Here is a 56433-nt window from a genome sequence, read left to right as displayed (position 1 = left end):
CACGATGCGCATACGCTTGAGTTGCACGACGCGTTCGTCGACAGGCAAGGGCGTCGCGGGATCGATGGGGGGAACGCTCGCCATGGCGTCGCGGCGCGCTAGGGAAGGAATTTCGCCAGGTATCCGGGCGCTGCCTTGCGCGAATGCCCGCGGTACAGTCCCTGGATCGTCTGCGGGTCATAGAGGCGTTCGAGGCGCCGGACCGTGAAATGGCCGCGTGCGATGCGCTGAAAGTGCTCGGTGAAGATCATGTTCAGGGTCGCGCCGCCGATGGCGCCCACGACCGGCACGATGCTCGAAGCCGACATGTCCGACACCACGAGGCCGAAGCGGGCGACGATCTCGCCTACGAGCTTGGCGATGATCGGCGTGGACGCGTTCACCGCGCCGCGCTCGGTGAGGAGTGCGGCGACGTCGTAGGTGAGGCGCGTCAGCACGAGGCGCGCGGCGTAGTAGTCGACGTTTGCCCGATCGTGCGGGCCGCGCACGCCGAGCGCGAAGACCTCGAGGCAGGCAAGCCGCGTCTCGATGAGGCTCAGGTCCTCGCCTTCCGCGCGGGCGATTCCGGCGATCGCGCGCAGCATCAGCACCGTGGTGATCGGCAGCTCGACGGGCAGGGCCGCCATGCCGAAGAAGCCGCCCACACCGCCCGCGAGGCCGACGACGACGTTGTTCAGCCAGTCCGGCGCGGCCTCGGGCGTGTCGTCTTCGAGCGAGTTGATCGCCACTTCGAGGCACTTGAGGATCGCCCCGCGAACGCTGTCGCGCAGCCGTTCGTTGAGCGTGCGCGGCAGCCGCTCGACGATCGAATTGATCGGTTGTCCGACATAATCGGCGAGCCGCGCGGCAAAGTGCGGATTCTCCAGCAGGTCGACGGCGAGTTTGAGATCGCGGCGGTGTTCCGCCGTCAGCCTGCCGTCGACAACCTGGATGGGCGTGTTCATGACTGGCGCAGGGCGGGGCGCAGGCCGTTCAGGCTCGCGATGATCGCCGAGCCGTTGCTGATGACCGCGGTGACCTCGGGGCTGACGAGGCCGCCGGGCAGCGCGAGCCCCAGCGCGAGCGTGTTCAGTGCCGCCACGATTCCGTAGTTCTGCTTGATGAGTCCGACCGCGCCGCGCGAAATCTCGATCGCCTTGATCAGCTTCCAGAGCGAGTCTTCCATCAGCACGACGTCGGCCGACTCGTGCGTGATGTCGGCGCCGTACTTCATCGCAATGCCGACGTCGGCGAAGCTCAGGGCCGGCGAATCGTTGATCCCGTCGCCCACCATCGCGACGACACGGCCCTCGCGCTGCAACTGCAGGATCACCTCGGCCTTGTCCGCCGGCATCATGTTCGCCACCTGCCGCGTCAGGCCGACGCGCTTGCCGACTGCCTTCGCCACGACGGCGTTGTCGCCCGTGAGCATGATCGTGTCGCGGATGCCCATGGCGTGCAATGTGTCGACGATCTGCCGGCTTTCCGGACGAATCCGGTCTTCGTAGGCGATCAGGCCCGCAAGCTGACCGTCGATGGCGACATAGAGCGACGAGCAGCCGCGCTCGTCGATCGCGGCGCGCTCGGTCGCGATATGGTCGACGCGAATGTCGTTCTGGTGCAGGAAGCGCTCGCTGCCTACGTGCATGTAATAGCCGTTCACGCGTCCCTCGACGCCGAGGCCGATCCGGTATTCGGTCTCGTCGCAAGGCGGCAGCGCGAGCTGCAATTCGCGGCTTTTTTCGCGCAGCGCTTCCGCCACCGGATGCTGGAGCCGCGTTTCGGCCGCCACCGCGAGCGCCAGCAGGTGTTCGGGCGAAACGTGGCGATTGAACGACTGCATGTTCACCACATGCGGCGTGCCGACGCTTAGCGTGCCGGTCTTGTCGAACACCACGGTATCGACTTCGGCGAGCTTTTCCATATGGCCGCCGCTCTTGATGACGATGCCGGCGCGTGCCGCATGGGTCATCGAAGAGAGCACGGCGGTAGGCGCCGCGACGCGAATGCCGGTGCCGTAGTCGACGATGACGAGCGACAGGAAGCGGTTGAAATCGCGCGAGACCAGCGCGGTGCCGATCGCGAGGCCGAGCGTGGGCAGCACGAGCCGGTCCGCGAAGCGTTCCGCATGATTCTGCATGCGCGTGTCGCCCACGGGCGCCGAATCGACCAGGTGGGCGATCTGCCCCGCCGTGGTGTCGTTGCCGACACGGATCGCGCGCAACGTTAGTTGTCCTTCGCGCAGGATCGTGGCCGCGAACACGGCTTCGCCGACACCGCGAGAAACTGGCAGTCCCTCGCCGGTGATCGTCTTCTGGTCGATCATGCCGTTGCCGGAGAGAATCTCGCCGTCCACGGGGATCATTTCACCGGGATAGACCACGACGGAATCGTCGATCGCGAGGTTCGTTGCGGGAACGGCCACCACCGCGCCGTCGCGGATCACCCAGGCGGTCTTGTCCTTGAACCCGAGCAGTTCGGTGACCGCCCGTTTCGAACCGGCCGCGGTGAGGTCGCGGATCCAGTCGCCGAGGCGGATCAGCCAGGTGATGACGCCGCCCGTGACGAGGTTGCCCTGGCCGATCGATGCCGTGATCGCCAGCGCGTCCAGGAAGTCGACGTTCAGGCGCCGCTCGCGGCTCCAGACCTGCCAGGCCCGCTGGAAGATCGGCACGGCGTTGTAGATCATGAGCGGCACGTTGACCGCCATGGCGAGCGGGTTGGCCGAGAACGAGAGCAGCAGCGAGAGGCTGGGCAGCGCGAGCGGCCAGCGGGGCTTCTCGGGCGCAACGTGGCTGCGGGCGGCGCCGACCGCGCTTGCCGAACCGGTCGGGTCCAGATAGCGCAGCAACTGATCGAGGTCGGCGAGACTGAAGCCCTCGAGCATGTCGAGCAGTTCGTCGAGCTGGTCGCCTCGCTCGCGGTCGTAATGGACGATCAGGCTCGCGCAGTCGTATTTGATCTGCGCTTCGTCGATGAAGTCCTGCTGCCTGAGCCACGACAACGCCGATTCCGCGAGCGGCGAGGGAGCGCAAAGCGCCGGGACATGCAGACGCACGCGTCCCGGAATCGCGTGCCGGATCGAAAACTCCATAGCGTGCGGGTCAGGCAGCCGCGCCGCGCGGGGCGGCCGTGGCGGGCGCGTCGGCTGCCGGGCGGCCGTCCTGCTTCAGTTCGATGAGGTGGTTCATGGCGAAGAGGCCAAGGGTGACCCACATCGGCGTAGCGGCCTCTGCGCCGATCTCGACGAAGGTCGCCACCGCGAGGCCGCCCACCAGCACGAACTTCAGATCGATGGTGTTGTCCGTCATCGCCTTGATCTGATAGTCGACTTTCTTGAACAGGTCGACCGTGGCGCGCACGGCTTCCGAGCGTTCGGCCAGGAACTCGGCTTCCGCCTCGATTTTGCTGGCGATTTCCTCGATCTCGTCGCCGGGCTTCGCGGCCTTGACGGTGACGTCGGCCTGCGCGCAGCAGCGGTGGAAGTGCGTCTGGAATTCGGCTTCGTGGCTCGGATCGTAATGGATCACGATGCTGCCGGTGTCCGGCTTCGCCTTCACCTTCGTAATGCCAGGTATGGCCGAGAAAACGCTCTGGAACAGCGTGAGAAATTCCGGGTTGTTCTTCGCCGACGGGATCTTCATGCGGATCCGGCCCGGCACCTTGTGCTCGATTCTCACCTCGCGTTTCTTCTTTTTGGCCCGCGCTGCCCGCGCAGCTTCGTCGCTCTCGACGGATGCGCCGGGGGCCTCGGGCTCGTGCGTCGAGGCGGCGAGCAGTGCGTTGGGGGAGGGATCGTCAGGTACGGGATGACTCATGGGCAGCGTTCGATAGTGCCAGGGAGTGGTCGGCGGGTGCGTGGCCGCGCTTCCTGAACGGCGCGGCGGGCGACGACCCGCAACGAGGAAGGGGCGCACAGCGGCGGGCAGCCCTGCGGGCGCCCGCTGCCGGCATGCGCCGCTCAGGCCTTCGCGGCCTCGGCGGCCGGCACGACTTCTCCCGCGGCTGCCACTTCTTCGGCCTCGACCTCCGCTGCGATGTCGCTCATCTGCTCACGGACTTCGCCGACGGCCGACCGCGCCTTGCGGCCGAGTTTGTAAGCACCCCGAACGGTACGATTGAAGAGCGGCTGAATGCGATCGCCGAGACCCGGCAGATACTTCGGGGCGAGCGCGGCAGCCGCGCCGATCAGGATGCCGGGAATCAGCGCGCTTTCGAGAATGGCGGCGCCGACCACCACGACGCCGATCGTCGCCACTTTCGACTGCATGTCGTCACCCTTGGGAACCGCATCGTCGTGCTCGTTCTCGACGGTGTGTGCGTGATCAGCGTGAGCGCTCGCGCCGTTGAGCTCGACTTTGTACTTTCCCATGATCCGGTCGTTCCTTTTACCTGAGGTCTAGAGACGATTCGGGCGACCGCGAGCGGTCGCCCCATGCGAGTTGATTGTTTTGTACGCTCGAACTGTGACACGCAGGTTACGCCGCGGAGCATTTCATTCGAAGACCTATGCGAGCCAGGCGAATGAAAAATTATGGAGGTTGTTCGTAGGTTTTTTGAAAGTCAGTAGGACGAATGGAGATGCCTGCTTTGAGGGCTTGCTTTGAGGACGTGCGTTGAAGACTCGCTGCGGGCCGGCATCCCTATGACGAATGCAAAAACGGTCATGCCGGCGGCCCTCGACGTGCTGGATGCCTCGAAACGGGAGGCGCTGCCCGCTTCGAAACATGGATTGAGCTGAGGTTGGCGAGACGACGACAGGCAGTCGTCTCGTTGAAATCTAAATTATTTCAATAACTGATCGCCGTCCTGACCTGCCCCGAGCATCCGCTCGACATATCGCGCAATCAAATCGATCTCCAGATTCACCTTCGTCCCCGCCTGCAGATGCTTGAGCGTCGTGACCTCGACCGTATGCGGGATCAGATTGATCGAGAATTCGCAGCCGTCCGCGCGGTCCTCGACCGAGTTGACCGTGAGGCTCACGCCGTTCACCGTCACCGATCCCTTGTAGGCGAGGTAGCGGCCGATCTCGGCAGGCGCGAGAATGCGCAGCTCGTGCGATTCGCCTACCGGCGCGAAGCGCGTCACGGTGCCGAGGCCGTCCACGTGACCCGAAACGATGTGGCCGCCCAGCCGGTCGTGCGCGCGCAGCGCCTTTTCGAGGTTCACTTCGCCCGTGGCCGCGAGGCCCACGGTGCGGTTCAGGCTCTCGCGCGAAACGTCGACGTCGAAGCTCTGCGCCGTCTTCTCGATGACGGTCATGCAAGCCCCCTGGATCGCGATGCTGTCGCCGATCTGGACGTCGTCCATGCCGAGCGCGCCCGCATTTACGCTCAGGCGCACGCCTGCATCGGCGTCGCTGCCGAGCGGCTTGATCGATTCGATGCGGCCCACCGCCGCGACGATTCCGGTAAACATCGTGCTGTTCCTTAGGTTCGGTTCGTTGATGGGAGTGGCGGCCGCGGCACCGGTCAGGGCGCGTCCGCTTGCGAGGCTTCGCCGCGCTCGATGCGCGCGAGGATGCGCAGGTCGTCGCCGATGCGATCGACCGCGTGGTACTTGAGCCGCGTGCGCGCGTCGAGCGATGCCGGCGCGGCCATGTCGATCATGCCGAGCGCGTTGGTGCCGAGCAGCGACGGCGCGAGGTAGACCAGCAGTTCGTCCACGCAGCCCTCGCGCAGGAGCGATCCGTTGAGCTTGTAGCCGGCTTCCACGTGCAGTTCGTTCACGCCGCGCGCGGCGAGTTCGCCCAGCATGGCGGGGAGGTCCACTTTGCCGTGCGCGTTGCCGAGCGCCACCAGTTCCGCGCCGCGCGCGCGCAAGGCTTCGGCGCGCGCTTCGTTGTGTTCGTCGAGCGAGGCGCAGAACACGAGCGCCGGCGCTCCCACGAGGATCTGGGCCTCGGGCGACACGTCGAGCCGGCTGTCCACGAGCACGCGCCTGGGCTGGCGGGGAGTCTCGACGGCGCGCACGGTCATGCGCGGGTCGTCTTCCTTGACCGTGCCGATGCCGGTGAGGATGGCCGAGGCGCGCGCGCGCCACGCGTGTCCGTCCGCGCGCGCGGCCTCGCCGGTGATCCATTGGCTTTCGCCCGAGGGCAGGCCCGTGCGGCCGTCGAGCGAAGCCGCGATCTTCATGCGCACCCACGGACGCTTGCGCACCATGCGCGAGACGAAGCCGATGTTCAGCTCGCGCGCTTCATTGGCGAGCAGGCCGCAGCGCACGTCGATGCCCGTTTCCCGCAGCATCGCAAGACCGCGTCCCGACACGAGCGGATTCGGGTCTTCCATTGCCGCGATCACGCGGCCGACTTTCGCTTCGATCAGCGCGTTTGCGCAGGGCGGCGTGCGGCCGAAGTGGCTGCACGGTTCGAGCGTTACGTAAGCCGTGGCGCCGCGCAGGTCGTGACCCCGCCCGCGGGCGTCCTTCATCGCCTGGATTTCGGCGTGGTCCTGGCCGGCCGGCTGCGTATAGCCTTCGCCGATCACCTCGCCGTCCTTCACCAGCACGCAGCCGACGCGCGGATTCGGATCGGTCGTGTAAAGGCCGCGCGCCGCGAGGGCGAGCGCGCGCTCCATGTGGAGGAAATCGGTTTGCGAAAACATCGTCGTGCTTGCTCCGCGGCGGCGGGTCGGGTGAGCGGGGCGCGTATCAGCGCCCGGCGGTGGCGTGACGGCAGCTCCGGCGCAAGTCAGGCGGCGAAGGCGCGGCGCGCGGCGGCGATCGTTTCGTCGATCGTCGCGTCGTCGTGCGCGCTCGACACGAAGCCCGCCTCGTAAGCCGAAGGCGCGAAGTACACGCCGGCGTCCAGCATCTGGTGGAAGAAGCGGTTGAAATGCGCAATGTCGCTCTTCGTGACTTCGGCGAAGCTCGTGGGGATCTTGTCGGCGAAATAGAGGCCGAACATGCCGCCCACCGCGTCGGCCACGAACGGCACCTTCGCGTCACGCGCCGCCTCGCTGAGGCCCTGCGCGAGGCGCGCCGTTTGTGCCGAGAGCTTCTCGTAGAAGCCGGGCGCCTGGATCAGCTGCAGCGTCTTGAGTCCAGCCGCGACGGCAACCGGGTTGCCCGAGAGCGTGCCTGCCTGGTAGACGGTGCCATTGGGCGCGAGGTGGTCCATGATCTCGCGGCGTCCGCCGAATGCGGCCGCGGGCATGCCGCCGCCGATCACCTTGCCGAGGCACACCATGTCGGCCTCGACGCCGTAGAGCGCCTGCGCGCCCTTGAGGCCCACGCGAAAGCCGCACATCACTTCGTCGAAGATCAGCACGGCGCCGTGCTTCGTGCAGAGGCTGCGCAGTGCGCCGATGAATTCGGGCGTGCCCGTCACGAGATTCATGTTGCCGGCCACCGGCTCGACGATCACGGCGGCGATCTCGTCGCCGAAGGCCTTGAACGCTTCTTCGAGCGCGGCCACGTTGTTGTACTCGAGCACCGTGGTGTGCTTCGCGATGTCGACGGGCACGCCCGCCGAAGTCGGATTGCCGAACGTGAGCAGGCCCGAGCCGGCCTTCACGAGCAGGCTGTCGGCATGGCCGTGGTAGCAGCCTTCGAACTTCACGATACGGTCGCGCTTCGTGTAGCCGCGCGCGAGGCGCAGCGCGCTCATGGTGGCCTCGGTGCCGCTCGACACCATGCGCACCTGCTCCATCGACGGCACGAGCTTGCAGATTTCCTCGGCGATCTCGATCTCGGCTTCGGTCGGCGCGCCGAACGAGAAGCCGTTCTTCAGCACGCGCTCGACGGCTTCGAGCACTTCGGGATGAACGTGGCCGAGGATCATCGGGCCCCAGGAGCCGATGTAGTCGATATAGCGCTGGCCGTCGGCGTCCCAGAAGTACGGCCCTTGCGCGCGTTCGACGAAGCGCGGCGTGCCGCCCACCGAGCGGAACGCCCGCACGGGCGAGTTGACGCCGCCGGGAATGGTGCGCTGCGCGCGTTCGAAGAGGGCTTCGTTCCTGGATTGCGTGCTGGACTGGGTGTTCGGCATGGGAGCTGGACCTGCGTGAATGGTGTGGCGCGCGGCGCGACGGTCTCGCGCGGCGTAGGGATGATCTGCTGAAATTGTACCGGAGTCGCCGGGATCGGGCCGGCGGCGCCAGCCGGGGATGGGCGCCGCCTTGTGTCTTGCTCGCAAGCCTGTGGCCGGCGCGCGTTATGTGAACTGGCGGCTATTTCAGGCTGGTGCGCTTGCCCTTGTCGGGCAGAGGGGTTTTGATGCGTCCCGAACCGGAGGTGGCGCCCGGCTGCGCAGCGCCCAGGCCGATGGGGTGCGCCGCATGGGCCGCGGCCAGCGCCAGCGACGGCACGGGCCGGCGCCCGGTCAGTTCGGCCCAGCGCTTCTCCAGCGCACCTTCCGCGATCGGCTTGATGCTGGTTCCCGAGCTCTGGGCGTCCCAGGTCTGCACCGAGAAGGGATGCGCGCGCAGCGCATCGCGGCCGATCACGACCTCGCGGGTTGCATCCACGAGCCAGTCATAAACGAAATCGATGCACAGGCGGTAGCCGCGCTTGTAGGCCGCATCGGGCACTTCATAGGGCGCGCGCGTCACGTAGCCCGAGCCGAAGATGCCGCGCGGCTCGGACGCGACGCGGTGCACGAACACGCGGTCGCCCGGCAGGATGCCGCGGGCGAAGCCGCAGCCCCAGGTATCGGCGACGGCTTCTCCCAGCCGGACGCGTCGCGCCAGCTCGGGGAGTTCGGGCCAGGGCCACTTCTTGGGGCTCCAGATCAGCAGGAAGGCGGTCATCGGTCGGGCTGCGCGCAGCGCGTTGGCAGGAAGCCGGCAGCTTACCGCGAAGGCGCGCACATAGGCGTTTTTAAGCGTCGGGTACAATTCCGTTATTCGACGCCGCTTTGCGCCACCCGCATTGCGCGCCTTTGACCGATACGGCCGTCGCGCATCGCCGGCGGCTCGTTCCCGCACGCTCCCATGCCCCATTCCATACGCCGCCGGCCCGACGTCCGGCTGATCCTGCTGCTTGGCGCGCTCGCGGCCTGCGGCCCGCTCGCGACGGACATGTACCTGCCGAGCCTGCCCGCCATCGCGAAGGCCTTCGGGGTATCGGCGTCCGCGGCTTCCGCGACGCTCACGAGCTTCATGGCCGGCTTTTCGGTCGGCATGCTGCTGTACGGGCCGCTCTCCGATGCCTACGGCCGGCGTCCGGTGCTGCTCGGCGGCATCGCGCTCTTCACGCTGGCGAGCATTGCGTGCTGGCTGTCGTTCTCGGTGGGGGAACTGACGATCGTGCGCTTTCTGCAGGCGCTGGGCGCGGGTGCCGCTTCGGTGCTGGCGCGCGCCATTGCCCGCGATGCGCACGAGCCCTCGGACGCCGCGAGGGTGCTCTCGATGGTCGCCATCGTCACGGCGATCGGGCCGCTGCTCGCGCCGTTGCTCGGCGGGCAACTGCTGCTGCTCGGCGGCTGGCGCATCGTGTTCGTCGCGCTGACGCTGTTCGGCATGGCCTGCGCGGTGGCGGCGTACCTGCGCGTGCCCGAGACGTGGCCGCCCGAGAAGCGCGAAAGCGGTGCGGTCCTGCGCTCGTTCGCGGCTTATGGGCGGCTGCTGCGCGATCCGCTGGTGTGGGGGCACATGGTCTGCGGCGGCATGGCGTTCGCGGCGATGTTCACCTATATCTCGGCCACGCCGTTCGTCTATATCGAGTACTTCCACGTCACGCCGCAGCATTACGGCTTCTTTTTCGGCCTGAACATCCTCGGCATCATGCTCGGCAATTTCCTGAACACGCGCTTCATCGGGCGCGTGGGCACGCTGCGCATGGTGTCGATGGCGTCGCTCGTGAGCATCGTGGCGTCGTTCTTCGTCGCGCTGGCGTGCCTCACCGGGTTGGGCGGCCTGGGGTCGATCGTGGTCGGCCTGTTCTTCGTGGTGGGCGTGGTGGGGCTGCTCGGCGCGAATTGCGCGACCGATCTCATGTACCGCTATCCCGTCAATGCGGGCGCGGCGGCGGCCGTGTTCGGCGCGGCGCAGCTCGGTCTCGGCGCGTTCGCGAGCGTGGTGGTGGGCTGGTTTCCGGGCGTGTCGCCGTTCGGCATGGGCTGCACGATCGGCGTGTTCGGCGCGCTGACCTGGGTGGGCCGCCGCGTGGTGATCAAGTGGCATGGCCGGCCCGCGCCGGGGCAGCCGCAGCCGGCCTCGGTCTGAGCCGCTTACGGCAGTTGTAGCACCCATGAAAATGGGACGCCGAGGCGTCCCATTCTTCTTCGCGGCGACGGCGCGCCGATATGCGCTTACTCGCGCGCGGTCGAAGAGGCGCCGTGGCTCAGCCAGTCGAGCACGGCGGAGGCATCGTCGTCGGCCTGTTCGCGCGCGCGTTCCACGGCGTCGTGCATGCCACCGTCCGACGACGCGCGGCGAATCGCGACGCCCACCGCGAGGATATCGATCATCAGCAGATGCAGGACGCGCGAGATCATCGAGAGCTGCGACTCGCGCATTTCGATGTGATCGGTTTCGAGCGCAACGGTTGCGCGCTTGGCGAGCGGCGTGTTGCTCGAGGTGATCGCAATGACCTTCGCGCCGGACTGCATGGCAACGTCGAGCACGCGCAGGAGCTCGGGTGCGCGGCCCGACTTCGAGACCGCCACGATCACGTCGCCCTTGCCGAGCAGGGCGGCGGAAGCCGCCTGCATGTACAGGTCGCCGTAGGCGATGGTCGGGATGCCGAAGCGGAAGAACTTGTAGTGCGCGTCTTGGGCGACGATGTGCGAGTTGCCGAGGCCGTAGAACTCGATGCGGCGCGCGCCGTTGAGCAGCGTGATGGCTTCCTCGACGTGCTCGAAGTTCAGATGCTCGCGCAGCTGCAGGATGGCCGAAACCGTGTTGTCGAGCACCTTCGCGCCGAAGTCGGTGGCCGTGTCGCCCAGATGGACCTGGCTGTGGCTCACGGGAATCGTGCCGGTGAGGCCCGTGGCGAGCTTGAGCTTGAAGTCCGAGAGACCCTGGCAGCCGAGCGAGCGGCAGAAGCGGATCACCGTGGGCTGGCTCACGTCGGCCTTGCGCGCGATGTCGACGATCGGGTCGTTGATGATCGAGCGCGGATGGTTCAGCGCGAGGTCGGCCACGCGGCGCTCGGCCGGCGTGAGCGCGTCGCGCATCTGGCGGATGCGCTCGAACACGGCCGACGAGCCGCCGCCGGCACGGTTCGACAACTGCTCCGCGAGGATCGCGGAGACGCCGAGGAACGCCGGATATTCGGCGGTGATGACGTAGGTCGGGATGTTCGCGAGATAGGCGTCGAAGCGCCCCTTGGCCTCGAAGCGCTGGCGGAACGACGAGCGCGTGAAGAGTTCGCCCAGACGCGGCACCACGCCGCCGCCGATGTAGATGCCGCCGAGCGAGCCGAGCGTCATGGCGATGTTGCCCGCGAAGCTGCCGAGAATGCCGCAGAAGCACTCGACGGTTTCGAGCGCGAGCGCTTCGCCTTCGTGCGCGCGCTTCACCACATCGGCGGTGTCGAGGTTCGCCGGCAGGCGCTTCTTGTCGCGCGCGGCGAGCGCGCGGTAGATCAGCTCGAGGCCGGGGCCCGCGCAGACGCGCTCGAACGAGACGTGCGGCCACTTCTTGCGCGCGTGCTGCAGCACGAGATCCTCGCGTTCGTCCTGCGGCGAGAAGCTGGCGTGGCCGCCTTCGCTGCCGAGCGCGATCCAGCGGTCGTCGGCGGGAATGAGGCCGGAAACGCCCAGGCCCGTGCCCGGCCCGAGCAGGCCGATCACGCTGTTCTGGCGGCGCTGGCCGCCGCCCACCTGCACGCGCTGGGTGTCGGTGAGGCCCGGCAGCGCCATGGCGAGCGCGGTGAAGTCGTTGACGACGAGCAGCGTGTCGAAGCCGAGCGCACGGCGCGTGGCTTCGATCGAAAAGGTCCAGTCGTGGTTGGTCATGCGGACCTGGTCGCCGTCGACCGGGTTCGCGATCGCAATGGCCGCGTGGTTCACGCGGCCGATCTTGGTGTCCTTCAGGTATTGCCGGATTACTTCCGCGACGCCGGGATAGTCGGCGCACGGATAAACGCGGACCTGGCCGATCTCGCCCGGGCCGGTCTCGAGCGCGAAACGCGCATTGGTACCGCCGATATCGGCGAGCAGCCTGGGTCCGTCGGCGTGCTGGCCCGCGCCAGGGGCGGTTTTGTTAGGCACACCAGTAGACATCGAGTCTCACTCCCTTGTCGTTCGCCAGCTTCGAGATGGCGTTGTTTTGTTCCGCCGCGGCGGCTTGTTGCAAAACCTCCAGCTTGCGCTGACCGGCGATCAGCAGGAAGAGCCGGTCGACCTGGCGCAGCGCCTGCATCGACCAGGACACGCGCGCATGCGGCGCGGCCTGCGGATGGACGGCCACGAACGGGCGCGCCGTGGTGAGCGCCTCGTGCCACTCGGGGGCGTCCGCGAAGATCGACGCGGTATGGCCGTCCTCGCCCATGCCGAGCACGGCGACGTTGGGCAGCAAGCGCTGCGGGTCGGCATTGAGCGCTGCCACGTGGGCGTCCAGCGCCTGGCTCACGTCCACGAGCGGCAGGAAGCGCGCGTTGGCGGCTTCGTTTTTCAGCAGCGTTTCGTGGACGAGGCGCGCGTTGCTGGCCGCGTCCGTTTCCGGCACCCAGCGGTCGTCGACGAGCGTGATGTCGGTGCGGGACCAGTCGAAGCGGTGCGTCGACAGGGTCTCGAGGAAGGGGCGCGGGCTCGTGCCGCCTGAAACGGCGAGCGTCGCACGGCGCGCACCGGTTCCGGGCGCGGCGCTCTGAGCGGCGAGCGATGCATGTAGCGCATCGCCCACGGCTCGCGCCAGCGCGTCGGATTGGACGCGCGGGTCGTCGAATACGTGAAGCTCGATCACTTCTCCTCCATGCAGCTTTTTTGTAGGTTTCGGATGATAGCCATCAATCAGTCAATTCCCGGCGCGCGGGGCGCGCCGTCTTGCAGCGTGTTCAGTTCTCTTCTTCGAGCCAGCAAGTGCCGTGCTGCGCGAGCATCGCGCTCGCCGCCGCCGGGCCCCACGTGCCGGCCGCATAGGGCTTCGGCGCGCGCGCGGAGGTGGCCCACTCGTTCAGGATCGGCTCCACCCACTTCCATGCCGCTTCCTGCTCGTCGCGCCGCACGAAGAGCGCGAGGCGCCCGTTGATCACGTCGAGCAGCAGGCGCTGGTAGGCCTCCATCTGGCCTTCGCGGAAGAACTGGTCGAACGCGAGGTCCAGATGCACGCTCGCGAGGTTCATCCCTTCGCCGGGCTGTTTCGCGAGGCAGTAGAGACGGATGTTCTCGTTCGGCTGCAGGCGGATCACGAGGCGGTTCGCGCCGGAGCGCAGCGCCGGCGCGCCGAGCGCCGAATGCGGCACGGGGCGGAAGTTCACCACGATTTCGGCCACGCGATCGGCAAGCCGCTTGCCGGTGCGCAGGAAGAACGGCACGCCGGCCCAGCGCCAGTTCTCGATCTCGACCTTCAGCGCGACGAAGGTTTCGGTGCGGCTGTCGGTTTTGACGCCGGGCTCCGTGGCATAGGCCGGCACGGCCTGGCCGCGGATCACGCCCGCATGGTACTGGCCGCGCACCGCGACCTTGCCGATGTCGTTGGCGTCGATGGGCTTGAGCGCGCGCAGCACGCGCAGCTTCTCGTCGCGCACCGAGTCGGAGTCCATCGAATGCGGCGGCTCCATGGCGACGATCGAGAGCAGTTGCAGCAGATGATTCTGCACCATGTCGCGCAGCGCGCCGGTATTGTCGTAGAAATCGCCGCGCGCCTCGACCCCGAGTTCTTCCGCGATCGTGATCTGGATGCTCTCCACCCACTCGCGGCGCCACAGCGGCTCGAAGAGCGCATTGCCGAAGCGCAGCGCGAGCAGGTTCTGCACCGGCTCCTTGCCGAGGTAGTGGTCGATCCGGTAGATCTGGCCTTCGGCGAAGATCTCGCCCACGGCGTCGTTGATCGCGTTGGACGACTTCAGATCGTAGCCGAGCGGCTTTTCCAGCACGATGCGCGCGTTTTCGTTCAGGCCGACGGCGGCGAGCGCGCGGCAGATCGGCACGAACAGCGACGGGCCCGTGGCGAGATAGAACACGCGGATGCCCGGCATCGCTTCGATGCCGTCGCGCAGCATCGCAAAGTCTTCGGCGCGCGAGAGGTCCAGCTTCACGTAATCGATGCGCGCGAGGAAGCTTGCCCAGGCGGCCTCGTCGAGGCCGTTCTTCGAGACGTGCGGTTTGACGTGCGCGTCCACCCACTGGATGTACTCGTCGCGGTTTTCCTCGTGGCGCGCGACACCCACGATCCTGCCCGACTCCGCGAGCATGCCTGAACGGTGGGCTTCATACAGGGCCGGCAGAATCTTGCGCATCGACAGGTCGCCGGTCGCGCCGAAAAGAACGAACGTGAAGCCCGAATCGGTCTGGAATTGCATAGTCTCCGTCACAGTCCTGGGGGGCCGCTGCAGGGGGAAGTCGGGCGGCCGTAGTCCGATAAAATTTTTTTTGACACTGAATTGTAGTTTAACTACAATCCAAATCAAGAGGTAACGTTCATTCGACGAAAAAAGCGTGGCGGCCTGCGGTGCGGGGTGGTCTGACGTGATTTCGCGGGCGGACGGAACATCCCTCATGTTAAAGGACAATGAATTTGTCGATGCGCGAGCCGGCCGTCCGGATCGTCGCCATGAGGGGCGTTGGCCGCGTGACGCAAGCGGCGCCTCGACCTGCCGAGGGTGAGCAACCTGTGATCTTGCCCGCCGGCCGGTGAAAATCAAAAGAGGAGACAGTCAGTTGCATTCCGAATCACTCATCTCTTGAGCGTCCAGCGGCCGGAAACCGGCTCGCGGCCCGCGCACGTTTAGTGAAAACACGCGCGCGCGGCACTCCGGCGCCCGACCGTCCAGTGTTTTGCCTGTTTTTGTGCCTGTTTTAACCACACCGCACCCTGGCGACATCAGGGGCCAAACTTTTTTTGTTCAGGTGTCTGGAGGAGATAAGCAATGAAATTCCGAGCGATCATGGGCGCCCTGTGCGCCGCAGGTCTGATGGGCAGCGTCGTCACCGCGCAAGCAGCCGAGTCCCTCGAAGTGCTGCACTGGTGGACGTCGGGCGGCGAATCGAAGGCCGTCGGCGTGCTCAAGGACGACATGCAGAAGCAGGGCTATGTGTGGAAGGACTTCGCGGTCGCCGGTGGTGCGGGCGCGGCAGCCATGACCGCGCTGAAGACCCAGGTGATTTCGGGCAATGCGCCGAGCGCTGCCCAGATCAAGGGTCCGCTGATCCAGGAATGGGCTGAGCAGGGCGTGCTGGTGCCGATCGACTCGGCCGCCACCGACTGGAAAGCTAACCTGCCGCCGCAGATCGACAAGATCATGCACGCCGATGGTCACTACGTCGCCGCGCCGTTCTCGGTGCACCGCGTGAACTGGGTGTGGATCAACAAGGCCGCGCTCGACAAGGTGGGCGGCAAGGTGCCGACCACGTGGCCGGAATTCTTCGCGCTCGCCGACAAGATGAAGGCTGCCGGCATCCAGCCGGTCGCCGCCGGCGGCCAGCCGTGGCAGGATCTGACGCTGTGGGAAGACGTGGTCCTCTCGCAGGGCGCGGACTTCTACAAGAAGGCGATCGTCGATCTGGACCAGAAGACCCTGACGTCGCAGCAGATGGTCGGCGTGTTCGACACGGTCCGCAAGATCGAGTCGTACATGGATAACGGCCGCACGGGCCGCGACTGGAACCTCGCCACGGCGATGGTCATCAACGGCAAGGCCGGCATGCAGTTCATGGGCGACTGGGCCAAGGGCGAGTTCGCGAACGCGAACAAGCAGCCGGGCACGGACTACGTCTGCGCGCCGGTGCCGGGCACCTCGAAGGGCTACACGTTCAACGTCGACTCGTTCGTGTTCTTCCAGCAGAAGGGCGAGAAGGCGGCGACGGCCGGCCAGCTCGCGCTCGCGAAGACCATCATGAGCCCCGCGTTCCAGGAGCAGTTCAGCCTGTACAAGGGTTCGATCCCGGTCCGTCTGGGTGTGGACATGAGCAAGTTCGATGCGTGCGGCAAGCAGTCGTACGCGGATGAGCAGACCGCGATCAAGGCGGGCGGCTATGTGCCGTCGCTCGCTCACGGCATGGCTCAGCCGGACGCAACGGCCGGTGCGATCACCGACGTCGTGACGAAGTTCATGAACTCCGACGAAGACTCGAAGAGCGCAGTCGAAGCGCTCGCCAAGGCAGCAAAGACGAAGTAAGCAGGGTGAGTTCCGCGCGCGGTGCGTAGGTGTCTATGCCGCGCCGCGCGCGGCACCCTGGGCATGACGGTTCAGCCCGAACCTTTTCCCGTGCGAAACGGGCCTTCGCGCCGCTTGTGAACACAAGCGCGCACCGGCGCCGCGACGCACCGTACCAGGAGTTGCGCAGTGACTGCTTCTCTTAGCGGCAACGGCAAGGCGGCCACGCCTGCCACCCGCCGCACGTCGCCCATGGCGGCGCTTGCAGACCGCTGGATTCCGAAGCTGGTGCTTTCGCCCAGCATTCTGATCAGCCTCGTGTTCGTCTACGGCTTCATCGCCATTACCGGCTATCTTTCGCTGTCCGATTCGCGACTGATGCCGCGCTACGATTTCGCGGGATTCGAACGCTATAGCGAGCTTTTCTCCAACGACGTCTGGTGGACGTCGGCGCAGAATCTCGGCTGGTTCGGCATCCCGTTCATTGCGGTCTGCGTGATCCTCGGCCTCTTTCTCGCGATCCTGCTCGACCAGCAGATTCGCCAGGAGGGCGCGCTGCGCGCGGTTTTCCTCTACCCGATGGCGCTCTCGTACATCGTGACCGGCACGGCCTGGCAGTGGATCTTCAACCCGGACCTCGGTCTCCAGCAGGTGATGCACCAGTGGGGCTGGACGAGCTTCCAGCTCGGCTGGCTCAACGACCCGGACAAGGCCATCTTCTGTATCGTGGTCGCGGCCGCCTGGCAGTCCACCGGCTTTTGCATGGCGCTCTTTCTCGCCGGCCTGCGCGGCGTGGACAGCGAAATCTTCAAGGCCGCCCAGGTGGACGGCGCGACGCTGCCCACGATCTATCGCAAGATCGTGATTCCGAGCATGCGTCCGGTGTTCTTCTCGGTGCTGCTGATCCTGTGCCACATCACGATCAAGACGTTCGACCTCGTCGTCGCGCTGACGGCCGGCGGTCCGGGAACTTCTTCATCGCTGCCCGCCATTTTCATGTACACGTTTTCGTTCAACCGCGGGGAGCTTGGCGTCGGCGCCGCTTCGTCGATGATGATGCTCGCAACCGTGGTGGCCGTGCTCGTGCCGCTGATGTACCTGGAATCGAGGAGCACGCGCAATGCAGCCTAAGATGAAGGTAAGCCGCGTGGTCATCTACGCGGTACTGATCCTGTTCGCGTTGTACTTCCTGTTCCCGCTTTACGTGATGCTCTCGACGTCGCTGAAGACGCTCGACGAACTGCACGCGGGCAACATGCTCACGCTGCCCGCCCACCCGACCTTCGCGCCGTGGGTGAAGGCCTGGGCCGAGGCCTGCACGGGCGTGCGCTGCGACGGCATGCAGCCGTTCTTCATGAATTCCGTGAAGATGGTGATTCCGGCCGTGCTGATCTCGTCGATCATCGGCGCGTTCAACGGCTATGTGCTCACGCACTGGCGCTTCCGCGGGGCCGACGCGCTCTTCACGATGCTGCTGGTGGGCTGCTTCATCCCGTTCCAGGCGATCCTGCTGCCCATGGCGCGCCTTGAGGGCTTCTTCGGCCTCTCGAACACGATCGGCGGCCTCGTGCTCGTGCACGTCGTGTACGGCATCGCGTTCACGACGATGTTCTTCCGCAACTTCTACGTGAGCGTGCCCGCCGAACTCGTGAAGGCCGCGCGCATCGACGGCGCCGGTTTCTTCATGATCTTCACGCGCATCATGCTGCCGATCTCGCTGCCCATCTTCATGGTGTGCCTGATCTGGCAATTCACGCAGATCTGGAACGACTTCCTGTTCGGTATCGTGTTCTCGGGCGTCGATTCGATGCCGATCACGGTGGCGCTGAACAATCTCGTGAACACGTCCACGGGCGTGAAGGAATACAACGTCGACATGGCCGGCGCGATCATCGCCGCGCTGCCCACGCTGCTCGTCTACGTGATCGCCGGCCGCTACTTCGTGCGCGGCCTCACGGCGGGCGCGGTGAAGGGTTAATACTCAAGTCTGTTGAGAAAAGGATTCATAGCATGGCAAGCCTTTCCATTCGCGACGTCTACAAGACCTACCCGAACGGGGTGCCCGTCCTGAAGGGCGTCAACATCGACATCGAAGACGGCCAGTTCCTGATTCTGGTCGGCGGCTCGGGCTGCGGGAAGTCGACGCTCCTGAACATGATCGCGGGTCTCGAAACCGTCACCAAGGGCGAGATCTGCATGGACGGCAAGGTCGTCAACAACCTCTCGCCGAAGGATCGCGACATTGCGATGGTGTTCCAGTCGTACGCGCTCTATCCGTCGATGACGGTGCGCGAGAACATCTCGTTCGGCCTCAATATCCGCAAGGTGCCGAAGGCCGAGCAGACGCAGATCGTCGACCGCGTGTCGAGCATGCTGCAGATCCAGCATCTGCTCGACCGCAAGCCGGGCCAGCTCTCGGGCGGCCAGCGCCAGCGTGTGGCGATGGGCCGCGCGCTCGCGCGCGATCCGATCATGTTTCTGTTCGACGAGCCGCTTTCGAACCTCGATGCCAAGCTGCGCATCGAGATGCGCTCCGAAATCAAGCTGCTGCACCAGCGCGTGGGCAAGACGATCGTCTACGTGACGCACGACCAGATCGAGGCCATGACGCTTGGCGATCGCATCGCCGTCATGAAGGACGGCATCGTCCAGCAGTTCGGCGCGCCGCAGGACATCTACGATTCGCCGTCGAACCTGTTCGTGGCCGGCTTCATCGGCGCGCCGCCGATGAACTTCATCAACGGCAAGCTGGTGGAGCAGGGCTCGGGCGTTGGTCTCGAACTCGACACGGGCGTGGCGCGCAACGTGCTGAACCTGCCGTTCGAGGCGAACAAGGTGCGCGGCCACATCGGCCAGGAAGTGGTGCTGGGCCTGCGCCCCGAGCGCATCACCGACGCGCGCAGCTCGCACGACGGCCACGGCCACGAACTGCAGCGCCATACGGTGAAGGTGGACGTGATCGAGCCGACCGGCCCGGACACGCTCGTGTTCGCGCAGATCAACGGCAAGCGCGTGGTGAGCCGCGTGCACCCGGGCTCGAATCCGCAGCCGCTCAACAACATGGAACTGCTGTTCGACGTGTCGAAGGCCGTGTTGTTCGATCCGAAGACGGAAGAACGCGTCGCCTGAGCCGGGCAGGGCGGTTCAGAATGAAAAGCCTCACGTGCGGGTCGCACGTGAGGCTTTTTTCATGTCCGCGGCTGATCGGGACGACGGCGCGCCGCCTCAGCGCTACAACTGCGGATGGTGCTGATGGTGTCCCGGCGCGTGCGGCTGCAGCAGCACGAGCACGGCGCCGGCGCCGCCGTCGTGCGGCCGGGCCTGGCAGAACGCGATGACTTCCTCCTTCTGCACGAGCCACGCGCGCACCTTGCCCTTGAGCACCGGTTCCTTGCCGACCGAGCCGAGCCCCTTGCCATGGATCACGCGCACGCAGCGCAGGCCGCGCTTGCCGGCTTCGCGGATGAACGCCTGCAGCGCCTCGCGGGCTTCCTCGCGGCGCATGCCGTGCAGGTCCAGTTGCGCCTGCACGATCCACGTGCCGCGCCGCAGCTTCTTCACGACCTCGGCGCTGACGCCGGGGCGGTGGTAGTAGAGCGAGTCGTCGGTGTCGAGGAGCGTTTCGGGATCGAAGTCGTCGGAGATCGCTTCGTGCAGCACGGCCTGCTCGTCGCGCTGCGTCTGCAGCGGCAGCGGCACGGGCGGCGCGCGCCGCGCGTTCGTGCGTGGCGGCGCGTTCAGCGGTGCGACGGCGCCCACTTCGCGGCGAAAGAGGTCGCTGTCGGCGGCGGCTTCCACACGGGCTGTCTGAGCGGCGGCGCGCTCGCGTTCGCGCTGGCGCGTCTCTTTCTTCAGGGCGTCGCGCAGGCCGCCGAGCCCGGAGAAGCCCGCCTGCGGCTTGCCGGCGGTTTCGGCCGCGAGAGCCGCCGGAGTGGGTGTAGGCTCGACTGCGCGGGCGGGAGCGGGGCGTTTGGGTTCGCCGGGATGAGGCACGTTCTTCGGCATGACAGAAAGCGCGGGAGGGTTGGGACAGGATGGATTCGGCCCGGTGCCAAAGAAAAGGGCCGCCGGCTGGCTGGCCGCGGCCCTCGTTCCGGCGCGCCGGCCGCCTGGCCTTGGCGGCAACGCCTTTGGCTTAGCGCTCGGCTTCGGCGCTCATGACGTGCGGCTGGCCGATCTCGTCGATGGTCTCGAGATAGCGCTGCGCGTCGAGCGCGGCCATGCAGCCCGTGCCGGCGCTCGTAATCGCCTGGCGGTAGACGTGGTCCTGCACGTCGCCCGCCGCGAACACACCCGCCACGCTCGTGCCGGTGGCGTTGCCGCTCAGGCCGCCGTTCGTGATGATGTAGCCGTTCTTCATCTCGAGCTGGCCCGCGAAAATGTCGGTGTTCGGCTTGTGGCCGATCGCGACGAAGAGGCCTTGCAGGTCGATGTCGGTGGTGGCGCCGGTCTTCGCGTTCTTGATGCGAATGCCGTTCACGCCGCCGTCGTTGCCCTTGACTTCGTCGAGCACGTGGTTCCACTTGATCTCGACCTTCCCTTCCTTTTCCTTCTCCAGCAGGCGGTCGATCAGGATCGGCTCGGCGCGGAACTTGTCGCGGCGATGGATCACCGTCACCTTGCTCGCAATGCCGGCGAGGTACAGCGCTTCTTCCACGGCCGTGTTGCCGCCGCCCACCACGGCCACGTGCTGGTTGCGGTAGAAGAAGCCGTCGCAGGTGGCGCACGCCGAGACGCCGCGGCCCATGTACAGCTCTTCGCTCGGCAGGCCGAGGTATTGCGCCGACGCGCCGGTGGCGATGATCAGCGAGTCGCAGGTGTATTCGCCCGAATCGCCGATCAGGCGGATCGGCTTTTCGTTCAGCTTCGCCGTGTGGATGTGATCGAACACGATTTCCGTGTTGAAGTGCTCGGCGTGCTCGAGGAAACGCTGCATGAGCTCGGGGCCTTGCACGCCGTTCGGGTCCGCGGGCCAGTTTTCCACGTCGGTCGTGGTCATGAGCTGGCCGCCCTGCGCGAGGCCGGTGACGAGGAGCGGCGAGAGGTTCGCGCGCGCCGCATAGACGGCCGCGGTGTAGCCGGCGGGGCCGGAACCGAGAATCAGGACTTTGGCGTGTTTGGTTGCAGACATGGTCGAAATCCGTAGAAAGACGCTGCGGGTGGTGCTTCGAAGCGGGCTGTGGAGCGTGCTTCGAGGCGGCGCCGCCCGCCGGTGCGGCGGGGGACACGCAGGTATTTGGGCATCAAGCCGCAATTATAAAGGCGGGGGCCGATCGCTGCCTCATGAAGCTTCCTCATCGAGCCGATAGCCATGGAACGGGCCGGCGAAGCCGGCGGCGCTCCGCGCGCCGGCCGTCGTTGCCACGCTGTTGCCACGCCGTTGCCGGTTACCGTCATTTACAGCCGGGGCCTAAACAACCCGTTTACAATAAGCCGGATCGGACGACGGCGGCCGCGCCCTTACGCTGCAGAGATGCGCGGCGCGCGCGGACCGCGTATGCATCAAGAATCAGCACCAGGATTCAATGGCCAAAGCTCCCTATTCCGCGCAGGCGCAGGCACTGCCTCACCGCATGTCGCGCCTTCTCACCGAAATCCGCTGGCTGCTGCAGGTGGCGCTAGGCGTCTTCCTGCTGATGGCGCTCATCAGCTACAGCCGCCACGACCCGAGCTGGACCCATGCCGCCCAGGTCGATCACATCGCGAACTGGGCCGGCCGCGTGGGCGCGTGGACCTCGGACATCCTGCTGCTCCTCTTCGGCCTTTCGGCGTACTGGTGGATCGTGCTGCTCGCGCGCCGCATCTCGGCGAACTACCGGCGCATCACGCGCCACGAGGCGATCGAGGACGACGGCGAAGACAAGCCGCGCGACCATAGCTGGATCGCCGAAGGATTCGCGTTCGTGCTCGTGCTGCTGGCTTGCGACGGTATCGAGGCGCTGCGCATGTGGTCGCTCAAGGTGCAACTGCCGCGCGCGCCGGGCGGCGTGGTGGGCGAGGCGGTCGCGCGCGGCGTGTCGCACGCGCTCGGCTTCACCGGCGGCACGCTGGCGCTGCTCCTGGCGCTTGGCATCGGCCTGTCGCTGTATTTCCGCTTTTCGTGGCTCTCGGTGGCCGAAAAGGTGGGCGAGGCCATCATCGACGCAGTGACGCTCGCGCGGCTGCGCCGCGAGGCGGTGCGCGACCGCAAGCTCGGCGAGGCCGCAGCGGTCAAGCGCGAAGGCAAGGTCGAGCGCGGCCGCGTGAAGATCGAGGAGCACGAGCCCGTGACGATCGTGCCGCCCGTGGTCACGCCGCAGCGCTCGGAGCGCGTGGAGAAAGAGCGCCAGGTGCCGCTCTTCACCGACCTGCCGGGCGACTCCACGTTGCCGCCCATTTCGCTGCTCGACGCCGCGCCCGCGAGCCAGGAGACGATTTCCGACGACACGCTCGAATTCACCTCGCGCCTCATCGAAAAGAAGCTCAAGGACTTCGGCGTGGATGTGGCCGTGGTGGCCGCCTATCCGGGGCCGGTCGTCACGCGCTACGAAATCGAGCCGGCAACGGGCGTGAAGGGCAGCCAGATCGTCAATCTCGCGAAGGATCTCGCGCGTTCGCTCTCGCTCGTGTCGATCCGCGTGGTGGAGACGATTCCGGGCAAGAACTTCATGGCGCTCGAATTGCCGAACCAGCGCCGCCAGACGGTGCGCCTCTCGGAAATTCTCGGCTCGGCGGTCTATGCCGACGCGCCTTCCGCGCTCACCATGGGCCTCGGCAAGGACATCGGCGGCAAGCCCGTCTGCGCCGACCTCGCGAAGATGCCGCACCTGCTCGTGGCCGGCACGACCGGCTCGGGCAAGTCGGTGGGGATCAACGCCATGATCCTCTCGCTGCTCTACAAGGCGAGCGCCGAGCAGGTCCGCATGATCCTGATCGATCCGAAGATGCTCGAAATGAGCGTCTACGAAGGCATCCCGCACCTGTTGTGCCCCGTCGTAACCGACATGCGCCAGGCCGGCAATGCGCTGAACTGGACCGTCGCCGAAATGGAGCGCCGCTACAAGCTCATGAGCAAGCTGGGCGTGCGCAATCTCGCGGGCTATAACAACAAGATCGAGGAAGCGAACAAGCGCGAGGAGAAGATTCCGAATCCGTTCAGCTTGACGCCGGACGATCCGGAGCCGTGCCAGAAGCTGCCGCACATCGTCGTGGTGATCGACGAACTGGCCGACCTCATGATGGTGGTCGGCAAGAAGGTGGAAGAGCTGATCGCGCGCATCGCGCAGAAGGCGCGCGCGGCGGGCATTCACCTGATCCTCGCCACGCAGCGGCCCTCGGTCGACGTCATCACGGGCCTCATCAAGGCCAACGTGCCGACGCGTATTGCCTTCCAGGTGTCGTCGAAGATCGACTCGCGCACGATTCTCGACCAGATGGGCGCCGAATCGCTGCTCGGCATGGGCGACATGCTCTACCTGCCGCCGGGCTCGGGCCTGCCCGTGCGCGTGCACGGCGCGTTCGTCGCCGACGACGAGGTGCACCGCGTCGTCGACAAGCTCAAGGAGCAGGGCGAGCCGAACTATATCGAGGGCATTCTCGAAGGCGGCACGGCCGGCGAGGGCGACGAGGGCTCGGCGGGCGCGGGAACCAGCGGCACCGGCGACGAGTCCGACCCGCTATACGACCAGGCGGTCGAGGTGGTCATCAAGAACCGCCGCGCGTCGATCTCGCTCGTGCAGCGGCACTTGCGCATCGGCTACAACCGGGCGGCGCGGCTGCTCGAACAGATGGAGCAGTCGGGGCTCGTTTCCGCGATGTCGTCGAACGGCAATCGCGAGATTCTCGTGCCCGCGCGCGACGCTGATTGAGGCCGACTCAGGTCAATTAAGGCCGCGCGCCTCCCATTCCTATTGGAGAATGATTTGATGCAGTTTTTTGCTGGACAACCGGGCCGCCGTTTTGCCCCACTGGCTCATCTTGGCGCCCGTGCGGCGCGTGCCTGCGCCGTGGCGCTCGGCGCTTCGGTGCTGATGGCGTCGCATGCGTTCGCGGGCGGCACCGATCAGCTCAAGCAGTTCGTCGCGCAGGTGCATTCCGCGCGCGGCGACTTCGTGCAGCGCGAGCTGAAGGTGCCGTCGGGCGCGAAGAACGCGAGCGACGCGATCGCCTCGGCCATGTCGAGCGCGAAGGTCTCCAGCGGGACGTTCGTGTTCGCGCGGCCCGGCAAGTTCATCTGGCAATACGAGAAGCCGTACCAGCAGCTGTTGCAGGCCGATGGCGACAACCTCTACGTCTACGACAAGGATCTGAACCAGGTCACGGAGCGCAAGCTCGGCGGCGCGCTGGGCGCGAGCCCGGCGGCGATCCTGTTCGGCAGCAACGACCTCGACAAGAACTTCACGCTGCGCGACGCGGGCGTGAAGAACGGCATCGACTGGCTCGAGCTGATTCCGAAGTCGAAGGACACGCAGTTCCAGAGCGTGGGCATCGGCTTTCGCGACGGCAACCTCGAAGCGATGGAACTGCACGACGTATTCGGCAACGTGACGCTGCTCACCTTTTCGAACATTCAGACGAATCCGTCGCTGCCGGCTTCGACGTTCAAGTTCGTGAGGCCGGCAGGCGCCGACCTCGTGACGGGCGGCGCGAACTAAGGCGGCGCTGAACCGGCTCAGACGGGCGCGAAGCGGATCACCTCGTCCGCGCCGGTTTCGCGCCGAAGCTTGCCCGCCAGCCACAGCAAATGCAGGTGGGCGAGCGCCTCGCCCATGGCGAAGGTCATCTGGTGGATGTCGAGCTGGCGCTTGAACATGAGCGGCACGATGTCGGCCGCGCTGCGCGGCGCCGCCGCGCAGGCTTCCATCACTTCGGCCAGGCGCGCGTCGTGGTGCGCGCGCAGCTGCGCGATGCGCGTGCGCACGCCGCGGAACGGCTTGCCGTGCGACGGCAGCGCAAGCGTGTCCTCGGGCATCGTCTCGTAGCGGCCGAGCGATTCGAGGTACAGCGCGAGCGGGTTGCCTTCCGGCTCGACTTCGAACACCGAGACGTTGGTCGAGATGCGCGGCAGCACCATGTCGCCCGAAATCAGCACGCGCGTTGCCTCGCAGAAGAGGGCGCAATGCTCCGGCGAATGGCCGTAGCCCGTCACGACGCGCCAGTCGCGCCCGCCTATCGTCACCGTGTCGGCTTCGCGCAGGCGCCGGTACTGCGCCGGCAGCGCGGGCACGAGGCTCGTGTAGTAGCCGCGGCGGTTGCGCAGCTTCTCCAGCGACTCCGGATCGGCCAGGCCGTGGCGGCCGAAGTGGCGCGCGGCGCCTTCGCCGCCCGCGTTTGAGCCGTCGCCCGAGGACATGACGCGGGCGCTCATGTATTCGCCGAGCGTGGTCCACAGGCGCACGTCCCAGCGCTGCTTCTCGCCGCCCGCGCAGATCCAGTGCGCGAGGCCGATATGGTCGGGATGGCAGTGCGTGACCAGCACGCGCAGCACCGGCAGGCCTTCCAGCGCGGTATCGAACACCTGTTCCCAGTGCGCCTTGATGATGTCGTTGGTGATGCCGCAGTCCACCACGGTCCAGCCCGGCTGGCCGTCGATCTCGTCGCGCAGCAGCCATAGATTGATGTGGTCGAGCGCGAACGGCAGCGGCATGCGCAGCCACTTGACGCCGGGTGCGACGTCGAAGGTGTGGCCGGGTTCCGGCAGGGTGTCGGCGTAGGGATAGTCGAGCTGGTGTTCGAGAGCGTTCATCGGGGGTGTCTTCTCCATTCTTGTCGCCGCGGCCCGGGGCCAACGGCTTGCCAACATTGTCGCTGCATTGCGTCAACGCTGTCGGCCGGCATTTTGCGCGGCGGTTGCACAAGCGCCAGCTTGACGATAACGTAAACGTCGATTGTATAGCCCAACGCAGTCGAATGTGACCCGAAGCCCGCCCTCGGCGGCGCCGGTTCGCCGGCCGCAGCGGGTCTGTCGCTCACCGCACACCATGACCCAGTACACGATTACCGAACTTGCCCGCGAATTCGACGTGACGCCGCGCGCGATCCGTTTTTACGAGGACCAGGGCCTGCTCGCGCCGAGCCGCGAGGGCGCGGGCGGCCTCAAGCGCGTGTTTTCGGGGCGCGACCGCACGCGGCTGCGGCTTACGCTGCGCGGCAAGCGGCTAGGCTTCACCCTTTCGGAGATCCGCACGCTGCTCGACCTGTACGACTCGCCCACCGACACGCTGCCGCAGCTCCAGGCCTTTCTCGACACGGTGATGCGCCACCGCGAGATTCTGGAGCGCCAGCGCGCCGACCTCGATGCCACGCTCGAGGATCTCGCGCAGTACGAGATACAGGCGCGAGATCTGCTCGCCCGCACCCATGCGTCGGCGTCCGGCGTGCAGGATGCCGAGAGCTAGACGGGAGCGGACGCCATAGCGGGCATGGAAGCGATGAAACACTTTCCGAAACTGCTCTCTTCGCAGATAGGCTTCGACGTGGCCGAGACGCTGCTCGAAGGCTTCAATCGCCATTACCGCAACTTCAGCGACGCGGGGGTGCTGGCGAAGGGCCTCTTCGAGTCCGCCGACTGGCGCGGCCTGCAGCGGCTCGCGCGCGAGCGCATCATGTCCTACGACGAGCGCGTGGCGGAGTGCGTGGCGACGCTCGAAGACGAGTACGAAGCGGAAGACATCGACGGCGAGGTCTGGCAGCAGATCAAGCTGCATTACATCGGCCTCCTCACGACGCACCGGCAGCCCGAGTGCGCGGAGACGTTCTTCAATTCGGTGTGCTGCAAGATCCTGCACCGCTCGTACTTCAACAACGACTTCATCTTCGTGCGGCCCGCGATCTCGACGGAATACATCGAGAACGACGAACCCGCCGCGAAGCCGACGTACCGTGCCTATTACCCGGGCAAGGACGGGCTGGCGGCGACGCTCGAGCGCATCGTCACGAACTTCCAGCTGGAAACGCCGTTCGAGGACCTCGCGCGGGACGTCGATTGCGTCATGCGCGCGCTGCGCGAGACGTTCGGCGAGGTGGAGCCCAAGGCCAACTTCCAGATTCACGTGCTGTCGTCGCTGTTTTTTCGCAACCAGTCGGCGTACATCATCGGGCGCATCATCAACGGCGATCTGCTCGCGCCATTCGCCGTGCCCGTGCGCCACGCGGGCACCGGCCGGCTCGCGCTCGACGCCGTGCTGCTGCGCCCCGAGCAACTGCTCGTCATGTTCAGCTTCTCGCATTCGTATTTTCTGGTGGACATGGAGGTGCCGTCCGCCTGGGTCGAGTTCCTGCGCACCATCATGCCACGCAAGCCGAGAGGCGAGATCTATACGTCGCTCGGGCTGCAGAAACAGGGTAAAAACCTGTTCTATCGCGACCTGCTGCACCATCTCAAGCATTCGTCGGACCAGTTCGTCGCCGCGCCCGGCATTCGCGGGATGGTGATGATCGTCTTCACGCTGCCGTCGTTTCCGTATGTGTTCAAGGTCATCAAGGACAGCTTTCCGGCGCCCAAGGAGACCACGCGCGCGCAGGTCGAGGCGAAATATCAGCTCGTGAAGCGCCACGACCGCCTCGGGCGCCTGGCCGACACGCTCGAATATTCGAGTGTCGCGCTGCCCGTGGCCCGCCTCGACGAGGCGCTCGTGAGCGAACTGGAGAAGCTCGCGCCGTCGATGATCGAGTACGAGGGCGACAATCTCGTGATCCGCCATCTGTATATCGAGCGCCGCATGGTGCCGCTCAATCTCTGGCTGCAGAACGGCAGCGACGCGGAAGTCGAGCACGGCATTCGCGAGTACGGCAACGCGGTGAAGGACCTGATGCGCGCGAACATCTTCCCCGGCGACATGCTGTACAAGAACTTCGGCGTGACGCGTCACGGCCGCGTGGTGTTTTACGACTACGACGAAATCGAGTACCTGACCGACTGCAACGTGCGCGCGGTGCCGCAGCCGCGTAATGAGGAAGACGAACTGTCCGGCGAGCCCTGGTATTCGGTCGGGCCGCACGACATCTTTCCGGAGACGTACCGCACGTTCCTGCTGGGCGATACGCGCGTGCGCCGCTACTTCCTCGAACATCATCCCGACTTCTTCGACCCGGCACTCTGGCAGGAGAGCAAGACGCGCCTGCTCGCGGGCGAGGTGCCGGACTGTTTTCCCTACGATCCGTCGATCCGCTTCAGCGTGCGCTATCCCGAGTGCTACGCGGACGATCTGTCCGCTGCGCCGGCACGCGCCGCCTGAGGCGTCGGCCGCGAACGAACCAACCTGTTGAAACACTATGAACTCATCTTCCGACCACCCGCTCGCCCATCTCTTCGCGAACAACGAAAAGTGGGTCAGCTCGCGTCTTGCCGCCGATCCCGAATTCTTTTCGCGCCTCGCCCATCAGCAGGCGCCCGAGTACCTGTGGATCGGCTGTTCCGATTCGCGCGTGCCGGCCAACGAGATCATCGGCTTGCCCTCCGGCGAAGTGTTCGTCCACCGCAACATTGCGAACGTGGTCGTGCATACGGACCTCAACTGCCTTTCGGTGATCCAGTTCGCCGTCGAACTGTTGAAGGTGAAGCACATCATGGTGGTCGGGCATTACGGCTGCTCGGGCGTGGGCGCGGCGCTGTACGGCCGGCGCGTCGGCCTGGCCGACAACTGGCTGCAACACGTGCAGGACGTGCGCGAGAAGCACGCCGCGCTGCTCGACGAGTGGCCGATGGGCGAGGCGCGCCATCGCCGGCTCGTGGAGCTCAATACGATCGAGCAGGTCGTCAACGTGTGCCGCACGACCATCGTCGGCGACGCATGGGCGCGTGGCCAGCCGCTCACGGTGCACGGCTGGGCCTACGGCGTGCACGACGGGCGCATGCGCGACCTCGGCATGACCGTTAGCGCACCGGAGCAGTTGCAGGAAACGTACCGGCACTGCGTCGCGGGCGTTTCCGCGCAGCGTGCGCACCAGGCCGACAACGACGTCGTCGCGGCCGACGCGGCGAGTCTTGGCGGAGCACAGGACACACACGGCATACAGGCCGTCGTTGCAGGCGTCATCAAGGAGCTCAAACATGAGTGAGACAAGTCAGGATCCCATCGTCATCGTCTCGGCGGCGCGCACGCCGATGGCGGGTTTTCAGGGCGATTTCGCGGCGCTGACGGCGCCGCAGCTCGGCGCTGTCGCGATTGCGGCGGCGGTTGCGCGCGCGGGCCTTAAGCCCGAACAGATCGAGGAAGCCGTGATGGGCTGCGTGCTGCCCGCGGGGCAGGGGCAGGCGCCGGCGCGCCAGGCGGCGCTGGGCGCGGGCCTGCCGCTTTCGGTGGGCGCGACGACCGTCAACAAGATGTGCGGCTCGGGCATGCGCGCGGCGATGTTCGCGCACGACATGCTGGTGGCCGGCTCGGCGGACGTGATCGTGGCGGGCGGCATGGAGAGCATGACGAACGCGCCGTATCTGCTGCCGAAGGCGCGGGGGGGCATGCGCATGGGCCACGGCCAGGTGTTCGACCACATGTTCCTCGACGGCCTCGAGGACGCGTACGACAAGGGCCGCCTGATGGGCACCTTCGCCGAAGAATGCGCAGGCGAATACGATTTCTCGCGCGAGCGCCAGGACGCATTCGCGATCGAATCGCTCAAACGCGCCAGGCGCGCCAACGAGGACGGCTCGTTCGCATGGGAGATCGCCCCGGTGAAGGTAGCGTCGCGCGCGGGCGAGACGACCATCGAGCGCGATGAGCAGCCCTTCAAGGCGAACCTCGACAAGATCCCGACGCTCAAGCCCGCCTTCAGCAAGACCGGCACGGTGACGGCGGCGAATGCGTCGTCGATCTCGGACGGCGCGGCGGCGCTCGTGATGATGCGCGAATCGACGGCGAAGCGCCTTGGCGTCGCGCCGCTCGCGCGCGTGACGGGTCATTCGACTTTCGCGCAGCAGCCCGCGAAGTTCACGACCGCGCCGGTGGGCGCGATTGCGAAGCTCTACGAAAAGACCGGCTGGCTTGCCCAGGATGTCGACCTCTACGAAATCAACGAGGCGTTCGCCGTGGTCACCATGGCCGCGATGAAAGAGCACGGCCTGCCGCACGAAAAGGTCAACGTGAACGGTGGGGCGTGTGCGCTGGGCCACCCCATCGGCGCGTCGGGCGCACGCATTCTCGTCACGCTGATCGGCGCGCTGCGCGCGCGCGGCGGCAAACGCGGCGTCGCGAGCCTGTGCATCGGCGGCGGCGAGGCGACGGCGATGGGCGTCGAACTGCTGTAGGCTACTAGCAGCGAGCCGCGCCGCAGGGAGGCGGCGCGGCAACGCACGCGGCGGCTCGTTGGCGCCGCATCCGACCATAAAGGTGTCCACATGAAAACCGTGTTGATCGTGGGCGCGTCGCGCGGCATTGGCCGCGAGTTCGCGCGCCAGTATGCGAAGGCGGGCTGGCGCGTGCTCGCCACGGCGCGCGGCGGCGAAGCGGTCGAAGCGCTGCGCGAGCTCGGCGCGCAGCCGTTCCCGCTCGACATCGTGCAGCCCGAGGAGATCGCGGCGCTCGGCTGGAAGCTCGATGGCGAGCGGCTCGACGTCGCGCTGATCGTGGCGGGCGTGTACGGCCCGCGCACCGAGGGCGTGGAGACCATCACGGCCGAGGACTTCGGGTACGTGATGAACACCAACGTACGCGGCCCGATGCAACTGCTCCCGACGCTGCTGCCTCTCGTCGAAGCGGCCAACGGCGTGCTGGGCGTGCTGTCGAGCCGGATGGGCAGCATCGCGCAGACCACCGGCACGACGGGCTGGCTCTATCGCGTGAGCAAGGCGGCGCTTAACGACGCACTGAAGATCACCTCGCTGCAGACGCGCCGCGCTACGTGCATCTCGCTGCATCCGGGCTGGGTGCGGACCGATATGGGCGGCGCGCAGGCCGCGATCGAGGTGGCGCACAGCGTGAAGGGCATGCGCGAAGTCATCGCGGAAGCCGCCGCGGCGCGCGACGTGTTCAATGGGCGCTTCTTCCAGTACGACGGCACCGAACTCGACTGGTGACGGTTTTTTCTGTATGACGGATCCGCGCGCCGATGCGCCGGATCGCAACGGGTTTTCCATGCAATGAACGCTGCAACCCCGCGTGCCGCACGGCCCGCCGACTGTCCCTGCGGCGGCGCCGCGCCGAATCTGAAGGCGGGTGCCAGGCCGCCGCGCTATGCCGGCTGCTGCGGCCGTTTCATCGACGCGGGCGAGCTGCCCGCGACCGCGCTCGAACTGATGCGCTCGCGCTATACGGCGTATGTGCTGGGAGAAACGGCGTACTTGCGCGCGAGCTGGGCGCGGGAGACCTGCCCGGCGGATCTCGACGCCGATCCGGCCGCGCCTGGCGCGCCGCGCTGGCTGGGCCTCGCCGTCAAACGCCATGAGCAGACCGACGCCACGCATGCCGTCGTCGAGTTCGTTGCGCGCTATAAGACCGGCGGCCGCGCCTCGCGGCTGCACGAGACGAGCCGCTTCACGCGCGGCGAGGACGGCCGCTGGCGGTATGTCGACGGCGACGTGACGGATACCTGAATCTCTTCGCCTCGCGGCGTTCGCCGCAGCCTGGCCGCCGCTTCGGCGCATCGCTCCCTTACACAACGGTTTCAGCTTCGCCATGCGGACGTCGCGCGCGTCCGCATTGGGACTGATACGGATGGACTCTCGCGTATCGCCTGCCAGACGGGCCTTCGGGGCGCTGGCATGCCTTATGCCGGGGTAAGCCCTGAATTGCGCAACAATATTTTGTCGTGCGAGGATCCACTCACGGTGTCCGGTCGGCCTTGGTGCAGCGGATACCGGTAGCGGCAGCGATGCCGCAGCGATGTTCCGATCGGCTTTTTCCCACGACGGATCCCATCGGCACATGTCTCGCGGCATGCGCAAGGGTTTTCGTTGTGCCGGAAACGGGCCGGCCGGGGTAAGACGGATTCGGCAGGTTTGTCGCAGGCGGGTTTGCGAATGGCGTACAGGAAGCTCCTTGGCGGATGGATGTTGGCTGGCACGGCGTGTCTGCTGTCGTTCGTGCTTTCGGCCGCGCATTCAGCCGCTCAGGCGGCGCCGCTTGCCGACGCGCAGGCGCAGTTCCAGACCGGTCCGCAGACTTCCGCTCCCGCAGCGCACACCGCGCCGCTCGCGTCCGGTCCCCTCGGCAGTGCCAAAGTGTCCCCCCTCGCGCTCGACGACGCCTGGCTGCCCGCCGTGCGCGCCGACCTCAACGAGCAGGTGATCCGCATTCCGGTGGCAGGCGACGCCGACGTCACGCTCGAAACCACGATCTACCGCCCGGACGGCCCCGGCCCGTTCCCGATGATCGTGTTCAACCACGGCAAGATTCCCGGCGACCCGCGCTACCAGACGCGCAGCGACCCCGTGTCGTTCGCGCGCGAGTTCGTGCGCCGCGGCTACGTGGTGGTCGCGCCGAACCGCCGCGGCTTCGCGGGCTCGGGCGGTACTTACGAGCAGGACGGTTGCGACGTGGCGAGCAACGGCCTCGGCCAGGCGGCCGACATCGCCGCGACGATCGACTACATGTCGAAGCAGCCTTACGTGGACGCGAAGCACATCGCCGTGGCCGGCACTTCGCACGGCGGCCTTGCGACCATGGCCTACGGCACCGAAGCCGCGAAAGGCGTGCGCGCCTTGATCAATTTCTCGGGCGGCTTGCGGCAGGATGCCTGCGCAGGCTGGCAGGACAACCTCACCCAGGCATTCGGCGGCTACGGCAGCAAGGCGCGCGTGGCTTCGCTCTGGCTCTATGGCGACAACGATTCGGTATGGACGCCGGATCTCGTCACGAAGATGTTCGCGGCCTATCGCAGCGCGCAGGCCGATGCGCAGCCGGGTGAATCTGCACCCGCCGCCGCCGCGCAGCTCGTCGACTTCGGTTCGTACAAGAACGACGCGCACCGTCTCGTGGGCGACCGGGACGGCGTGCAGATCTGGTGGCCGCGCGTGGAAGCATTCCTCGCCCGCGAGGGCATGCCCACGGCCGTGCAGTACCGCGTGGCCGCGCCCGAGGCGCCGAGCGGCACCGGCTATGCGGGCATCGATTCGGTGGGCGCCGTACCGTTCCTCGACCAGGCTGGCCGCGACGGCTACCGCAACTTCCTCAAGCAGTATCCGACCCGTGCGTTTGCCGTTTCCGATTCGGGCGCGTGGTCGTGGGCCGAAGGCGGCGACAATCCGATGGCCGTGGCAATCGCGAACTGCGAAAAGCACAGTAGCGACGCTTGCCATCTGTATGCGGTCAACAGCACCGTGGTCTGGTCCGACGACGCGGCCGTCGTCGCGCGCAACGACGCGAGCGCGGGTGTTGTGCCGGCCGCCGCCGAAACCGCAGACAACGACGGTCACGCGCTCGCAAGCCGCTAGGCGCGCCTTCGTGCGCGGCGCGTGCAGGCTGCCGGCGCTGTTGCCGCTTTCTCTGCTGTCCTCCGCTTCGATTTCCTCCTAGTTTTTTCCTGCTGGCGCGCTGTCCGCTGCGGCGCGGCCCCATTTTTGCGCCGCTCTCCCGCCGCTGCGCACAGATTTTTTTGCATAAGCGAGCCTGACTTTGCCGTCGTCATCTACGCGCTTTTGCGGGTATCGCGGGCGATCGGCCTTTTGCTGTGCCGAACCGCATCGAACCTCGCCCCGCGACGCTTCGCAGCGCTATTTTTGGGGTAGTGCATTGCGCGGGCGTTCGCGCTAATCTCGGTCCCGCTGTCGTATCGGGAGTCGTACTTGAATTCGCATTCCAATCTCGCCACCGACCGCTGGGTCGAGCGCAGCCTGCGCGCCGTGTGGCACCCCTGCACCCAGATGAAGCACCACGAGCGTCTGCCGCTAGTCGCGGTGGCGCGCGGCGAAGGGCCGTGGCTCTACGACCGTGACGGTCGCCGCTATCTGGACGCCATCAGTTCGTGGTGGGTGAACCTGTTCGGCCACGCGAACCCGTCGATCAACGCCGCGCTCAAGGCGCAGCTCGACACGCTCGAGCACGTCATGCTCGCGGGCTGCACGCACGAGCCGGCGGTCGAGCTGGCCGAGCGGCTCGCGGCGCTTACGGGGCAGGTGCTCGGCCACGCGTTCTTCGCGTCCGATGGCGCCTCGGCGGTCGAGATCGCGCTGAAGATGAGCTTTCACGCCTGGCGTAACCGTGGCGAAAGCGGCAAGCGCGAGTTCGTCTGCCTCGCCAACAGCTACCACGGCGAAACGATCGGCGCGCTCGGTGTCACGGATGTGAAGCTGTTCAGGGATGCTTACGATCCGCTGCTGCATCATGCGCACGTGGTCGCGTCGCCCGATGCGCGTGGCGCGCAGACGGGCGAGAGCGCGGCCGACGTGGCGCAGCGCGCGCTCGCCGACGTCGAGCGGCTGTTCGAGGCGCGCAGCGAACATATCGCGGCGCTGATCGTCGAGCCGCTCGTGCAATGCGCGGCAGGCATGGCCATGCACGATCCGGCCTACCTCAGGGGGCTGCGCGCACTGTGCGACCGCTACCGCGTGCATCTGATCGCCGACGAAATCGCCGTGGGCTGCGGCCGCACCGGTACGTTCTTCGCGTGCGAGCAGGCCGGCATCTGGCCCGACCTGCTGACGCTGTCGAAGGGCATCAGCGGCGGCTATCTGCCGCTTTCGATCGTGCTCTCGCGCGATGCGATCTTCGAAGCGTTCTACGACGACGACACCACGCGCGGTTTTTTGCACTCGCACTCGTACACGGGCAATCCGCTCGCGTGCCGCGCCGCGCTCGCCACGCTCGATCTGATCGAGCAGGGCGACGTGCTGGCCGCCAATGCGCGCAAGTCGGCACGACTGCGCGAGGCGTTCGGCCCGCTCGCCACGCATCCGCTCGTGCGCAACGTGCGCCAGTGCGGCACGATCCTCGCGTTCGACGCCGCGATCGAAGACCGCTCGCGCGCGGCCTCGTTCTCGCGGCGCTTCTTCGAAGCGGCGCTGACGCGCGAGCTGCTGCTGCGCCCGATCGGCACGACCGTCTACGTCATGCCGCCATACGTTCTCGACGCGCAGACCCAGACGCTGCTCGCAGAACGCGCGCTCGAAACCTTCGACGCCGTCGTCGCGGAGGACCGCTGATGCACCTCCTCGACACCCTCGAACAAGGCCTGCGCGAACTGGATACGCGCGGCCTGCGTCGCCGCCGCCGCACGATCGACACGCCCTGCGGCGCGCACATGCTCGTGGACGGCCGCGAGACCATCGGCTTCGCGAGCAACGACTATCTCGGGCTTGCCTCGCATCCGCAGCTCGTCGCCGCGTTGGCCGAAGGCGCGCAGCGCTATGGCGCGGGCAGCGGCGGCTCGCATCTGCTCGGCGGGCATTCGCGCGCGCACGCGCAACTGGAGGACGATCTCGCCGAATTCGCGGGCGGCTTTGTCGAGAATGCGCGCGCGCTGTATTTCAGCACGGGTTACATGGCGAATCTGGCCATCGTGACCGCGCTGGCCGGCCGCGGCACGACGCTCTTTTGCGATGCGCTCAATCACGCGTCGCTGATCGACGGCGCGCGCCTTTCGCGCGCCGACGTGCAGATCTACCCGCATGCCGACATGGAGGCGCTCGGCGCGATGCTGGAGGCGTCCGCCGACGGCCCGAAGGCGATCGTCACCGACACCGTGTTCAGCATGGACGGCGACGTCGCGCCGCTCGCACGTCTCGTCGAACTGGCCGAGCGCCATCAAGCCTGGCTCATCGTCGACGATGCGCACGGCTTTGGCGTGCTCGGCCCGCAGGGGCGCGGGGCCGTGGCCGAAGCCGCGCTGCGCTCGCCGTATCTCGTGATGGTCGGCACGCTAGGCAAGGCGGCGGGTGTGGCGGGGGCGTTCGTCACGGCGCATGCCACGGTCGTCGAGTGGCTCGTGCAGCGCGCGCGCCCGTATATCTTCACGACGGCTTCGGCGCCGGCGGTCGCGCATGCGGTGTCGGCCAGCCTGCGCATCATTGCGGGCGACGAAGGCGACGCGCGGCGCGCTCATCTGGGCAAGCTGATCGGACGCACGCGGGCGATGCTCAAGGAGACGTGCTGGCTGCCGGTCGATTCGCAGACGGCCGTTCAGCCGCTCGTGGTGGGCGCGAACGACGCCACGCTCGCGCTGCAAGTCACGCTGGAGCGCGATGGCCTGTGGGTGCCCGCCATTCGCCCGCCAACGGTGCCGGAGGGCACGTCGCGGCTGCGCATCTCGCTGTCGGCCGCGCATTCGGACGCGGATCTCGATCGACTGGACGCCTCGCTGCAGCGCGCGAGCCGGGCAACCCGGGAGGGCACACGATGACACTTTCGCTCTTCGTCACCGGCACCGATACGGAGATCGGCAAGACGTTCGTGAGCGCGGCCCTGCTGCGCGGCTTCGCCGGCAAGGGTCTGCTCGCGGCGGCGCTCAAGCCCATTGCCGCCGGCGCATACGAGCGCGACGGCGTGTGGCGCAACGAAGACGCCGACCAGCTCGATGCCGCCGCGAGCGTGCTGCTGCCGCCCGAAATCCGCACGCCGTTCCTGCTCAAGGAGCCCGCCGCGCCGCATATCGCGGCCGCGCTGGAAGGCGTGACGCTCGACATGGAACGCATCGTCGCGTGCCATCGGGAGGCCTGCAAGCGCGCCGAGGTCGTCGTGGTCGAGAGCGTGGGCGGTTTTCGCGTGCCGCTCACGGCGCAGCACGACACCGCCGACCTCGCCGTTGCGCTGGGTCTGCCCGTGGTGCTCGTGGTCGGCATGCGGCTCGGCTGCATCAGTCATGCGCTGCTTACCGCGGAGGCGATCGCGGCGCGCGGCCTCGCGCTCGCCGGCTGGGTGGCGAACCGTATCGACCCGGCCATGACGTTCCCCGAAGAAAACGTCGACGCACTGCGCGAGCGCCTTTCCGCGCAGTACGGTGCGCCGCTCATCGGCGTCGTGCCGCATCTGCGCGGCGCGAGCGCCGACGAAGCGGCACAGCACCTGGACATCGATGCTTTGCTCAGGCGGCTTGGCGCCGACTCAGCCGCGCCGGTATTGCATTGACGTCTGCATTAAGGCTTGCATTGAAATTTGCTTTGAACTGCTAAAAGTCAACGTCGCGAAGGACCCTGACACCATGACGCAAACCCACATCGACATCACCGGCCTCGGCAAGTCCAAGGCGGCTGCTGCAGCGGCCGAAGCGCAGGACGCGGCGGCGCGTTGGCGCGTCGCCGACGTCGCCGCGCTCTACGAGCTGCCGTTCAACGACCTGATCTTCCGCGCGCAGCAGGTGCATCGCGAGCATTTCGACGCGAACGCCGTGCAGCTTTCCACGCTCCTGTCGATCAAGACGGGCGGCTGCGAAGAGGACTGCGCCTACTGCCCGCAGTCGTCGCACTACGACACGGGGCTCGAAGCCGACAAGCTGATGGCCGTGGACGAGGTGCTGAAGGCGGCGCGCGTGGCGAAGGACAACGGCGCGACGCGCTTCTGTATGGGCGCGGCGTGGCGCAATCCGAAGGACCGCCATCTGGAGCCGATCAAGGACATGATCCGCGGCGTGAAGGAGATGGGCCTCGAAACCTGCGTGACGCTCGGCATGCTCGAGACGCATCAGGCGCAGGCGCTGGCCGACGCGGGCCTCGACTACTACAACCACAACCTCGATACGTCGCCGGAGTTCTACGGCCAGATCATCTCGACGCGTACTTACCAGGATCGCCTCGACACGCTCGAACGCGTGCGCGACGCGGGCATCAACGTGTGCTGCGGCGGCATTGTCGGCATGGGTGAATCGCGCCGCGAGCGCGCCGGGCTGATCGCGCAGCTCGCGAACATGGAGCCATATCCGGAGTCGGTGCCCATCAACAATCTCGTGCAGGTGCACGGCACGCCGCTCGAAGGCACCGAACCGATCGACCCGTTCGAGTTCGTGCGCACGATCGCGGTGGCGCGCATCACCATGCCGAAGGCGATGGTGCGCCTCTCGGCGGGCCGCGAGCAGATGGACGAGGCACTGCAGGCACTGTGCTTCATGGCCGGCGCGAATTCGATCTTCTACGGCGACCAGTTGCTTACTACGAGCAATCCGCAGGCCGCGGCGGACCGCAAGCTGCTTGCGCGGCTTGGCATTCGCGCGGAGGCGGCGCAGGAATTGCCCGCTGCGTCGGAGAAGGCTGCGCACGCTGGCTGCGGCCATTGCGAATGACGCGTTGAGGGCGGTGCGTAGGTAATACGAATCGGCCGGAAAGCAAGCCACGCCGCGAATCGTTCGCGGCGTGGCTTTTTTCATGCATCGCGCTCGCACGAACGAAAACGCCGCGCCTGGCGGCGCGGCGTTGGGTTCAGGCGTTAGTCGAAGCTGACGGCGTTATGCGTAAGCGGCGCGCCGGCGGCTGGCCAGCACGAGGTAGCAAAGCGCGCCGACCACGAGCGACGGCAGCGTCGCACCGAGATTCGGCAGCCACTGATTGAGCGCCTGATAGGCGCCGAAGCCGATCACCCACGCCACGAATGCGCTCACGTGCCAGCCGCCCGAATAGCCGTACACGCCGCTCAGATCGGCGAGCGCCTTGGGTTCGATGCGGCGGCGGCGCACCACGAAATGATCGGCCAGCACGACGCCGAAGAGCGGCGCGAACACCGAACCGATGAAGAGCAGGAAGTTCTCGTAACGCGCCATCGGCACGACGATGCCGATCAGCGTGCAGATCGCGCCGAACGCCGCCGAGAGCCAGGGCACGCTCGCGCGCGTCCAGAACGTCCCGGTGGAAACGGCGGCCGAGTGAATGTCGGCGAAGGCGTTGTCCACCTCGTCGATCAGCACGAGCAGCAGCGCGAAGCCGCCGCCCGCCTGGGCAAGCGCCGAGGTGAGGAGGGCGTCGCCGCCGCCCGCCGCGAGGCCGTAGATCGCGCCGAGCGCATAGAACCAGAGGTTCGCGATGCCATAGCCGACCAGCGTGCCGCGGAAGGTTTCGCCGGCGCGGCGGCCAAAGCGCGTGTAGTCGGCAATCAGCGGCAGCCACGAGAGCGGCATCGCCACCACGAGGTCGATGGCGCTGCCGAACGGCATGTCGCCCGTGCCGGGGCGGCGCATCAGCGCGCCCAGGTCGTGGCGCGCGAGCAGATTCCACGTGAGCCACGCGGCGCCCGCGAGCAGCAGCCAGATCCCCCACGTCCGCAAAAAGCGCCGCACGAACGAGAGCGGACCGCTCACGGCGAGCAGCGTCGCGAGGAGGCCGGCCAGCAGCGTCCAGACGAGTGGCACCGAGAAGCCGAAGGCCTGCTTTGCGAGCGCGTCGGCGGAGTCGCGCATCACGATGATCTCGAACGAGCCCCAGCCCACGAGCTGCACCATGTTGATGATGGCCGGCACCGAGGCGCCGCGCACGCCGAGCGTGGGGCGCAGCGACGACATGGCGGCGAGCCCGGTATCCGTGCCGATCACGCCCGCGAGCGCGAGCAGCACCACGCCGATCACGGTGCCGATGCCGATCGCCGCGAGCGCGGCCGGCAGCGCGAGGCCCGGCACGAGCAATGCGCCCGCTTGCGCGACGAGCAGGCCGATGCCGAGCGAGAACCACAGCGCGAAGGCGTCGCCGGTGCGGAACTGGCGGCGCGCGTCGGGCACCGGCAGGAGCGGGGCGTAGGTGGAGCCGGCTGCGCCGGCGGGTGAATCCTGGGTCATCGGGAGAAGTGTCCTCTGGTGTCGTCGAATGATTTTGGTATTTTCGGGTCGGATCATGCGCGGCGTGGCTGCTTGTTCCGGCGCACCTCGCCCCGCCGCCGCACACTGTCATAATGCACGATTGGATCTGGCGCGGCCGACGTTCCCCCTTTTGGAGTGGTCGCGCCGAAAAGCCGACATTATCGCGAAAACCTCATGTTCGAAGAAACCCGTGCCAACGTACCGCTCGCCGAGCGGCTGCGCCCGCGCTCCATCGACGAAGTCATCGGCCAGAAGCATCTGCTTGGGCCCAACAAGCCGTTGCGTGTCGCGTTCGAGTCCGGCGAAGCGCATTCGATGATCCTCTGGGGGCCGCCGGGCGTCGGCAAGACTACGCTCGCGCGCCTCATGGCCGACGCCTTTCACGCCGAATTCATCGCGCTTTCGGCGGTGCTCTCGGGCGTGAAGGACATCCGCGAGGCGGTGGAGACCGCGCAGCTGCATCGTGCGCACGGCCATCAGACGCTTGTGTTCGTCGACGAAGTCCATCGCTTTAACAAGAGCCAGCAGGACGCATTCCTGCCGCACGTGGAATCGGGCCTGTTCGTGTTCGTCGGCGCGACGACTGAAAACCCCTCGTTCGAAGTGAACAGTGCGCTGCTGTCGCGCGCGGCGGTGTACGTGCTGAAGAGCCTCGACGAGGAAGAGCAGGGCGAGCTGCTCGAGCGCGCCAGCGCGGAGCTGGGCGGCCTGACCTTCGCGGACGAGGCGAAGAAGGCGCTGATCGGCTCGGCCGACGGCGACGGGCGCAAGCTCCTGAACAATCTGGAAATCGTGGCGCGCGCCGCCGCGCAGCAGAAGTCCACGGAAATCGACACGGCGCTGCTGGGCAGTGCGCTCGCGGAGAATCTGCGTCGCTTCGACAAGGGCGGCGACGCCTTCTACGACCAGATCAGCGCGCTGCACAAGTCGGTGCGCGGCAGCAACCCGGACGGCGCGCTCTACTGGTTCTGCCGCATGCTCGACGGCGGCGCCGACCCGCGCTACCTCGCGCGGCGCATCGTGCGCATGGCGTGGGAGGACATCGGCCTGGCCGACCCGCGCGCGGGGCGCATCACGCTCGACGCCGCCGAGACTTACGAGCGCCTCGGTTCCCCCGAGGGTGAGCTCGCCCTCGCGCAGGCCGTGATCTACCTGGCCGTCGCGCCCAAGTCGAACGCGGGCTACATGGCGTACAACGAGGCGCGGCGCTTTGTCGGCAAGGACCAGTCGCGTGCCGTGCCGGTTCATCTGCGCAACGCGCCCACCAAGCTCATGAAGGAACTGGGCTACGGCCACGAATACCGCTACGCGCACGACGAACCCGATGCCTACGCGGCGGGCGAGACCTATCTGCCGGACGGCATGCGCGAGCCGCGCTGGTATCAGCCGACGCCGCGCGGGCTTGAAGGCAAGATCGGCGAGAAGCTCGCGCGCCTTGCCGAACTCGACGCGCAATGGCGCGAGGAACACAAGGACGAGATTCGCGAGAAGAAGCGCCGGAGCTGAACGCCGCCGGGACGGGCGCCCTCGGACCCCGCGCGCCGGTGCGCTAAAATTGCCACTTCACACAACGAAACTGCGTCTCACAATCCCATGCTCGACATCCAGCTGCTGCGCAAAGACCTCGAAGGCGTCGCGAAGCGCCTCGCCGACCGCGGCTACACCCTCGACGTCGCGGCTTTCTCCGCGCTCGAAGCGGAACGCCGCGCCATCCAGACCCGCACCGAAGAACTGCAGGCGCGCCGCAACAGCTTGTCGAAACAGATCGGCGCGATGAAGGGCCGTGGCGAGGACACGTCGGCGGTGATGGCCGAAGTGGGCGGCATCGGCGACGAAATGAAGGCGTCGGCCGCGAAGCTCGAAGAGATCCAGTCGAGCCTGTCCGACCTGCTGCTCGGCGTGCCCAATCTGCCGCACGACAGCGCGCCGGTGGGCAAGGACGAAAACGACAACGTCGAAGTGCGCCGCTGGGGCACGCCGCGCCAGTTCGAGTTCGAAGTGAAGGACCACGTGGACGTGGGCACGCCGCTCGGCCTCGACTTCGAGACCGGCGCGAAGCTCTCGGGCGCGCGCTTCACGATGCTGCGCGGCCAGATGGCGCGCCTGCACCGCGCGCTCGCGCAGTTCATGCTCGACACGCATACGCTGCAGCACGGTTACGCGGAAACCTACACGCCGTACATCGTCAATCCGGACATCCTGTACGGCACGGGCCAACTGCCCAAGTTCGCCGACGACATGTTCCGCGTGGAGAAGGGCGGCGCCGAGAACACGGTCACGCAGTACCTGATCTCGACTTCGGAGATCTCGCTCACGAACACGGTGCGCGAGAGCATCGTCGAGGCGAACGCACTGCCGATCAAGCTCACGGCGCATTCGCCGTGCTTCCGTTCGGAGGCCGGTTCGTATGGCCGCGACACGCGCGGCATGATTCGCCAGCATCAGTTCGACAAGGTGGAAATGGTGCAGATCGTCGCGCCGGAAACGTCTTATGACGCGCTGGAGCAGATGGTCGTCCACGCCGAGACGATCCTGCAGAAGCTCGGCCTGCCGTATCGCGTGATTACGCTGTGCACGGGCGACATGGGCTTTTCGGCGGCGAAGACGTATGACCTCGAAGTCTGGCTGCCCGCGCAGAACACCTATCGCGAAATTTCGAGCTGCTCGAATACCGAAGCGTTCCAGGCGCGCCGCATGCAGGCGCGTTATCGCAACGCGCAGGGCAAGCCGGAACTCGTGCATACGCTCAACGGTTCGGGCCTCGCGGTCGGCCGCGCGCTCGTGGCGGTGCTGGAGAATTATCAGGAAGCAGACGGTTCGGTGACGGTGCCTGAAGTGCTGCGTCCGTACATGGGTGGGGTGGCGCGCCTCGCAGCGAACGGTTGACGCTCTCCGGTACACGGTGTTTTTCTCGCCCTCCGATTTTTTGAAAGAGGGCTTGGAAAATGCTGCAGGATGTTCTATAATCTTCGCTTCGCCAGTCAACGACCGGGCTGGCGAGATCGCGGTGAAGGCATGTTTGTAGTGCTCGCCGCGGTAGTAGAACACCGGAGAGGTGGCAGAGTGGTCGATTGTACCTGACTCGAAATCAGGCGTACGGTTCCCCCGTACCGTGGGTTCGAATCCCACCCTCTCCGCCAGATTTAAGGTAAAGGCCCCGTAAAGTCAATGACTTACGGGGCTTTCGTTTTTCCGACCCACAAAACGACCCACGTGGCGACTCGCTCATACGGCAACCAGGGCGCTGCGCGCATTGCGACGAGGGAAGGCGTACCAAAGAAAAACTGCGCACATGGCGCGGCTTTGGGACTTCTCGTGGCGTCTCAGCCGCCAGCGATTACAGTACACCGGCCCCCGGGATGGGATCGGGCAGCGGGGCGACTGGCGCGGGCAGTTCGTCTTCAATCGGGCGCAACATGAAATAGCTGACGGCATTCAGCGCCGCGTCGTTCAGCGGTTCGGTCATGGTGTTGTGGAAAACGTGGTCGAAGAAAGCCAACACCAGCGGTGGCAGGGACTGCGGATTTTCCCAGGTCAACCCCAGTTCCTTCGCATCTGGGTCCGCGATATCCGTGGCCGACGTACCGGGCATCGTTACATTCACGCCCAGTTCGGGCGAGAACGATCCGCCCGAATTGTCGATCAACGCCTGATATTCGAAGGCTGCGCGATTCGAGAAATGCGTGCCGTCAGTTTTTCCAAGGCGGTCATTGACTCGGCGCAAATACGAGACGAATACCTTCTGATGTGCCATGAAGTGCTTTTCAAGCGGGCCAGACGCGTGAACGTGCCGAAGATACGCCTGGAACAGATCGTCAACCGTATACGTCGCGCCATTGACGCTCAGCGGTGCCTTTGATCGGAATTCCCGAAGTACGCCCGGCAGTTTCGCCGCTAGTTGATCGAGCCGTTGCAAGGGCACGCCGCTAGACCACGCCTCCTCGTGCATGCAACGCGCGACGAGTTTCGCAAGTTCATTGCTCTTGCCACCGTCCCCGTTACGCGCGCCGCCGCCGATATCGGGCTGCGTACCGGGGAAAACGACTTCGGTGATCCGGTCCTTGGCCTGTGACTTGCGCAGCGAATCAACACGCTTGTAGAAGCGCAGTTCATTGGCGGCGACGTAGTGCACCACGCGCCTGACCTGGTCGGGAATCTCCACAGCGTCGAGCCTGCGCTTGATCAGCGACACGAGTTGCAATGCGCCGTCGGCAAGGTAACGGACAACCGGTCGCGTGATCCCGCCCGTCGGCACCATGCCGATTGCGGTGGTAATCGCTTTGATGAAGAGCGTATCCGCGTAAGACGCCGACACGCTGTCAAACAGCCCCATGAAATCGCACTCGACCGGGATGCCCTGAAACTGCGTCTCCCCCTTGACCAGCTTGCATTCTTTCCCGAAAAGCTGGCTCGCGAAGGTTCGCGCAACCAGCGCCCCCCGGTCGTAACCAAACACAGCGATCTTGATGCGCTTGAGCGGACGCGGGTCCTTCGCCGCCTTTTCGACAATTTCCTTGAACTCCGCAACTGCCTTGTCAACACGCTTGGCCACGCCCGTTCCAAGCAATGCAGCCCCTTTTTCGCTATCGCGTATCGCGGTGACGTTTTCGGCAATCAGCATAAAGCCGACGTCCGCCCATTTCGCCTTGACGACACCCTTCCAGTCCGTGATTTTTGCCCAGACCTTCTCGCGGTCCACTTGCCCGGCAGCAACATTCTGGCCTTCAGTGGCAAGTTCGCGCATCGTCGCGTTGGGGTTGTTCCACTTGGCCTTGGCCATTGCCGAAAGAGGCTTCTTGTAGGGATCGGACACCACCCCCTGGGCCTTCCCCGTTGCGATGGATTCAGCGTCATTCTCGGCAGGTGCAAGCACGTCATGTGCCGTCACTGGGGCATTACTCAGGCGGGTGCCAAGCCCTTGGTAATAGCGCTTTTCGACACCCTTCTTGGGATCAATGATATGGGCTGCGAACAGGCGGCCAATGTTCGAGAGTGTGCCCTTCTGCGCATCGACCTTCTGGTCGTGGCCAAAACCGTCGAAGAAAAAGCTGACGTACAGTTCCTGTTCGCAGCGGTAGCAGCCGTCGGGTGGCGTATCGGGAAGCGTCTTGCTGAAGGCAATCGCACGCTTCACAATCGCGGCTGCGTCAGGCATTTCATCAACATACTCGGGGCTGGCCGCATCGGGATTGGCCGGTTTCTTTTGGAATATGCCCATCAGGTCAGACATTGCTTGATTTCCTTGGTCAGATTTCGTTGTCAGTCGTTGAACACCGTATCTGCGACGCGTCGTCCAGTTACTTGCGGCTTGACTTCAATGTCATCCAGATTGGCGGTATAGCCTGCACCGATCCGGTTACCGGGGAAGAAATAGATCTTGATATGGCCGTCCTTGGCACCTTTGGGAATGGGGGGAAGCGGGACGTCGGCCTCGTACGTTTCCATCGGCAGATTGCGGTCTGCGTCAGCCATGGATTTCCAGTCAAGAATCCACCGGACGTGAAGCGACTTGGCATCACGACGAAGGCTTGTGCAACACGTTGCACCGCTTTCTCCGTGTGCCCCCATGTTGCCGCCCCAGTCTCCGTCCACATAAAAATGTGCAATGGTGCGATCCGTCCGGTTAAATCCCATCAGGTAGAACTCACCATACGATCCCGTCTTCGTAACATCCTGGCAAAATCCAACACCCGTCACCAGCACGAACGAGGCAACGGGTACTACAGCAATCTGGAACGCAACGGCCAGCACCCACTGCCACCGCGGATCGCCGGGCTTGCGCTCCGGTAGGAACCTGCGCTGTCGTTTCCCCTGCGCGCTCGGGAATGTCCCATTTTCATTTTGCGTATTCATGTTTTGACTTTCTGAACTAGGTCAATGCGATAGAAACAGAGCCGATCACAATGCGGAGCTATTTCAGTCCTTCACGGCTTATAACCCGCAATACGGGGTGGCTCAATACGAAAACGCCTGAAAAATAGTCAGCAATTGTCAGGGCGCAAAGTCGAGAATTGCCTAAGCGGACGCGAGCTTGGGAAGTCTGATTTTGAGATGATTGTCGGTGGTTGCCGCTCGACTACTGCACCGTTCGGCGGGCGCAGTAGCTTCTTTTTTAGGGCGGCGGAATCGCCTGGCCATGCGCCCAGGCCCATTGCATCACGGCGTGCATCCGCTGGCGGGTACGGCTGGCGGTTTCTACCTTCTCCAGCCATATGGGGCGTAACACGTCGGCGCAGTCGGCGGGTGTGATCGCATCAAGCGCCTTGTCGCCCGCGTCGGCAATCGAGACTTCGGGATAGACGCCAAGGCCTGCGTCGCGACGCTTGCCCGTTACGGGGCCGGTGACGCGGAGCGTCCACTTGCTGCCCCCTGGTGGGGGGCAGCGGCCTCCCGTTACTTTGCCGTCGAGTACCGGCTTGTCGCCAGCCTTTAATGCCTTTGTCGGCTTGTCGGCGAACACCACGGCGAAGTCCAGACGGTGATCGCGGTCACGACGTTCTGCGCCTGGCGTTGTAAGATATTTCTCATCCCTGAGGGCGGCATGGACCGCGCACAGCCTGACCTGTCCGGTTCCGTGGCGGTCCCGCAGGCTGGCGGGCTTCAGCGCCCCCGGTACAATCGCTCCTTTGCCTTGAACTGGCGGCGCGGCTCGACGAGCGGTGCCGCGCGCACTTCGGTCCACAGATGGCTATCACCTACAAGTCCGCCGCCGACATCGAGCGGTTGCGCATTTCCGGCCGGCTGGCCGCCGACGTCCTTGCGATGATCGGCGAGCACGTCAGGCCCGGCGCCTCCACCGACGACCTCGACGCAATCTGCAACGACTTCATCGTCAACAAGCTCAAGGCCGTGCCGGCCAACGTGGGCTACCTCGGCTTCCCGAAGACGATCTGCACCTCGGTCAATCAGGTGGTCTGCCACGGCATTCCGAACCGCAACGAGATCCTCAAGGACGGCGACATCATCAATATCGACGTCGCCGTGATCAAGGACGGCTATTTCGGGGACACGAGCCGCATGTACACCGTGGGCACGCCGAGCACGGTGGGGCGCCAGCTGATCGACACGACCTACGAGGCGATGGTGGCCGGCATTCGCGAGGTGCGGCCGGGCGCGACGCTCGGCGACGTAGGCCACGCGATCCAACGCCGCGCGCAGGCGGACGGCTTTTCGATCGTGCGGGAGTACTGCGGGCACGGCATCGGCAAGGTCTACCACGAAGAACCGCAGGTGTTGCACTACGGCCAGCCGGGGCATGGCCTGCGCCTGAAGCCCGGCATGGTCTTCACGATCGAGCCGATGGTCAACGCGGGCCGCGCCGGCACCGCCGTGCAGCGCGACGGCTGGACGGTGGTGACGAAGGACCGCTCGCTCTCCGCGCAATGGGAGCACATGGTCGCCGTGACCGACGACGGCTACGAGCTCCTCACGCCCTGGCCGGACGGCACCGGCGACTACGAGTCGCCCTGATATACGTCAGGGCATGACTGTTGCGGCGCCGTCTGTAAAGCGCCATGTGCATGCCGGGGTGGCCGTGAAGCGTCGGCGCGACGAACGGTCACTTTTGTCAAATAAGGATTTGACTCCCAGGCGAGTTCGGTTAAAGCTACGCGTTACTGGTTTATAGGGGTTTACGACTGCATGAGTCCGTCACTGACCGTTCGCCGTATCGCCGCCGATCAGGGTGCGGTGCTTCGCGAGCTCAGAACTGCGTCGTTGCGCGATGCGCCCTACGCGTTCGGCGATGCCACGCTTGAAGACGCGCTCTCCGCCGATGCGGCGGTTTTCGATGCGGCCGCGGCCCGGTATGCGGACTCGCATTCCGTCACCTCGTTCATCCTGTACACCGAAGGCCATCCCGCCGGCCTGATCGGCGCGAGCTTCGAGAGCGCGCCGGCGCGCCGGGCATTCGTTTCGGCGCTGTGGGTCGCGCCGGCCGTGCGGCACCTGCGCGGCGGCGAACTGCTGTTGAACGCGGCAATCGACTGGCTCGTCGCCGAGGGCACCACGCAGGTCTACGCCTGGATCACCGACAACAACACGACCGCCATGCGCTTTTACGAGCGCTTCGGCTTCGTTGCAACCGGCGATCACGCGCGCAGCCAGCATTCGCCCGAACAATGGGAAACGCTGCTCGTGCGCGACGTCGGCGGTCGGGCCCCGGGCGCAACGCAGGCTCAGCCGAACTAGCGTTTCCGGCGCGCTGCCAACCGCGCGCCTTTCATCGTTCCCTTACCCATACGCGCCCTCGCGTGCGAACGGCCACGCCGCGTTTTCCTTGCGTTTGCCGTGTGGTGCGAAAGGGCCCCAGATTACCGTCGCCTGATTTAACCGCTAAAAATAATGGCCGCGCGCGTCGACGCCTGTAAAATACGCAAAATTTTTCGCCGAACGCCATGTCGCCCAGGAAATCGCCATATTTTGAACTGAAGAGCGGTTCAGTCGATACGCTTCTGTTCGTGGTCAAGACGACCGAGCTGGATGCCATGCGCGCCGAACTCACGCGGCGCTTCGAAGCTACGCCCGAATTCTTCGCGAACGACACGGTTGCCATCGATTTGCGGCGCCTCGCCGACAGCGAGCAGGTCGCGCTTGGCGACATCGTGCGCCTGCTCGAGAGCGTGCGTATGCACCCGGTCGGCGTCGTGGCGCATCCGGCGCAGCACGCATGGGCTGCCGAGGCCGGCCTGCCGTTCCTCGAAGCGCGCGACCGCCGCGGCGCGAGCGCCAAAACGGCAGCGGAGGAGGAGGCCGCCGACGCGTCGGCTGGTGTGTCCGCGGCTTCGTCCGTAGCAGCCACGGCAACCGCCGAGCCGCAGGCGACGTCCTCCGCGCCCGCACAACCCGAGCTCTTTCCCGCCGCGAGCGAGCCGCTTGCCGACACGCCCCCGGCCGCCGGCGATGCGGCCGTGCGCGCTGCGCGTGCGGAGCCGGCGCTGGTCGTCGACCGGCCGCTGCGTTCGGGCCAGCGCATCTACGCGAAGGGCGACCTGGTCGTGCTCGGCCTCGTCTCGAACGGTGCGGAAGTCATCGCCGAAGGCAACATTCACATCTACGCGCCGTTGCGCGGCCGGGCGCTGGCGGGCGTGCACGGCAATCACGACGCGCGCATCTTCTGCACGTGTCTCGAGGCGGAACTGATTTCGATTGCGGGCATCTACCGTACGACTGAAGTCCCGCTTCCCGGCGAGGTGGCCGGCAAGCCGGTGCAGATCCGGCTGGACGAAGAAGAAAAGCTGTTGATCGAACCGTTGAGGCTCACCTGACGCGCCGGCAGAAGTTGGTGCAGCGGCCAGCATAGCGGCGCGCGATGGGACCAAACTGAAGAAACTGACGAACACAAGGTTAAGGGAATGGCAAAAATCATTGTGGTGACTTCGGGCAAGGGCGGCGTGGGCAAGACGACCACGAGCGCGAGCTTCGCATCGGGCCTCGCGTTGCGCGGCCACAAGACCGCGGTCATCGACTTCGACGTGGGCCTGCGCAATCTCGACCTCATCATGGGTTGCGAGCGCCGCGTCGTGTACGACCTCATCAACGTGATCCAGGGTGAAGCGAACCTGAACCAGGCGCTCATCAAGGACAAGAAGTGCGAAAATCTCTTCATCCTGCCGGCTTCGCAAACGCGCGACAAGGACGCGCTCACGAAGGAAGGCGTGGAAAAGGTGATCGAGGACCTGCGCAAGATGGACTTCGAGTACATCGTGTGCGATTCGCCCGCGGGCATCGAGTCGGGCGCGCTGCTCGCGATGCACTTCGCCGACGAAGCGCTCATCGTGACGAACCCGGAAGTCTCCTCGGTGCGCGATTCGGACCGCATCCTCGGCATGCTCTCGTCGAAGACGAAGCGCGCGATCGAAGGCGCGGATCCCGTCAAGGAGCACCTGCTCATCACGCGCTACAACCCGAAGCGCGTGAGCGAAGGCGAAATGCTCTCGCTGACCGACATTCAGGAAATCCTGCGCATCGAGCTGATCGGCGTGATTCCGGAGTCGGAAGCCGTGCTGCACGCATCGAATCAGGGTCTGCCCGCCGTGCACCTCGACGGCACCGATGTCGCCGAATCGTACAAGGACGTCGTCTCGCGCTTCCTTGGCGAAGACAAGTCGCTTCGTTTCACCGATTACCAGAAGCCGGGCCTCTTTCAGCGCCTCTTCGGCAACAAGTAAGGGAGGCGCACGTCATGTCGTTTCTTTCGTTTTTTCTCGGCGAGAAGAAGAAGTCCGCCTCGGTAGCGAAGGAACGCCTGCAGCTCATCATCGCTCACGAGCGGGCAGGCGGCCATCCGCCCGCCGATTATCTGCCGGCGTTGCAGCGCGAACTGGTTGCGGTGATCTCGAAGTACGTGAAGATTTCCGACGAAGATATACGCGTGAGTCTCGAACGCCAGGACGACCTCGAAGTGCTCGAGGTCAAGATCGAGATCCCGCAAGCCTGAGAACGTGGCGAGGCGCGCCGCCGGATTGACGCGCTTCGCCCGCCGTCTCGACCCACACGGCTTCCCAAGCCTGCATTCGCCTTGCGCGAAACAATCGGTTTCACTTCATCCACGGTCGTAATACGGCTCATGTCAGCGAAAATCGGGGTTCGCGCATTGATTGCTGTAGCGCCAACTCTGGCGTCTAACAACTGACAAGGGTGATCCATATGAACAAGTCCTTCCGCCTGATGCTCGCCAAAGGCGCGTTTCTTGCCGCTGGCGTTTGCGCAGTCGCCGCACCGGCTTTTGCCGAAGTCGTCGTCGTCGAGCCGAACATGCCGCCGCCCGCCGAGCGCGTCGAAGTGGTGCCGGCTCCGCGCGCCGGTTATGTCTGGGACAAGGGCCACTGGAAGTGGGATCACGGCCAGTACGTGTGGATCGCCGGCCACTGGCAGCGCGAGCGCGTGGGCTACCACTGGGTGCCCGGCCACTGGGTGGCGCACGGCCCGAACTGGCGTTGGGTCGAAGGCCACTGGGCGGCCTGAGGCGCCTTCGGGGGCAGGCAGCCTGCCGAGGCTGCTTGAGCAGGTTGCCTGAGAAGGCTGCCTGAGGGGACCTGAACACGAGCCCGCGGCGTTTCAGCGATCGGAGGTTTCGTTCGCGGTGGCGCTGTCGGGCTCGTTGCGTCTGAGCGGCTCGGGCACGTCGGCGGGCGCCTCGTCGGCTGCTGCTGCGGCCTGCGGTGCGGCAGCCGGCTGCGGCGGCGCCGTGTAGCGCTGCGACAAGGTTTCGTAGAGCGGCGGCGCGAAAAGGCGCGAGACGCGGCTCGCGATCAGCGCCGTGGCCATCAGCGAGATCACGAGCGCGTGACCGTTGATCATCTCCATCACGATCACGAACGACGTAATGGGTGACTGCGTGACGGCCGCGAGATAGCCGACCATCGCGAGCGCGATGAGCATCTGCAGTTCCAGGCTGCCAAACACCATGTGCAGCGCGTTGCCGAAGCCCGCGCCGATCGACAGCGACGGCGCGAAGATGCCGCCCGGAATCCCGGGCAGGTAAGAGCCCACCATCGACGCCATCTTCAGGAACGGATACGCGAGCGACAGATGCTCGCGGCCGTCGAGCAGGCCGCGCGCTTCCGCATAGCCGCTGCCGAACGTCGTGCCGCCCGAAACGAGCCCGATCACGGCGATGATGAAACCGCAGAGCGCCGCGAAGGCGATAGGCTGGTCGCCGTGCAGCTTGCGCAGCGGCGCGGGAATCCAGCGCGCGGTATTGAGCAGCAGCCAGCAGAAGACGCCGCCCGCAATGCCGGTGACGACGGCGGTGAGCAGTACCGCAACGGCGAGCAGGTCGGGAAAGTGCGAGCCGATCTGGATCGTGCCGAAGTAGGTGTAGTTGCCGTTCAGGCCGAGCGCGATCACGCCCGCGATGATGATGGTGGTGATGACCACGCCGCTCGCACGCGCTTCGAAGCTGCGCGTGAGTTCCTCGATGGCGAAGACGATGCCGGCCAGCGGCGTGTTGAACGCGGCGGAAAGCCCCGCGGCGGCGCCGGCCAGCACGAGCTTGCGCTCGATGAGCACGTTCGAGCGCGGATAGAGCCGCCGCATGTTGAACATGAGCGCGGCGCCGACCTGCACCGTCGGCCCCTCGCGGCCGATGGTGAAGCCGCCGAGAATGCCGAGAAACGACACGGCGATCTTGCCGGCCAGAATGCGCAGGGTGAGCAGCCGCTCGCCCGATTCGCCGGGTTTCGCGTGCAGCACGGCGATCACCTGCGGAATGCCGCTGCCTTCGGCGCCGCGGAAGAAAGTGCGCGTGAGCCAGACGGAAACGGCCGCGACGGCAGGCGTCAGGATAAGGGGCAGCCAGATATGCTCGCGCTGCAGGTGCAGAAAGGCGTTGTAGCCCCAGTCGATGAGGCGGGCATAGAACACGGCCACGAGACCCACGGCGACCGCGCCGAGCCACAGTACGCCGTATTGCCGCCAGAGGCGTCGTGCGCGCCGCACGAAGGTCGAATAAAGGTCGTAGTTTGCCGGTTGCATGAGCTCTGCCAGGGCGCAAAGACGAAATTATAGGGCGGGTCGGTGCGCGCCATCCTTCATGGTTTCGGCGATCGCTTCCTGACTATTCTTTCACCAGCGCTTTTCCCCGCGATAAACAAGGGCGCGATGTATCGCTGGGGATTGCCCGGATCAGCTGCTTGACGATGCCGGCATTCCGCTAGAATCTCGGAAAAATTCATGGATATTGAGCCGGCAGGACAATGAAACGGTTTCTGATTATCAAGGTGACCTCGCTGGGCGACATCGTCGAGGCATTGCCGGTGGTGGCCGACATACAGCGCGAGTTCCCCGGTGCGACGGTGGACTGGGCCTCGGACGAAGCGTTTGCCGATATCGTGCGCTGGAACGCCGGCGTCGACCGGGTACTTTGCGCGCCGCTGCGCCGCTTCAAGAAAACGCGCAAATGGAGCGACCTGAAAGCCATCTGGGATTCGATCGGCGAGTTGCGCGCCGTGCGCTACGACGCCGTGGTCGACATTCATGGCGTGTACAAGAGCGCCATCATCGCTGCGCTCACGCGCTCGAAACGGCGCTTCGGCTATCTCTCCCAGGATCTCGGCGAGCGCGGCGCGGCGTTCGCGTACAACGGGCGTTTCGGGCCGCGTCCGCGAACCGATGCGTGGACCGGCATGCGCATCAGCGCGGGCGAAGCGCTCGGCTATACGATCGATACGCCGCCCGTGTTCAACATGCGCATCCCGCGCGACGGAACGGCGCTGCCCGCGCCCGAAGGGCCGACCGCGCTGATCTTCCATGCGACGTCGAAGGACGAAAAGAAGTGGCCGGTCGCGCATTGGGGTGAACTCTGCCGCGATTTGCAGTCGCGCGGTCTGCGCGTCGAACTGCCGTGGGGCTCGGACAACGAGCGCGCCACGGCCGAAGAGATCGCCGCCATCGTGCCCGGCGCCGTGGTGCTGCCGCGTCTGACCGTCCCGCAGGTGGCGCAGCGTATCGAGGACGTTGCGCTCGTCGTCGGCACCGATACGGGCTTTGTCCACCTCTCGCACGCGCTGCTGAGGCCTACCGTGATGATCTTCGTCACGACCTCGGCGGAACACACGGGCGTGCGCGCGCCCGGCAGATCGGTTTCGGTGGGGGACGGCAACCACGTGCCGCCTGTGCAGGCCGCGCTCGACGCCGTGAGCGAGGTCTATCCGCCGCGCGCCGATGCATCGCTGCAAGGCCCGGCCGTTTCGGCTGCATGAGTGACACCGGGGCGACACGGAGACGACACGCGCCCGCCTTTTTTGCGCTTTCCCGCGCAGGCTTGCGCGCGGTTTTCCGTTTACACGTTTGTTAAAAGTGTCGCCGCGAGTTGGTGAATATGCCGTGGGCGCGGCGGCGCTGCGGGACATCGCGCCTCGCGTGTAACACGCACCACATCGCTACTTACAAATTGCAACGCCTGGCGAAGTCGCCGTCGTGTTCAATCGAATCGTCTGGAAGCCAGATACGGCACACCAGGACAACAGACATTGACTCGACGGGAGAATGAAGTGAAACGACTGACGCTAACCCTCATTGCAGGTGCATTGCTCGCGGCGGCGCTGAGCGGGTGCGTCGTGGTGCCGGCCGGCGGCTACTATGGCGGCGGCTACCATCACGGCTACTACTACTGACGCTGATCGACCCGGAGAGCGAGGGCGGCACGCGTGCCGCCACCAGCAGCATGCGACTCAGGCCAGCAGCATTTCGAGTGCGACGACCGCCGCGATGGCGGCGGCGTTAGCGGCGATCGCTTCGATCACCACGGCGCGCCAGCTCGTCGTGTGCAGCCTGAAGGCCAGCACGAGCGAAGTGCCGAGCGCGATGGCGATGATCAGGACGACGTCGGCGTTGTTCAGATGGATGTTCATCGTCGACCCCCGGAATGGGAAAGACAGCGTGGGCTGACCGAAATACTGATCTGTTGAACGAAGTATAGTCAGGCGCCGCACGCGCTCAAAGTGGACAAAAAAAGCGGAGTCCGTTTTTGCGGACGCCGCTTTTTTATCAGGGATGGCCCTGGGTATTACATCAGTGTCCTGTCGCGTGTCTCGTGCATGCACAGGACACCGAACAGGCTGATCGCGGCCGCGATCGACACGTACGCGCCAACCCACGACAGGCCGCCGCGCGCGGCGAGCACCTGAGCGATATACGGCGCCACCGAAGCGCCGAGAATGCCGCCCAGGTTGTACGCCACGCCCGCACCGGTATAGCGCACGCTCGTGGGGAAGAGCTCGGGCAGGAGCGCGCCCATCGGCGCGAAGGTGGCGCCCATCAGGAACAGCTCGATCACAAGGAATAGCAGCACGAGCGGCAGCGAACCGCTGCCGAGCAGCGGCGCCATCGTGAAGCCCGAGGCGATCGCCGCGATGCAGCCGGCGGTTAGTACCGGCTTGCGGCCCCAGCGGTCGCTTGCCCATGCCGAGAGCGGTGTGGCGAGACCCATGAAGACGACCGCGACGCACAGCATGCCGAGGAAGGTCGGACGCGGAATATGCAGCGCCGTCACGCCGTGCGAGAGCGAGAACACCGTGGCGTTGTAGAACAGCGTGTAGCAGACGACCATCGCGAGCGCGCCAAGGAGCGTGGGCCGCCAGTGATGGGCGAGGAGCGTCACGACCGGCACGCGCACGCGCTCCTCGCGCTCGATGGCCGCCTTGAAGGCGGGTGTTTCGGCAATCTTCAACCGCACATAGAGGCCGAGCGCGACGAGCACGGCCGAAACGACGAACGGCACGCGCCAGCCCCAGTCGCGGAACTGCTGGTCGGAGAGCGTCGAGGCGAGGCCGAAGAAAAGGCCGTTCGAGGCGAGAAAACCCACCGACGGCCCGAGCTGCGGGAACATGCCGAACCAGCCGCGCTTGCCGGCGGGCGCGTATTCGGTCGCGAGCAGCGCGGCGCCGCCCCATTCGCCGCCGAGGCCGATCCCCTGGCCGAAGCGCAGGACGCATAGCAGGATCGGCGCGAGGCCGCCGATCGAGTCATAGCCGGGCACGAAACCGATCAGCGTGGTGGAGAGGCCCATGACGAGCAGCGAGGCGACGAGCGTCGATTTGCGGCCGATACGGTCGCCGAAATGGCCGAACAGAAAGGAGCCGATGGGCCGCGCGACGAACGCGATGCCGAACGTGACGAAAGCCGAAAGCGCCTGCGCCGTCGCCGAGCCGTGCGGGAAGAACACCGGGCCGATCACGAGCGCGGCGGCCGTTGCGTATACATAGAAATCGTAGAACTCGATCGCGGTGCCGATAAAGCTCGCGAAGATCACGCGCGCCGTGCGCGTCGCGCCGGCGCCGTTCTCGCCGGCGCGCGCGGGCGAAATCGGGGAAGTCGACATGTACCAAGTCTCCAGTCGTTGTGAGGCACGTGGTCGCCGGGTTTGGCGTCATCCGGCGGTGTGCGTCTTTGTTCGGGGCGCAGCGCTTGGCCGGCTAGATAGCGAAAAATTATAACGACCGCAGTTTGCGCGCAGCAAGGCGGCGCGGGCGCGGCTGGTTGGCCGTTCAGTCGAAGTTCTGGGCCTGCGGCGACGCGAGCGTGCGCAACTGGAACTTGCCGTTGTCGTTGAAGAGCCAGTCTTCGAACATTTCGAGCTGACCTGCCGGGTTGAGCAGCCGTTCCGGAGGCACGGGCAAGGGTGCCGCGCGGCGCAGCGTAGATAGCGCGGTGGCTTCGGCCTCGTCGTCGCCGTTGGTGCGATAGACCGACGACTTCACAATCTGGCCGTTGCGGTCCACGACGAAGGAAACGACCACGAGCGAGCGCAGCATCGCCTGAGGCGAGCCGTGCAGGATATACGAGGGGTTGCGATCGACGATGCGGTGGGCAACGGCCGTGCGGTACTGGTCGAGCGTGTTGCTGTTGATGGCTGCGGGCGGAATGATCAGGAGCGGACGCTGCGGGGGCGTGATGGTGCAGGCGCTCGCGATTAGCAGGGGCAAAACGAAGCCGAAGCGCCGCAGCAGATTGGCGCGTGACGCGGCGAAGCCGCCAGGCGGGCAGGCGCGGATGAGCATTGTCGAACAAGCTCGGAGGCGAGACCAGATTCGAGCTTAGTCGAAATGCTCGCGGATGCAACCCGCTGTGACCTGCGCCATGCGCGGGAGACTCGGTGACGCCATTAAGACGAGGTGGGACGGC

Annotated in this window: 51 protein-coding genes and 1 tRNA gene (1 of these 52 only partly in view); 29 read left to right on the top strand and 23 right to left on the bottom strand. The window is 66.0% G+C overall.

Annotated features, from left to right (window positions below):
- From BAC01S_RS14625 to BAC01S_RS31335, 9 genes are all read right to left on the bottom strand, one after another.
- On the bottom strand, positions 1-84 hold the start of the coding sequence (locus BAC01S_RS14625; protein WP_027795438.1) for a DUF445 domain-containing protein. The gene continues 1191 nt to the left of window position 1, outside the view; the window shows 84 of its 1275 coding nt (coding positions 1-84); it begins with the start codon at positions 82-84; its stop codon lies beyond the left edge, outside the window.
- Positions 85-98: 14 nt separating this feature from the next.
- The gene (locus tag BAC01S_RS31340) at positions 99-944 is read right to left on the bottom strand and encodes an EcsC family protein (RefSeq protein ID WP_043202263.1); all 846 of its coding nucleotides are present in this window, start codon (positions 942-944) and stop codon (positions 99-101) included.
- Positions 941-3073, bottom strand: coding sequence for a heavy metal translocating P-type ATPase (locus BAC01S_RS14615; protein ID WP_027795437.1), 2133 nt, complete (start codon positions 3071-3073; stop codon positions 941-943). Before BAC01S_RS14615 ends, BAC01S_RS31340 begins: the two co-directional genes overlap by 4 nt.
- Positions 3074-3083: 10 nt before the next feature.
- Positions 3084-3797: an HMA2 domain-containing protein gene (locus BAC01S_RS14610; RefSeq protein ID WP_027795436.1), complete on the bottom strand. Its 714-nt coding sequence runs from the start codon at positions 3795-3797 to the stop codon at positions 3084-3086.
- Positions 3798-3940: 143 nt separating this feature from the next.
- Positions 3941-4351 (bottom strand): DUF5132 domain-containing protein, encoded by a 411-nt coding sequence (locus BAC01S_RS14605; RefSeq protein ID WP_043202262.1) that lies wholly within the window; start codon positions 4349-4351, stop codon positions 3941-3943.
- Between the two features lie 413 nt (positions 4352-4764).
- A complete protein-coding gene (locus BAC01S_RS14600) occupies positions 4765-5400 on the bottom strand; it encodes a riboflavin synthase (RefSeq protein ID WP_027795434.1) in 636 nt (211 codons plus the stop codon).
- 53 nt (positions 5401-5453) lie between these two features.
- Positions 5454-6587, bottom strand: coding sequence for a bifunctional diaminohydroxyphosphoribosylaminopyrimidine deaminase/5-amino-6-(5-phosphoribosylamino)uracil reductase RibD (ribD, locus tag BAC01S_RS14595; RefSeq protein ID WP_027795433.1), 1134 nt, complete (start codon positions 6585-6587; stop codon positions 5454-5456).
- A gap of 86 nt (positions 6588-6673) precedes the next feature.
- Positions 6674-7972: a glutamate-1-semialdehyde 2,1-aminomutase gene (gene hemL, locus BAC01S_RS14590; RefSeq protein WP_027795432.1), complete on the bottom strand. Its 1299-nt coding sequence runs from the start codon at positions 7970-7972 to the stop codon at positions 6674-6676.
- 181 nt (positions 7973-8153) lie between these two features.
- Complete coding sequence (locus BAC01S_RS31335; protein WP_084168586.1) at positions 8154-8732, bottom strand: hypothetical protein; 579 nt, start codon at positions 8730-8732, stop codon at positions 8154-8156.
- A 183-nt stretch (positions 8733-8915) separates the two neighbouring features.
- Here BAC01S_RS31335 and BAC01S_RS14575 point away from each other — a divergent pair, with 183 nt between their 5' ends.
- The gene (locus BAC01S_RS14575) at positions 8916-10148 is read left to right on the top strand and encodes a Bcr/CflA family multidrug efflux MFS transporter (protein ID WP_027795431.1); all 1233 of its coding nucleotides are present in this window, start codon (positions 8916-8918) and stop codon (positions 10146-10148) included.
- An 86-nt stretch (positions 10149-10234) separates the two neighbouring features.
- On the opposite strand, the gene BAC01S_RS14570 is transcribed toward BAC01S_RS14575, so the two are convergent.
- The 3 genes from BAC01S_RS14570 to zwf all read right to left on the bottom strand — a co-directional run bounded on the left by BAC01S_RS14570 (position 10235) and on the right by zwf (position 14391).
- Positions 10235-12151, bottom strand: a complete 1917-nt coding sequence (locus BAC01S_RS14570; protein WP_027795430.1) for a bifunctional transcriptional regulator/glucokinase — start codon at positions 12149-12151, stop codon at positions 10235-10237.
- The gene (gene pgl / locus BAC01S_RS14565) at positions 12132-12833 is read right to left on the bottom strand and encodes a 6-phosphogluconolactonase (protein ID WP_027795429.1); all 702 of its coding nucleotides are present in this window, start codon (positions 12831-12833) and stop codon (positions 12132-12134) included. The genes BAC01S_RS14570 and pgl overlap by 20 nt, the downstream gene beginning before the upstream one ends.
- Positions 12834-12924: 91 nt before the next feature.
- Positions 12925-14391 (bottom strand): glucose-6-phosphate dehydrogenase, encoded by a 1467-nt coding sequence (zwf, locus tag BAC01S_RS14560; protein ID WP_043202259.1) that lies wholly within the window; start codon positions 14389-14391, stop codon positions 12925-12927.
- Between the two features lie 567 nt (positions 14392-14958).
- On the opposite strand from zwf, the gene BAC01S_RS14555 reads away from it, so the two are divergent.
- The 4 genes from BAC01S_RS14555 to BAC01S_RS14540 all read left to right on the top strand — a co-directional run bounded on the left by BAC01S_RS14555 (position 14959) and on the right by BAC01S_RS14540 (position 19314).
- The gene (locus tag BAC01S_RS14555; protein ID WP_027795427.1) at positions 14959-16206 is read left to right on the top strand and encodes an ABC transporter substrate-binding protein; all 1248 of its coding nucleotides are present in this window, start codon (positions 14959-14961) and stop codon (positions 16204-16206) included.
- Between the two features lie 168 nt (positions 16207-16374).
- Complete coding sequence (locus BAC01S_RS14550; protein WP_027795426.1) at positions 16375-17316, top strand: carbohydrate ABC transporter permease; 942 nt, start codon at positions 16375-16377, stop codon at positions 17314-17316.
- Entirely contained in the window at positions 17306-18163 is an 858-nt protein-coding gene (locus tag BAC01S_RS14545) for a carbohydrate ABC transporter permease (RefSeq protein WP_027795425.1), read from the top strand. The genes BAC01S_RS14550 and BAC01S_RS14545 overlap by 11 nt, the downstream gene beginning before the upstream one ends.
- 32 nt (positions 18164-18195) lie before the next feature.
- The gene (locus tag BAC01S_RS14540) at positions 18196-19314 is read left to right on the top strand and encodes an ABC transporter ATP-binding protein (RefSeq protein ID WP_027795424.1); all 1119 of its coding nucleotides are present in this window, start codon (positions 18196-18198) and stop codon (positions 19312-19314) included.
- A gap of 102 nt (positions 19315-19416) precedes the next feature.
- On the opposite strand, the gene BAC01S_RS14535 is transcribed toward BAC01S_RS14540, so the two are convergent.
- Together BAC01S_RS14535 and trxB are read right to left on the bottom strand one after the other, a co-directional pair.
- Positions 19417-20190, bottom strand: coding sequence for a Smr/MutS family protein (locus tag BAC01S_RS14535; RefSeq protein WP_027795423.1), 774 nt, complete (start codon positions 20188-20190; stop codon positions 19417-19419).
- Positions 20191-20320: 130 nt separating this feature from the next.
- Positions 20321-21316, bottom strand: a complete 996-nt coding sequence (gene trxB / locus BAC01S_RS14530; RefSeq protein WP_027795422.1) for a thioredoxin-disulfide reductase — start codon at positions 21314-21316, stop codon at positions 20321-20323.
- Between the two features lie 394 nt (positions 21317-21710).
- Between trxB and BAC01S_RS14525 the strand changes: the two genes are divergently transcribed.
- Both BAC01S_RS14525 and lolA read left to right on the top strand, forming a co-directional pair.
- Positions 21711-24032 (top strand): DNA translocase FtsK, encoded by a 2322-nt coding sequence (locus tag BAC01S_RS14525; RefSeq protein WP_027795421.1) that lies wholly within the window; start codon positions 21711-21713, stop codon positions 24030-24032.
- A 57-nt stretch (positions 24033-24089) separates the two neighbouring features.
- A complete protein-coding gene (gene lolA / locus BAC01S_RS14520) occupies positions 24090-24818 on the top strand; it encodes an outer membrane lipoprotein chaperone LolA (protein WP_027795420.1) in 729 nt (242 codons plus the stop codon).
- Positions 24819-24835: 17 nt separating this feature from the next.
- Here the strand turns inward: lolA and BAC01S_RS14515 are convergent, their stop codons facing one another.
- Positions 24836-25909: an MBL fold metallo-hydrolase gene (locus BAC01S_RS14515; protein WP_027795419.1), complete on the bottom strand. Its 1074-nt coding sequence runs from the start codon at positions 25907-25909 to the stop codon at positions 24836-24838.
- Positions 25910-26144: 235 nt separating this feature from the next.
- Here BAC01S_RS14515 and BAC01S_RS14510 point away from each other — a divergent pair, with 235 nt between their 5' ends.
- The 11 genes from BAC01S_RS14510 to bioB all read left to right on the top strand — a co-directional run bounded on the left by BAC01S_RS14510 (position 26145) and on the right by bioB (position 38307).
- Positions 26145-26561 carry a MerR family transcriptional regulator gene (locus tag BAC01S_RS14510; protein ID WP_027795418.1) on the top strand — a complete coding sequence of 139 codons (417 nt, stop codon included), beginning with the start codon at positions 26145-26147 and terminating at the stop codon, positions 26559-26561.
- Between the two features lie 33 nt (positions 26562-26594).
- The gene (aceK, locus tag BAC01S_RS14505; protein ID WP_027795417.1) at positions 26595-28400 is read left to right on the top strand and encodes a bifunctional isocitrate dehydrogenase kinase/phosphatase; all 1806 of its coding nucleotides are present in this window, start codon (positions 26595-26597) and stop codon (positions 28398-28400) included.
- Between the two features lie 37 nt (positions 28401-28437).
- The gene (gene can, locus BAC01S_RS14500) at positions 28438-29223 is read left to right on the top strand and encodes a carbonate dehydratase (protein WP_027795416.1); all 786 of its coding nucleotides are present in this window, start codon (positions 28438-28440) and stop codon (positions 29221-29223) included.
- Positions 29216-30409 (top strand): acetyl-CoA C-acetyltransferase, encoded by a 1194-nt coding sequence (locus BAC01S_RS14495; RefSeq protein ID WP_027795415.1) that lies wholly within the window; start codon positions 29216-29218, stop codon positions 30407-30409. The genes can and BAC01S_RS14495 overlap by 8 nt, the downstream gene beginning before the upstream one ends.
- A 90-nt stretch (positions 30410-30499) precedes the next feature.
- Positions 30500-31177 carry an SDR family oxidoreductase gene (locus BAC01S_RS14490; protein ID WP_027795414.1) on the top strand — a complete coding sequence of 226 codons (678 nt, stop codon included), beginning with the start codon at positions 30500-30502 and terminating at the stop codon, positions 31175-31177.
- Positions 31178-31240: 63 nt separating this feature from the next.
- On the top strand, positions 31241-31693 hold the full coding sequence (locus BAC01S_RS14485) for a YchJ family protein (protein WP_027795413.1): 453 nt from the start codon (positions 31241-31243) through the stop codon (positions 31691-31693).
- 426 nt (positions 31694-32119) lie between these two features.
- Positions 32120-33532: a dienelactone hydrolase family protein gene (locus BAC01S_RS14480; protein WP_043202253.1), complete on the top strand. Its 1413-nt coding sequence runs from the start codon at positions 32120-32122 to the stop codon at positions 33530-33532.
- A gap of 351 nt (positions 33533-33883) precedes the next feature.
- A complete protein-coding gene (bioA, locus tag BAC01S_RS14475) occupies positions 33884-35239 on the top strand; it encodes an adenosylmethionine--8-amino-7-oxononanoate transaminase (RefSeq protein ID WP_027795411.1) in 1356 nt (451 codons plus the stop codon).
- Complete coding sequence (bioF, locus tag BAC01S_RS14470; RefSeq protein WP_027795410.1) at positions 35239-36435, top strand: 8-amino-7-oxononanoate synthase; 1197 nt, start codon at positions 35239-35241, stop codon at positions 36433-36435. The genes bioA and bioF overlap by 1 nt, the downstream gene beginning before the upstream one ends.
- Positions 36432-37160, top strand: a complete 729-nt coding sequence (gene bioD, locus BAC01S_RS14465) for a dethiobiotin synthase (RefSeq protein WP_027795409.1) — start codon at positions 36432-36434, stop codon at positions 37158-37160. Before bioF ends, bioD begins: the two co-directional genes overlap by 4 nt.
- Positions 37161-37233: 73 nt before the next feature.
- Complete coding sequence (bioB, locus tag BAC01S_RS14460; protein ID WP_027795408.1) at positions 37234-38307, top strand: biotin synthase BioB; 1074 nt, start codon at positions 37234-37236, stop codon at positions 38305-38307.
- A gap of 162 nt (positions 38308-38469) precedes the next feature.
- On the opposite strand, the gene cytX is transcribed toward bioB, so the two are convergent.
- Positions 38470-39786, bottom strand: coding sequence for a putative hydroxymethylpyrimidine transporter CytX (gene cytX / locus BAC01S_RS14455; protein ID WP_027795407.1), 1317 nt, complete (start codon positions 39784-39786; stop codon positions 38470-38472).
- A gap of 195 nt (positions 39787-39981) precedes the next feature.
- On the opposite strand from cytX, the gene BAC01S_RS14450 reads away from it, so the two are divergent.
- From BAC01S_RS14450 to BAC01S_RS14440, 3 genes are all read left to right on the top strand, one after another.
- A complete protein-coding gene (locus BAC01S_RS14450) occupies positions 39982-41313 on the top strand; it encodes a replication-associated recombination protein A (RefSeq protein ID WP_027795406.1) in 1332 nt (443 codons plus the stop codon).
- Positions 41314-41400: 87 nt separating this feature from the next.
- Positions 41401-42693, top strand: a complete 1293-nt coding sequence (serS, locus tag BAC01S_RS14445) for a serine--tRNA ligase (RefSeq protein ID WP_027795405.1) — start codon at positions 41401-41403, stop codon at positions 42691-42693.
- A 163-nt stretch (positions 42694-42856) separates the two neighbouring features.
- Positions 42857-42947: transfer RNA gene (locus BAC01S_RS14440), tRNA-Ser, on the top strand.
- Positions 42948-43144: 197 nt separating this feature from the next.
- Here BAC01S_RS14440 and BAC01S_RS14435 read toward each other — a convergent pair.
- From BAC01S_RS14435 to BAC01S_RS14425, 3 genes are all read right to left on the bottom strand, one after another.
- The gene (locus BAC01S_RS14435; protein WP_084168585.1) at positions 43145-45037 is read right to left on the bottom strand and encodes a phospholipase effector Tle1 domain-containing protein; all 1893 of its coding nucleotides are present in this window, start codon (positions 45035-45037) and stop codon (positions 43145-43147) included.
- 29 nt (positions 45038-45066) lie between these two features.
- A complete protein-coding gene (locus tag BAC01S_RS14430) occupies positions 45067-45660 on the bottom strand; it encodes a DUF3304 domain-containing protein (protein WP_027795403.1) in 594 nt (197 codons plus the stop codon).
- 259 nt (positions 45661-45919) lie between these two features.
- On the bottom strand, positions 45920-46270 hold the full coding sequence (locus tag BAC01S_RS14425) for an Arm DNA-binding domain-containing protein (RefSeq protein ID WP_027795402.1): 351 nt from the start codon (positions 46268-46270) through the stop codon (positions 45920-45922).
- Positions 46271-46491: 221 nt separating this feature from the next.
- Between BAC01S_RS14425 and map the strand changes: the two genes are divergently transcribed.
- From map to BAC01S_RS14395, 6 genes are all read left to right on the top strand, one after another.
- Positions 46492-47277: a type I methionyl aminopeptidase gene (map, locus tag BAC01S_RS14420; RefSeq protein WP_027795401.1), complete on the top strand. Its 786-nt coding sequence runs from the start codon at positions 46492-46494 to the stop codon at positions 47275-47277.
- Positions 47278-47448: 171 nt separating this feature from the next.
- Positions 47449-47997: a GNAT family N-acetyltransferase gene (locus BAC01S_RS31330; RefSeq protein WP_043202246.1), complete on the top strand. Its 549-nt coding sequence runs from the start codon at positions 47449-47451 to the stop codon at positions 47995-47997.
- A gap of 206 nt (positions 47998-48203) precedes the next feature.
- Entirely contained in the window at positions 48204-49073 is an 870-nt protein-coding gene (minC, locus tag BAC01S_RS14410; RefSeq protein WP_027795400.1) for a septum site-determining protein MinC, read from the top strand.
- A gap of 87 nt (positions 49074-49160) precedes the next feature.
- A complete protein-coding gene (minD, locus tag BAC01S_RS14405; RefSeq protein ID WP_027795399.1) occupies positions 49161-49976 on the top strand; it encodes a septum site-determining protein MinD in 816 nt (271 codons plus the stop codon).
- 14 nt (positions 49977-49990) lie between these two features.
- A complete protein-coding gene (gene minE / locus BAC01S_RS14400; RefSeq protein ID WP_027795398.1) occupies positions 49991-50245 on the top strand; it encodes a cell division topological specificity factor MinE in 255 nt (84 codons plus the stop codon).
- A gap of 209 nt (positions 50246-50454) precedes the next feature.
- Positions 50455-50772 (top strand): YXWGXW repeat-containing protein, encoded by a 318-nt coding sequence (locus BAC01S_RS14395; RefSeq protein ID WP_027795397.1) that lies wholly within the window; start codon positions 50455-50457, stop codon positions 50770-50772.
- A gap of 93 nt (positions 50773-50865) precedes the next feature.
- Here BAC01S_RS14395 and BAC01S_RS31325 read toward each other — a convergent pair whose 3' ends face one another.
- The gene (locus tag BAC01S_RS31325) at positions 50866-52284 is read right to left on the bottom strand and encodes a chloride channel protein (RefSeq protein WP_084168584.1); all 1419 of its coding nucleotides are present in this window, start codon (positions 52282-52284) and stop codon (positions 50866-50868) included.
- A gap of 221 nt (positions 52285-52505) precedes the next feature.
- On the opposite strand from BAC01S_RS31325, the gene waaC reads away from it, so the two are divergent.
- A complete protein-coding gene (gene waaC / locus BAC01S_RS14385) occupies positions 52506-53510 on the top strand; it encodes a lipopolysaccharide heptosyltransferase I (protein WP_027795396.1) in 1005 nt (334 codons plus the stop codon).
- A gap of 291 nt (positions 53511-53801) precedes the next feature.
- Complete coding sequence (locus BAC01S_RS35800) at positions 53802-53924, top strand: hypothetical protein (RefSeq protein WP_281175909.1); 123 nt, start codon at positions 53802-53804, stop codon at positions 53922-53924.
- 57 nt (positions 53925-53981) lie between these two features.
- On the opposite strand, the gene BAC01S_RS14375 is transcribed toward BAC01S_RS35800, so the two are convergent.
- The 3 genes from BAC01S_RS14375 to BAC01S_RS14365 form a co-directional block, all read right to left on the bottom strand.
- Positions 53982-54161 carry a hypothetical protein gene (locus BAC01S_RS14375; RefSeq protein WP_027795395.1) on the bottom strand — a complete coding sequence of 60 codons (180 nt, stop codon included), beginning with the start codon at positions 54159-54161 and terminating at the stop codon, positions 53982-53984.
- A gap of 155 nt (positions 54162-54316) precedes the next feature.
- Positions 54317-55630, bottom strand: coding sequence for an MFS transporter (locus BAC01S_RS14370; RefSeq protein ID WP_027795394.1), 1314 nt, complete (start codon positions 55628-55630; stop codon positions 54317-54319).
- Positions 55631-55796: 166 nt separating this feature from the next.
- Positions 55797-56309: an energy transducer TonB family protein gene (locus BAC01S_RS14365; protein WP_027795393.1), complete on the bottom strand. Its 513-nt coding sequence runs from the start codon at positions 56307-56309 to the stop codon at positions 55797-55799.
- Positions 56310-56433: the final 124 nt, after the last annotated feature.

The sequence above is a fragment of the Paraburkholderia acidipaludis NBRC 101816 genome (assembly GCF_000684975.1).
Taxonomy (GTDB): domain Bacteria; phylum Pseudomonadota; class Gammaproteobacteria; order Burkholderiales; family Burkholderiaceae; genus Paraburkholderia; species Paraburkholderia acidipaludis.
This window is presented reverse-complemented; position numbering and strand designations above follow the sequence as displayed.

What these genes read in the sequence shown, in the direction of transcription:
- BAC01S_RS31335 (WP_084168586.1), bottom strand. Translation starts at nt 8,732, where the DNA reads ATGACCGCCTTCCTGCTGATCTGGAGCCCCAAGAAGTGGCCCTGGCCC.
- BAC01S_RS14480 (WP_043202253.1), top strand. Translation starts at nt 32,120, where the DNA reads ATGGCGTACAGGAAGCTCCTTGGCGGATGGATGTTGGCTGGCACGGCG.
- cytX (WP_027795407.1), bottom strand. Translation starts at nt 39,786, where the DNA reads ATGACCCAGGATTCACCCGCCGGCGCAGCCGGCTCCACCTACGCCCCG.
- BAC01S_RS14525 (WP_027795421.1), top strand. Translation starts at nt 21,711, where the DNA reads ATGGCCAAAGCTCCCTATTCCGCGCAGGCGCAGGCACTGCCTCACCGC.
- ribD (WP_027795433.1), bottom strand. Translation starts at nt 6,587, where the DNA reads ATGTTTTCGCAAACCGATTTCCTCCACATGGAGCGCGCGCTCGCCCTC.
- hemL (WP_027795432.1), bottom strand. Translation starts at nt 7,972, where the DNA reads ATGCCGAACACCCAGTCCAGCACGCAATCCAGGAACGAAGCCCTCTTC.
- minC (WP_027795400.1), top strand. Translation starts at nt 48,204, where the DNA reads ATGTCGCCCAGGAAATCGCCATATTTTGAACTGAAGAGCGGTTCAGTC.
- BAC01S_RS14515 (WP_027795419.1), bottom strand. Translation starts at nt 25,909, where the DNA reads ATGAACGCTCTCGAACACCAGCTCGACTATCCCTACGCCGACACCCTG.
- BAC01S_RS31330 (WP_043202246.1), top strand. Translation starts at nt 47,449, where the DNA reads ATGAGTCCGTCACTGACCGTTCGCCGTATCGCCGCCGATCAGGGTGCG.
- trxB (WP_027795422.1), bottom strand. Translation starts at nt 21,316, where the DNA reads ATGTCTGCAACCAAACACGCCAAAGTCCTGATTCTCGGTTCCGGCCCC.
- BAC01S_RS14495 (WP_027795415.1), top strand. Translation starts at nt 29,216, where the DNA reads ATGAGTGAGACAAGTCAGGATCCCATCGTCATCGTCTCGGCGGCGCGC.
- zwf (WP_043202259.1), bottom strand. Translation starts at nt 14,391, where the DNA reads ATGCAATTCCAGACCGATTCGGGCTTCACGTTCGTTCTTTTCGGCGCG.
- bioF (WP_027795410.1), top strand. Translation starts at nt 35,239, where the DNA reads ATGCACCTCCTCGACACCCTCGAACAAGGCCTGCGCGAACTGGATACG.
- BAC01S_RS14570 (WP_027795430.1), bottom strand. Translation starts at nt 12,151, where the DNA reads ATGTCTACTGGTGTGCCTAACAAAACCGCCCCTGGCGCGGGCCAGCAC.
- BAC01S_RS31325 (WP_084168584.1), bottom strand. Translation starts at nt 52,284, where the DNA reads ATGCAACCGGCAAACTACGACCTTTATTCGACCTTCGTGCGGCGCGCA.
- BAC01S_RS14545 (WP_027795425.1), top strand. Translation starts at nt 17,306, where the DNA reads ATGCAGCCTAAGATGAAGGTAAGCCGCGTGGTCATCTACGCGGTACTG.
- BAC01S_RS14535 (WP_027795423.1), bottom strand. Translation starts at nt 20,190, where the DNA reads ATGCCGAAGAACGTGCCTCATCCCGGCGAACCCAAACGCCCCGCTCCC.
- can (WP_027795416.1), top strand. Translation starts at nt 28,438, where the DNA reads ATGAACTCATCTTCCGACCACCCGCTCGCCCATCTCTTCGCGAACAAC.
- BAC01S_RS14510 (WP_027795418.1), top strand. Translation starts at nt 26,145, where the DNA reads ATGACCCAGTACACGATTACCGAACTTGCCCGCGAATTCGACGTGACG.
- minD (WP_027795399.1), top strand. Translation starts at nt 49,161, where the DNA reads ATGGCAAAAATCATTGTGGTGACTTCGGGCAAGGGCGGCGTGGGCAAG.
- BAC01S_RS14600 (WP_027795434.1), bottom strand. Translation starts at nt 5,400, where the DNA reads ATGTTTACCGGAATCGTCGCGGCGGTGGGCCGCATCGAATCGATCAAG.
- serS (WP_027795405.1), top strand. Translation starts at nt 41,401, where the DNA reads ATGCTCGACATCCAGCTGCTGCGCAAAGACCTCGAAGGCGTCGCGAAG.
- map (WP_027795401.1), top strand. Translation starts at nt 46,492, where the DNA reads ATGGCTATCACCTACAAGTCCGCCGCCGACATCGAGCGGTTGCGCATT.
- BAC01S_RS14555 (WP_027795427.1), top strand. Translation starts at nt 14,959, where the DNA reads ATGAAATTCCGAGCGATCATGGGCGCCCTGTGCGCCGCAGGTCTGATG.
- BAC01S_RS14540 (WP_027795424.1), top strand. Translation starts at nt 18,196, where the DNA reads ATGGCAAGCCTTTCCATTCGCGACGTCTACAAGACCTACCCGAACGGG.
- BAC01S_RS14430 (WP_027795403.1), bottom strand. Translation starts at nt 45,660, where the DNA reads ATGAATACGCAAAATGAAAATGGGACATTCCCGAGCGCGCAGGGGAAA.
- BAC01S_RS14605 (WP_043202262.1), bottom strand. Translation starts at nt 4,351, where the DNA reads ATGGGAAAGTACAAAGTCGAGCTCAACGGCGCGAGCGCTCACGCTGAT.
- aceK (WP_027795417.1), top strand. Translation starts at nt 26,595, where the DNA reads ATGAAACACTTTCCGAAACTGCTCTCTTCGCAGATAGGCTTCGACGTG.
- waaC (WP_027795396.1), top strand. Translation starts at nt 52,506, where the DNA reads ATGAAACGGTTTCTGATTATCAAGGTGACCTCGCTGGGCGACATCGTC.
- BAC01S_RS14490 (WP_027795414.1), top strand. Translation starts at nt 30,500, where the DNA reads ATGAAAACCGTGTTGATCGTGGGCGCGTCGCGCGGCATTGGCCGCGAG.
- bioD (WP_027795409.1), top strand. Translation starts at nt 36,432, where the DNA reads ATGACACTTTCGCTCTTCGTCACCGGCACCGATACGGAGATCGGCAAG.
- lolA (WP_027795420.1), top strand. Translation starts at nt 24,090, where the DNA reads ATGCAGTTTTTTGCTGGACAACCGGGCCGCCGTTTTGCCCCACTGGCT.
- BAC01S_RS14435 (WP_084168585.1), bottom strand. Translation starts at nt 45,037, where the DNA reads ATGTCTGACCTGATGGGCATATTCCAAAAGAAACCGGCCAATCCCGAT.
- BAC01S_RS14575 (WP_027795431.1), top strand. Translation starts at nt 8,916, where the DNA reads ATGCCCCATTCCATACGCCGCCGGCCCGACGTCCGGCTGATCCTGCTG.
- BAC01S_RS14450 (WP_027795406.1), top strand. Translation starts at nt 39,982, where the DNA reads ATGTTCGAAGAAACCCGTGCCAACGTACCGCTCGCCGAGCGGCTGCGC.
- BAC01S_RS14375 (WP_027795395.1), bottom strand. Translation starts at nt 54,161, where the DNA reads ATGAACATCCATCTGAACAACGCCGACGTCGTCCTGATCATCGCCATC.
- BAC01S_RS31340 (WP_043202263.1), bottom strand. Translation starts at nt 944, where the DNA reads ATGAACACGCCCATCCAGGTTGTCGACGGCAGGCTGACGGCGGAACAC.
- BAC01S_RS14395 (WP_027795397.1), top strand. Translation starts at nt 50,455, where the DNA reads ATGAACAAGTCCTTCCGCCTGATGCTCGCCAAAGGCGCGTTTCTTGCC.
- bioB (WP_027795408.1), top strand. Translation starts at nt 37,234, where the DNA reads ATGACGCAAACCCACATCGACATCACCGGCCTCGGCAAGTCCAAGGCG.
- BAC01S_RS14615 (WP_027795437.1), bottom strand. Translation starts at nt 3,073, where the DNA reads ATGGAGTTTTCGATCCGGCACGCGATTCCGGGACGCGTGCGTCTGCAT.
- BAC01S_RS14365 (WP_027795393.1), bottom strand. Translation starts at nt 56,309, where the DNA reads ATGCTCATCCGCGCCTGCCCGCCTGGCGGCTTCGCCGCGTCACGCGCC.
- BAC01S_RS14485 (WP_027795413.1), top strand. Translation starts at nt 31,241, where the DNA reads ATGAACGCTGCAACCCCGCGTGCCGCACGGCCCGCCGACTGTCCCTGC.
- minE (WP_027795398.1), top strand. Translation starts at nt 49,991, where the DNA reads ATGTCGTTTCTTTCGTTTTTTCTCGGCGAGAAGAAGAAGTCCGCCTCG.
- BAC01S_RS14370 (WP_027795394.1), bottom strand. Translation starts at nt 55,630, where the DNA reads ATGTCGACTTCCCCGATTTCGCCCGCGCGCGCCGGCGAGAACGGCGCC.
- BAC01S_RS14610 (WP_027795436.1), bottom strand. Translation starts at nt 3,797, where the DNA reads ATGAGTCATCCCGTACCTGACGATCCCTCCCCCAACGCACTGCTCGCC.